55 protein-coding genes, 2 tRNA genes, 1 other RNA gene and 1 riboswitch (1 of these 59 only partly in view) are annotated in these 57,042 nt (G+C 73.0%); of the genes, 30 read left to right on the forward strand and 28 right to left on the reverse strand.

All coding sequences use genetic code 11. From position 1 onward, the window contains the following. Position 1 precedes the first annotated feature (1 nt). The 13 genes from OERS_RS08575 to ffs form a co-directional block, all read right to left on the reverse strand. Entirely contained in the window at positions 2-391 is a 390-nt protein-coding gene (locus OERS_RS08575; RefSeq protein WP_068625458.1) for a GntR family transcriptional regulator, read from the reverse strand. 169 nt (positions 392-560) lie between these two features. Continuing rightward, positions 561-1,580, reverse strand: a complete 1,020-nt coding sequence (locus OERS_RS08580; protein ID WP_083201326.1) for a Dyp-type peroxidase — start codon at positions 1,578-1,580, stop codon at positions 561-563. 254 nt (positions 1,581-1,834) lie between these two features. Beyond that, positions 1,835-2,914 carry an aspartate-semialdehyde dehydrogenase gene (locus tag OERS_RS08585; protein ID WP_068625459.1) on the reverse strand — a complete coding sequence of 360 codons (1,080 nt, stop codon included), beginning with the start codon at positions 2,912-2,914 and terminating at the stop codon, positions 1,835-1,837. A gap of 14 nt (positions 2,915-2,928) precedes the next feature. Then, on the reverse strand, positions 2,929-4,248 hold the full coding sequence (locus OERS_RS08590; protein WP_056645058.1) for an aspartate kinase: 1,320 nt from the start codon (positions 4,246-4,248) through the stop codon (positions 2,929-2,931). A 270-nt stretch (positions 4,249-4,518) separates the two neighbouring features. After that, entirely contained in the window at positions 4,519-5,316 is a 798-nt protein-coding gene (locus OERS_RS08595) for a TSUP family transporter (RefSeq protein WP_068625501.1), read from the reverse strand. Positions 5,317-5,451: 135 nt separating this feature from the next. Next, entirely contained in the window at positions 5,452-6,027 is a 576-nt protein-coding gene (locus OERS_RS08600; protein ID WP_068625460.1) for a DUF5063 domain-containing protein, read from the reverse strand. Further along, positions 6,020-6,619, reverse strand: coding sequence for a recombination mediator RecR (recR, locus tag OERS_RS08605; protein ID WP_056645051.1), 600 nt, complete (start codon positions 6,617-6,619; stop codon positions 6,020-6,022). Before recR ends, OERS_RS08600 begins: the two co-directional genes overlap by 8 nt. A gap of 77 nt (positions 6,620-6,696) precedes the next feature. Continuing rightward, entirely contained in the window at positions 6,697-7,098 is a 402-nt protein-coding gene (locus OERS_RS08610; protein WP_211268454.1) for a VOC family protein, read from the reverse strand. A gap of 2 nt (positions 7,099-7,100) precedes the next feature. Further along, the gene (locus OERS_RS08615) at positions 7,101-10,010 is read right to left on the reverse strand and encodes a DNA polymerase III subunit gamma and tau (RefSeq protein ID WP_068625462.1); all 2,910 of its coding nucleotides are present in this window, start codon (positions 10,008-10,010) and stop codon (positions 7,101-7,103) included. 114 nt (positions 10,011-10,124) lie between these two features. Continuing rightward, positions 10,125-10,787 (reverse strand): methionine ABC transporter permease, encoded by a 663-nt coding sequence (locus tag OERS_RS08620; protein ID WP_056645046.1) that lies wholly within the window; start codon positions 10,785-10,787, stop codon positions 10,125-10,127. Then, positions 10,784-12,067, reverse strand: coding sequence for a methionine ABC transporter ATP-binding protein (locus OERS_RS08625; protein ID WP_409365921.1), 1,284 nt, complete (start codon positions 12,065-12,067; stop codon positions 10,784-10,786). Before OERS_RS08625 ends, OERS_RS08620 begins: the two co-directional genes overlap by 4 nt. A 247-nt stretch (positions 12,068-12,314) precedes the next feature. Beyond that, on the reverse strand, positions 12,315-13,208 hold the full coding sequence (locus tag OERS_RS08630) for a MetQ/NlpA family ABC transporter substrate-binding protein (protein WP_068625463.1): 894 nt from the start codon (positions 13,206-13,208) through the stop codon (positions 12,315-12,317). A 576-nt stretch (positions 13,209-13,784) separates the two neighbouring features. Next, positions 13,785-13,881, reverse strand: an RNA gene (gene ffs, locus OERS_RS08635) — signal recognition particle sRNA small type. 185 nt (positions 13,882-14,066) lie between these two features. Here ffs and OERS_RS08640 point away from each other — a divergent pair. Beyond that, positions 14,067-14,152 (forward strand) — tRNA-Ser (locus OERS_RS08640). Between the two features lie 91 nt (positions 14,153-14,243). Further along, complete coding sequence (locus OERS_RS08645) at positions 14,244-14,747, forward strand: DUF6584 family protein (RefSeq protein WP_068625464.1); 504 nt, start codon at positions 14,244-14,246, stop codon at positions 14,745-14,747. A gap of 45 nt (positions 14,748-14,792) precedes the next feature. Here OERS_RS08645 and OERS_RS08650 read toward each other — a convergent pair whose 3' ends face one another. Both OERS_RS08650 and OERS_RS08655 read right to left on the reverse strand, forming a co-directional pair. Next, on the reverse strand, positions 14,793-15,362 hold the full coding sequence (locus OERS_RS08650) for a hypothetical protein (RefSeq protein WP_068625465.1): 570 nt from the start codon (positions 15,360-15,362) through the stop codon (positions 14,793-14,795). Positions 15,363-15,445: 83 nt separating this feature from the next. Continuing rightward, positions 15,446-15,634, reverse strand: a complete 189-nt coding sequence (locus OERS_RS08655; RefSeq protein ID WP_056645039.1) for a PspC domain-containing protein — start codon at positions 15,632-15,634, stop codon at positions 15,446-15,448. A 188-nt stretch (positions 15,635-15,822) separates the two neighbouring features. Here OERS_RS08655 and OERS_RS08660 point away from each other — a divergent pair, with 188 nt between their 5' ends. The 6 genes from OERS_RS08660 (at position 15,823) to OERS_RS08685 (ending at position 21,173) form a co-directional block, all read left to right on the forward strand. Further along, positions 15,823-16,551 carry a TetR/AcrR family transcriptional regulator gene (locus OERS_RS08660; RefSeq protein WP_068625466.1) on the forward strand — a complete coding sequence of 243 codons (729 nt, stop codon included), beginning with the start codon at positions 15,823-15,825 and terminating at the stop codon, positions 16,549-16,551. A 132-nt stretch (positions 16,552-16,683) separates the two neighbouring features. Continuing rightward, a complete protein-coding gene (locus OERS_RS08665) occupies positions 16,684-17,652 on the forward strand; it encodes an ABC transporter ATP-binding protein (RefSeq protein ID WP_068625467.1) in 969 nt (322 codons plus the stop codon). Further along, the gene (locus tag OERS_RS08670) at positions 17,649-19,316 is read left to right on the forward strand and encodes an ABC transporter permease (protein WP_083201327.1); all 1,668 of its coding nucleotides are present in this window, start codon (positions 17,649-17,651) and stop codon (positions 19,314-19,316) included. The genes OERS_RS08665 and OERS_RS08670 overlap by 4 nt, the downstream gene beginning before the upstream one ends. A 114-nt stretch (positions 19,317-19,430) precedes the next feature. Next, positions 19,431-19,742, forward strand: a complete 312-nt coding sequence (locus OERS_RS08675; RefSeq protein WP_056645031.1) for a type II toxin-antitoxin system VapB family antitoxin — start codon at positions 19,431-19,433, stop codon at positions 19,740-19,742. A 9-nt stretch (positions 19,743-19,751) separates the two neighbouring features. Further along, a complete protein-coding gene (locus OERS_RS08680; protein WP_139107759.1) occupies positions 19,752-20,450 on the forward strand; it encodes a LytR C-terminal domain-containing protein in 699 nt (232 codons plus the stop codon). 114 nt (positions 20,451-20,564) lie between these two features. After that, positions 20,565-21,173, forward strand: coding sequence for a GNAT family N-acetyltransferase (locus tag OERS_RS08685; RefSeq protein WP_068625469.1), 609 nt, complete (start codon positions 20,565-20,567; stop codon positions 21,171-21,173). Positions 21,174-21,466: 293 nt separating this feature from the next. On the opposite strand, the gene OERS_RS08690 is transcribed toward OERS_RS08685, so the two are convergent. From OERS_RS08690 to OERS_RS08700, 3 genes are all read right to left on the reverse strand, one after another. Next, positions 21,467-22,780, reverse strand: coding sequence for a uracil-xanthine permease family protein (locus OERS_RS08690; protein WP_068625470.1), 1,314 nt, complete (start codon positions 22,778-22,780; stop codon positions 21,467-21,469). Positions 22,781-22,988: 208 nt separating this feature from the next. Then, complete coding sequence (locus tag OERS_RS08695) at positions 22,989-23,912, reverse strand: LLM class F420-dependent oxidoreductase (RefSeq protein ID WP_197487150.1); 924 nt, start codon at positions 23,910-23,912, stop codon at positions 22,989-22,991. Positions 23,913-23,977: 65 nt separating this feature from the next. Further along, entirely contained in the window at positions 23,978-24,586 is a 609-nt protein-coding gene (locus OERS_RS08700) for a hypothetical protein (RefSeq protein WP_068625471.1), read from the reverse strand. Positions 24,587-24,689: 103 nt separating this feature from the next. On the opposite strand from OERS_RS08700, the gene OERS_RS08705 reads away from it, so the two are divergent. Then, entirely contained in the window at positions 24,690-25,577 is an 888-nt protein-coding gene (locus OERS_RS08705) for an LLM class flavin-dependent oxidoreductase (RefSeq protein ID WP_068625472.1), read from the forward strand. Between the two features lie 28 nt (positions 25,578-25,605). Here OERS_RS08705 and OERS_RS08710 read toward each other — a convergent pair whose 3' ends face one another. After that, entirely contained in the window at positions 25,606-27,564 is a 1,959-nt protein-coding gene (locus OERS_RS08710) for an ABC transporter ATP-binding protein (RefSeq protein ID WP_068625473.1), read from the reverse strand. A 71-nt stretch (positions 27,565-27,635) separates the two neighbouring features. Here OERS_RS08710 and OERS_RS08715 point away from each other — a divergent pair, with 71 nt between their 5' ends. The 3 genes from OERS_RS08715 (at position 27,636) to OERS_RS08725 (ending at position 29,025) form a co-directional block, all read left to right on the forward strand. Beyond that, positions 27,636-28,295, forward strand: a complete 660-nt coding sequence (locus OERS_RS08715; protein ID WP_169834204.1) for a TetR/AcrR family transcriptional regulator — start codon at positions 27,636-27,638, stop codon at positions 28,293-28,295. 44 nt (positions 28,296-28,339) lie between these two features. Continuing rightward, entirely contained in the window at positions 28,340-28,528 is a 189-nt protein-coding gene (locus OERS_RS08720; RefSeq protein WP_056645005.1) for a hypothetical protein, read from the forward strand. 224 nt (positions 28,529-28,752) lie between these two features. Then, positions 28,753-29,025, forward strand: a complete 273-nt coding sequence (locus OERS_RS08725; RefSeq protein ID WP_068625474.1) for a hypothetical protein — start codon at positions 28,753-28,755, stop codon at positions 29,023-29,025. A 92-nt stretch (positions 29,026-29,117) separates the two neighbouring features. Here OERS_RS08725 and OERS_RS08730 read toward each other — a convergent pair whose 3' ends face one another. Both OERS_RS08730 and OERS_RS08735 read right to left on the reverse strand, forming a co-directional pair. Next, positions 29,118-31,826 carry a polynucleotide kinase-phosphatase gene (locus tag OERS_RS08730; RefSeq protein ID WP_068625475.1) on the reverse strand — a complete coding sequence of 903 codons (2,709 nt, stop codon included), beginning with the start codon at positions 31,824-31,826 and terminating at the stop codon, positions 29,118-29,120. Beyond that, positions 31,823-33,304 carry a 3' terminal RNA ribose 2'-O-methyltransferase Hen1 gene (locus OERS_RS08735; RefSeq protein ID WP_068625504.1) on the reverse strand — a complete coding sequence of 494 codons (1,482 nt, stop codon included), beginning with the start codon at positions 33,302-33,304 and terminating at the stop codon, positions 31,823-31,825. Before OERS_RS08735 ends, OERS_RS08730 begins: the two co-directional genes overlap by 4 nt. A gap of 195 nt (positions 33,305-33,499) precedes the next feature. Here OERS_RS08735 and OERS_RS08740 point away from each other — a divergent pair, with 195 nt between their 5' ends. From OERS_RS08740 to OERS_RS08750, 4 genes are all read left to right on the forward strand, one after another. Then, positions 33,500-34,699: a class I SAM-dependent methyltransferase gene (locus OERS_RS08740; RefSeq protein ID WP_083201329.1), complete on the forward strand. Its 1,200-nt coding sequence runs from the start codon at positions 33,500-33,502 to the stop codon at positions 34,697-34,699. A 12-nt stretch (positions 34,700-34,711) separates the two neighbouring features. Then, entirely contained in the window at positions 34,712-34,840 is a 129-nt protein-coding gene (locus OERS_RS22235) for a hypothetical protein (protein WP_269452554.1), read from the forward strand. Positions 34,841-34,899: 59 nt separating this feature from the next. Then, positions 34,900-35,547, forward strand: coding sequence for a DUF1684 domain-containing protein (locus tag OERS_RS08745; protein WP_068625476.1), 648 nt, complete (start codon positions 34,900-34,902; stop codon positions 35,545-35,547). Between the two features lie 212 nt (positions 35,548-35,759). Beyond that, positions 35,760-36,374 carry an LbetaH domain-containing protein gene (locus OERS_RS08750; protein WP_068625477.1) on the forward strand — a complete coding sequence of 205 codons (615 nt, stop codon included), beginning with the start codon at positions 35,760-35,762 and terminating at the stop codon, positions 36,372-36,374. Positions 36,375-36,392: 18 nt separating this feature from the next. Here OERS_RS08750 and OERS_RS08755 read toward each other — a convergent pair whose 3' ends face one another. Beyond that, a complete protein-coding gene (locus OERS_RS08755) occupies positions 36,393-36,989 on the reverse strand; it encodes a hypothetical protein (RefSeq protein ID WP_056644994.1) in 597 nt (198 codons plus the stop codon). Positions 36,990-37,214: 225 nt separating this feature from the next. On the opposite strand from OERS_RS08755, the gene OERS_RS08760 reads away from it, so the two are divergent. From OERS_RS08760 to OERS_RS08785, 6 genes are all read left to right on the forward strand, one after another. Then, the gene (locus OERS_RS08760; RefSeq protein WP_068625478.1) at positions 37,215-38,048 is read left to right on the forward strand and encodes a TetR/AcrR family transcriptional regulator; all 834 of its coding nucleotides are present in this window, start codon (positions 37,215-37,217) and stop codon (positions 38,046-38,048) included. Positions 38,049-38,166: 118 nt separating this feature from the next. Further along, positions 38,167-38,292: riboswitch (FMN riboswitch) on the forward strand. Between the two features lie 173 nt (positions 38,293-38,465). Beyond that, positions 38,466-39,185 carry a nicotinamide riboside transporter PnuC gene (pnuC, locus tag OERS_RS08765; RefSeq protein ID WP_068625479.1) on the forward strand — a complete coding sequence of 240 codons (720 nt, stop codon included), beginning with the start codon at positions 38,466-38,468 and terminating at the stop codon, positions 39,183-39,185. Positions 39,186-39,302: 117 nt separating this feature from the next. Then, positions 39,303-39,728, forward strand: a complete 426-nt coding sequence (locus tag OERS_RS08770; RefSeq protein WP_068625480.1) for a VOC family protein — start codon at positions 39,303-39,305, stop codon at positions 39,726-39,728. A 131-nt stretch (positions 39,729-39,859) separates the two neighbouring features. Further along, complete coding sequence (locus tag OERS_RS08775; protein WP_056760798.1) at positions 39,860-41,104, forward strand: acyl-CoA dehydrogenase family protein; 1,245 nt, start codon at positions 39,860-39,862, stop codon at positions 41,102-41,104. 167 nt (positions 41,105-41,271) lie between these two features. Further along, positions 41,272-42,462 (forward strand): acetyl-CoA C-acyltransferase, encoded by a 1,191-nt coding sequence (locus OERS_RS08780; RefSeq protein ID WP_068625481.1) that lies wholly within the window; start codon positions 41,272-41,274, stop codon positions 42,460-42,462. A 166-nt stretch (positions 42,463-42,628) separates the two neighbouring features. Next, positions 42,629-43,960: a glycosyltransferase 87 family protein gene (locus tag OERS_RS08785; protein ID WP_082608379.1), complete on the forward strand. Its 1,332-nt coding sequence runs from the start codon at positions 42,629-42,631 to the stop codon at positions 43,958-43,960. Positions 43,961-43,981: 21 nt separating this feature from the next. Here the strand turns inward: OERS_RS08785 and OERS_RS08790 are convergent, their stop codons facing one another. After that, positions 43,982-44,677, reverse strand: coding sequence for a response regulator (locus OERS_RS08790; protein WP_068625482.1), 696 nt, complete (start codon positions 44,675-44,677; stop codon positions 43,982-43,984). Next, complete coding sequence (locus OERS_RS08795; RefSeq protein ID WP_068625483.1) at positions 44,674-45,561, reverse strand: sensor histidine kinase; 888 nt, start codon at positions 45,559-45,561, stop codon at positions 44,674-44,676. Before OERS_RS08795 ends, OERS_RS08790 begins: the two co-directional genes overlap by 4 nt. A 132-nt stretch (positions 45,562-45,693) precedes the next feature. Between OERS_RS08795 and OERS_RS08800 the strand changes: the two genes are divergently transcribed. From OERS_RS08800 to OERS_RS08820, 5 genes are all read left to right on the forward strand, one after another. After that, positions 45,694-46,407 (forward strand): ABC transporter ATP-binding protein, encoded by a 714-nt coding sequence (locus OERS_RS08800; protein WP_056644971.1) that lies wholly within the window; start codon positions 45,694-45,696, stop codon positions 46,405-46,407. Next, positions 46,404-47,192 (forward strand): ABC transporter permease, encoded by a 789-nt coding sequence (locus tag OERS_RS08805; protein WP_197487139.1) that lies wholly within the window; start codon positions 46,404-46,406, stop codon positions 47,190-47,192. The genes OERS_RS08800 and OERS_RS08805 overlap by 4 nt, the downstream gene beginning before the upstream one ends. Then, positions 47,189-47,923: a hypothetical protein gene (locus OERS_RS08810; RefSeq protein WP_068625484.1), complete on the forward strand. Its 735-nt coding sequence runs from the start codon at positions 47,189-47,191 to the stop codon at positions 47,921-47,923. The genes OERS_RS08805 and OERS_RS08810 overlap by 4 nt, the downstream gene beginning before the upstream one ends. Positions 47,924-48,099: 176 nt before the next feature. Beyond that, positions 48,100-49,371, forward strand: coding sequence for a zinc metallochaperone AztD (gene aztD, locus OERS_RS08815; RefSeq protein ID WP_068625485.1), 1,272 nt, complete (start codon positions 48,100-48,102; stop codon positions 49,369-49,371). Between the two features lie 183 nt (positions 49,372-49,554). Further along, positions 49,555-51,375 (forward strand): FUSC family protein, encoded by a 1,821-nt coding sequence (locus OERS_RS08820; protein ID WP_068625486.1) that lies wholly within the window; start codon positions 49,555-49,557, stop codon positions 51,373-51,375. A gap of 21 nt (positions 51,376-51,396) precedes the next feature. Here OERS_RS08820 and OERS_RS08825 read toward each other — a convergent pair whose 3' ends face one another. The 4 genes from OERS_RS08825 to OERS_RS08840 form a co-directional block, all read right to left on the reverse strand. Continuing rightward, complete coding sequence (locus OERS_RS08825; protein WP_056644960.1) at positions 51,397-51,864, reverse strand: NUDIX domain-containing protein; 468 nt, start codon at positions 51,862-51,864, stop codon at positions 51,397-51,399. 10 nt (positions 51,865-51,874) lie between these two features. Further along, positions 51,875-53,080: a polysaccharide deacetylase family protein gene (locus OERS_RS08830; protein ID WP_068625487.1), complete on the reverse strand. Its 1,206-nt coding sequence runs from the start codon at positions 53,078-53,080 to the stop codon at positions 51,875-51,877. An 82-nt stretch (positions 53,081-53,162) separates the two neighbouring features. Beyond that, positions 53,163-53,996: a signal peptidase I gene (lepB, locus tag OERS_RS08835; RefSeq protein WP_082618101.1), complete on the reverse strand. Its 834-nt coding sequence runs from the start codon at positions 53,994-53,996 to the stop codon at positions 53,163-53,165. 349 nt (positions 53,997-54,345) lie between these two features. Beyond that, positions 54,346-54,432: transfer RNA gene (locus OERS_RS08840), tRNA-Ser, on the reverse strand. Between the two features lie 239 nt (positions 54,433-54,671). Between OERS_RS08840 and OERS_RS08845 the strand changes: the two genes are divergently transcribed. The 3 genes in view from OERS_RS08845 to OERS_RS08855 are tightly spaced (each overlapping or abutting the next) and all read left to right on the forward strand, a layout consistent with a single transcriptional unit that may run on beyond the window. Beyond that, the gene (locus OERS_RS08845) at positions 54,672-55,310 is read left to right on the forward strand and encodes a DUF4956 domain-containing protein (protein WP_068625488.1); all 639 of its coding nucleotides are present in this window, start codon (positions 54,672-54,674) and stop codon (positions 55,308-55,310) included. Further along, positions 55,307-56,164, forward strand: a complete 858-nt coding sequence (locus tag OERS_RS08850) for a polyphosphate polymerase domain-containing protein (RefSeq protein WP_068625489.1) — start codon at positions 55,307-55,309, stop codon at positions 56,162-56,164. The genes OERS_RS08845 and OERS_RS08850 overlap by 4 nt, the downstream gene beginning before the upstream one ends. Next, positions 56,164-57,042: the 5' end (the start) of a carbohydrate-binding domain-containing protein gene (locus OERS_RS08855; RefSeq protein WP_068625490.1), read on the forward strand. The gene runs 1,245 nt beyond the window's last position; the window shows 879 of its 2,124 coding nt (coding positions 1-879); the start codon lies at positions 56,164-56,166; its stop codon lies beyond the right edge, outside the window. Before OERS_RS08850 ends, OERS_RS08855 begins: the two co-directional genes overlap by 1 nt.

Genomic DNA, 57,042 nt, shown 5'->3' on the forward strand with positions numbered 1-57,042 from the left:
GTCATGGGGTCTCTCCCGTCAGGGTGGGGCGGTCCTGGGGACCGCGGCCGAGGACGTGGTCCACGATCTCGGCGGGCGTGATGCCCAGCAGGTCGGCCTGGACCAGAGCGGGGCGCAGGACCTCGGCGAAGTAGCGGTCGCGATGCTCGGCGAGCAGCTTCTCGCGGGCTCCCGAGGCGACGAACATGCCGACGCCGCGCCGCTTGTAGAGCACTCCCTCGTCGACCAGCCCGGCGAACGCCTTGGCGGCGGTCGCGGGGTTGATGCGGAAGGTCGTCGCGTACTGGGTGGTCGACATGACCTGCTCCTCCTCGGCGAGGTCTCCGCTCAGGATCTGGGCGCGGATCTGCTGGGCGATCTGCAGGTAGATGGGTTCAGGTCCGTCGAACATGGGGCCCATCCTCTCGCCGATCGCACGTTCTATGGTTCGTTACATGAGTAATGAACCATAGAACCCTTGGTGTCCGCAAGGGGCAACGCTGCCGAGAAGTGAGCTGTGGCCCCTGATCCGGTGGGATCAGGGGCCACAGCTCACTTCTCGGCGTCGCTCGGTCGAGCGCTCACGACTCGACGGCCACCGCACCGCTCTCCGGCTGCTGCTGGACCTCCTCGTCCGCGAGGCTCTCGAGCAGGTCGAGCGACGGCACGAAGAACAACGATCCCGTCAGCGCGGTCGACACCTCGAGGATCCGGTCGGTGTTGCCCTCGGGCTCGCCGATGAACATGCGGTGCAGCATGAGCTCGGTCACCGCGGGGTCCTTCGCGTACGCGATGTAGTACGTCCCGAACACGCCCGACCCCGCATCGCCGAACGGCATGTTGTCGCGCAGGATCGCAAGCTCCTCGCCGTCCTCGTCCTCGATCACGTTGAGCGCGACGTGCGAGCTGCTGGGCTTGACGTCGTCGTCGAGCTCGATGTCGTCGAGCTTGGTGCGCCCGATCGCCTTCTCCTGCTCCTCGGTGCTCAGCCCGTTCCAGGTGTCGAGGTCGTGCACGTACTTCTGCACGACGACGTAGCTCCCACCCACGAAGTCCGGCTCGTCCACGACCAGCGCGGCCTCGGGCGCGGCCCGGCCCGTCGGGTTCTCGGTCCCGTCGACGAAGCCCAGGAGGTCGCGCGAGTCGAAGTACCGGAAACCCGTGGTCGAGTCCTCGACGACCACGGCGTCGCCCAGCGCGCGCATGATCTGGCGGGCGAGCTCGAACGTGAGGTCGGCCCGGTCCGCGCGGAGGTGGAAGAGCACGTCCCCCGGGGTCGACGGGGCCGTGTGCCGGGCACCGGCCAGGGCCGTGAACGGGTGCAGGTGCGCGGGGCGCGCCGCCCCCGTGGGCCGGACGCGGTCCCAGAAGTCCGAGCCCAGGCCCACCACGCACGACAGCTCGGCCCGGCCCTGCCGGAAGCCCACCGAGCGCACCAGCCCGTTGACGTCCGAGGCCACGCCGAGCAGCGTCGCGTCCGCCTCGGGAGTCCCCGTGGAGCGCACGACGAGGAACTCTGCGGACGTCGTGGGCTGGTACAGCACGGGCTGCGGCTCGGGGTCCGGCGCAGGGACGGGGGCCGGGAGCTGGGGGTTGGTCACGGGACACCTCCGCGTCGCGCCCGCCGCACGGGAGGCGCGGGTCTTCCCCGAGTCTGTCCGGCGGGCGGCGGTTCGTCGCGCGCAACGGATCCCGTGCGCGAGGACGGGGCGACCGCGCCTGGGTGCGCACAGCCCGACGGCGCCCGCCCACCGGAAGGTGAGGGGCGCCGTCGGGCACCGCGGTGCCTGGCCCGTCGCCGGACCAGCGGGACGGGCGGGAGACCTCGGCCTCCCGCCCGTCCCGGCAGCACGAGTCAGGCCGAGGCAGCGGCCTTGCTCGTGAGGTCTGCCGCGACCAGCTCCGCGACCTGCACCGCGTTGAGCGCGGCACCCTTGCGAAGGTTGTCGTTCGAGACGAACAGCACCAGGCCGCGTCCTCCCGGCACGCTCTGGTCGGTGCGGATGCGGCCCACGAACGACGGGTCCGCGCCAGCGGCCTCGAGCGGGTTCGGGACGTCCGAGAGCTCGACGCCCGGGGCCGCCGCGAGCAGCTCGCGCGCACGGTCCGGAGTGATGGCCTGGCCGAACTCGGCGTGGATCGCGAGCGAGTGGCCCGTGAAGACCGGGACGCGCACGCACGTGCCCGCGACCAGGAGGTCGGGAAGACCCAGGATCTTGCGCGACTCGTTGCGGAGCTTCTTCTCCTCGTCGGTCTCCTCCTCGCCGTCGTCGACGATCGACCCGGCGAGCGGCACCACGTTGAACGCGATGTTGCGCGGGAACTTGTCCGGCGCGGGGAACGAGACCGCGCTGCCCGAGTGCACCAGACCCGTGAGGTCCTGCTCGGCCCCGGCGACCGCCTGGTCGCGCAGCTCGGCCGCACCGGCCAGCCCCGCGCCCGAGACCGCCTGGTACGTCGCCACGATCAGGCGCTCGAGACCGGCCTCGTCCGCGAGCGGCTTGAGGACCGGCATCGCGGCCATCGTGGTGCAGTTCGGGTTCGCGATGATGCCCTTGCGCGCCTCGTGGATCGCTTCCGGGTTGACCTCGGACACGACGAGCGGGACGTCCGGGTCCATGCGCCACGCCGAGGAGTTGTCGATCACGACGACGCCCGCCGCGGCATAGCGCTCGGCCTGCGCCTTGGACGTCGCGCCGCCCGCGGAGAACAGGGCGATGTCGAGGCCCGAGACGTCGGCCGTGGCCGCGTCCTCGACGACGACGTCCTCACCCTTCCAGGGCAGGGTGCTGCCCGCGGAGCGCGCCGAGGCGAAGTAGCGGATCTGCGCGACGGGGAAGTCGCGCTCCTCGAGCAGGCGGCGCATGACGGCGCCCACCTGACCGGTCGCCCCGACGACGCCGACGACGAGGCCTGCAGAGTTCTGGTTGCTCATGGTGGTCTCCTCGCTCAACGGCCGGTGCCGGCGTAGACGACTGCTTCGCTCTCGCCGTCCAGCTCGAACGCGGTGTGGATGGCCCGCACCGCGTCGTCGAGGCTGTCGGCCCGCGTGACGACCGAGATACGGATCTCGGACGTCGTGATCATCTCGATGTTGATGCCCGCGTCACGCAGCGCACCGAACAGTCGCGCCGAGACGCCTGGGCTCGACTTCATGCCCGCGCCGATGAGCGAGACCTTGCCGATCTGGTCGTCGTACTGGAGCGACGCGAACCCGATCTCCTCGCGCACGGCGTCCAGGGCCGTGGTCGCGAGCGCGCCGTCGTCCATGGGCAGGGTGAACGAGATGTCGGTCAGGCCCGTGGCCGCGACCGAGACGTTCTGGACGATCATGTCGATGTTCGCGCCGGCACCGGCCACGACCTCGAAGATGCGGGCGGCCGTGCCCGGGACGTCCGGGACGCCCACGACGGTGATCTTGGCCTCGCTGCGGTCGTGCGCGACGCCGGAGATGATCGGATCTTCCATGATGACCTCTGCCTCGTTGTCGGCCGGGTGGCCGGGAGCCTGCTGGGGGACGTTGGGCACGGGGCGCGCGTCGTTCGACACGATGGTCCCCGGCTTCGTCGAGAACGACGAACGGACGTGGATGGGCACGTCGTAGCGGCGCGCGTACTCGACGCAGCGCAGCACCAGGACCTTGGCCCCGCTCGCCGCCATGTCGAGCATCTCCTCGTAGGAGATGCGGTCGATCTTGCGGGCCGTCGGCACGATGCGCGGGTCCGCGGTGAACACGCCGTCGACGTCGGTGTAGATCTCGCACACGTCGGCGCCCAGGCCGGCCGCGAGCGCGACCGCCGTGGTGTCCGAGCCGCCGCGACCGAGGGTCGTCACGTCGTTGGTGCTCTGCGTGACGCCCTGGAACCCGGCGACGATCGCGACCGAGCCCTTCTCGACCGTCTCGCGGATGCGGTGCGGCACGACGTCGACGATGTGCGCCTTGCCGTGCACGGCGTCCGTGATCACGCCGGCCTGCTGGCCCGTGAACGACTTGGCCTTGACGCCGAGGTTGTTGATCGCCATCGCCAGCAACGACATCGAGATGCGCTCGCCTGCCGTGAGCAGGATGTCCATCTCGCGCTGGGGGGGAAGGGGGGTGACCTGCTGGGCGAGATCGATGAGCTCGTCCGTCGTGTCACCCATGGCCGAGACCACGACGACCACGTCATGTCCGGCCCGCTTGGTCTCTGCGATGCGCTTCGCCACCCGCTTGATGCTCTCCGCATCAGCTACCGACGAACCACCATATTTCTGCACGACAAGTGCCACTAGCCTGCTCCGTTACGTCGCCGGCCTCCGTCTCTCTCAACGGCCCGCCGGGTGTTTTACGAGTCGGTCGATGATAGCCCGGCGCCCGTGGACGGCGGGAGGGGGCTCAGGATGCGAACGGTCCGGGCCGGTGCCGGTCGCTGACCTGCGGGGATGCAGGCTACCGGGTGCCGAACACGAGGTTGCGGTCGTTCTGAGCCTGAGAACGAACGCAACCTCGTTCTCGGCAGCCGCCGGCAAGCACCCGGCCCGACCCGGCGTCGGGCGAGGTCACCCCCCGAGGCTCGTGACGACGTCGTACCCGAGCTTGCAGATGAGCGCCCCCACCACGACCACGAACACGACCCGCACGAACCCGCTGCCCTTGGCCACGGCCATGCGCGCCCCGATGTACGCGCCCAGCAGGTTCGCGGCCCCGATCGCGAGCCCCAGCCCCCACAGCACCGCGCCGTACGGGACGAAGAAGATGAGCGCGCCCGCGTTGGTCGCGAAGTTGGCGATCTTCGCGAGCGCGGAGGCCGGCAGGAACGCGTACCCCAGGATGCTGACGAGCGAGATGACGAAGAACGTCCCCGTCCCGGGCCCGAGCAGCCCGTCGTAGAACCCGATCACGAGCCCGATCCCGGCCGCGGCCCACCGGTGCCCGTTGCCCTCCCAGCGCAGGTTCGTCGTGTGCCCGAGCCTGGGCTTGGCGATCGTGTAGACCGCCACCGCGATCAGGACCACGAGGATGATCGGCTTGAACAGCTCGGCGGGGATCTTCGACGCGAGCGCCGCGCCGCCGATCGCCCCGAACAGGGCCGCGATCGCCATGGGGCCCGCGGTCCGCAGGTCGGGACCCACCCGCCGGTAGTACGTCGTCGCGCTCACGGAGGTGCCCATGATGCTCGCGAGCTTGTTCGTCGCGAGGGCCTGGACCGGGCTGATGCCCGGCACGAGCAGCAGCGCGGGGAGCTGGACGAGCCCTCCCCCGCCCACGACCGCGTCGATCCAGCCCGCGGTCAGGCCCGCGAGGACCAGGAGGGCGATCGTCAGGAGGTCGAGCTCGAGCCCGCCAGAGCCCGGCAGCACGATCCCCTCGCCCGCGGCGAGAGGCGCGTGCGCCACGAGAGGAGGCGTCGCGGCGAGGTCCCAGGTCACACGGAAGTCTTGCACGACGGCGGAGGGGTCACCGAAGCGCCGACGCCCCGGGCGAGGCGGACGTCAGGACTGCAGCGCGTCGTACTCCGCCTCGGCCGCGACGTCGTCCTCGACGTCGAGGCGCAGGTGCGCGAGCACCATCTGCAGGACGCGCAGCGCGCTCGCGGCGCGTTCTCCCCACAGGGACAGGTAGGAGAACTGCCACCACCACAGTGCCTCGAGCTCCTGGCCCGAGTCGTAGTGCTGGAGCCCCTTGGCGAGCGCCTCGGCGATGCACGCGATGTCTCCGGACACGAACGCCTGGCCGACGACGGCACCCAGCACGGGGTCGACGATCTCCGGGTACTCGTCGAGCCCGTCGAGGAGCTGAGCGAGGGCCTCGCGCAGCGGGTCGAGGTCGGTCTCGGGTCCAGCGTCGGGCTCGAACCGCTGGTCCGGGACGACGTCCATCATGGCGCCGAGCCGCGCACCGGCTGCCAGCATGTCCGACGTGGCGAGCAGCAGGAGGGGGATCGCGGCCTCGGGAGCGGCACCCGAGGCGACCTCTGCCGTGGTGGTGAGGAACGTGCGGGCCTGCGCGGACACGGAGGCTGCGACCGACCGGAGGTCGGACCCCAGGGCCTCGCTGATCTCAACCACTGACGACTCTCCGTCCCTCGAAGGCCCGCCCCAGCGTGACCTCGTCCGCGTACTCCAAGTCTCCACCCACGGGCAGGCCGGACGCGAGGCGGGTGACCCGCAGCCCCATCGGGGACAGCATGCGTGTCAGGTAGGTGGCCGTGGCCTCGCCCTCGACGTTGGGGTCGGTCGCGAGGATGACCTCCTGCACCTCGCCGTCGGCCAGGCGTGTGAGCAGCTCGCGGATGCGCAGGTCGTCAGGGCCCACGTTGTCCATGGGGTTGATGGCCCCGCCGAGCACGTGGTACTTGCCCCGGAACTCGCGCGTGCGCTCGATCGCGACCACGTCCTTGGGCTCCTCCACGACGCAGATGACCGCGGCCGAGCGTCGGGGGTCGAGGCAGATGCGGCACCGTTCGCCCTCCGCGACGTTGCCGCAGACCTCGCAGAAGCGCACGCGCAGCTTGACCTCGGTCAGCGCGTCGGCGAGCCGGCGCACGTCCGCGGCGTCTGCCGCGAGGAGGTGGAACGCGATGCGTTGGGCACTCTTGGGACCGACCCCGGGGAGTCGGCCGAGCTCGTCGATCAGGTCCTGGACCGCGCCTTCATACACGTCCCCAGCCTACGGGTCGCCGCCCACGGTCGGGTCCGCGCAGGGAGAGTGCCCTGGTCTCGCCTACGAAGGTCCGATCAGTCCTCGTCCGCGACGATCTCCACCTCGAAGCCGTCCTCGTTCTCGAGGTAGGCCGCGTAGTGGTCGGGCCCGCCCGCGTACGGGTGGGCGTCGGCGAACATGAGGCTCCACCCGTGCTCGGCGGCACGGGCCACGAGGTCGTCGACCTCGCTGCGCCGACCACCCGTGAACGCCAGGTGGTTGACCCCGGGGCGCATGCGGTCGTGATCCTTGCCACGGACCGCGGGGCTCGCCTCGAGGACGATGTACGTCGCCCCGCGCAGCCAGCTCTGCCCCGTGGCCCACATCTGGAACCGCGTGTACCCGAGCTCGTCGAGCAGCCACGCCCACGAGCTCTCCGCGGTGTCGAGGTCCTTGACCCAGAGCTCGACGTGGTGGAGCTCGCCGCGCGGACTCACGGTCAGAGCCCGGTGTCGATGGTCTCGTCGATCACGACGCCGCCCAGGAGCTGCGCCACGAGCGGGGCACCGACCAGGCCCGACGACGCCAGGTCCGGGTCGTCGTCCGAGGGCGAGTCGTCCTCGATCGAGATCGCGACGCGGGCGGAGGACTGCCGCGCCTTCTGCTCGGCGGCCTGGCGTTCGAGCGTCTGGCGGCGGGACTCCCGCACGCCGGGCGGCGGTCCCGCGGGTGCGGGGGTCGGGGCGCTGGGCGCGGCGGGCGCGCGCAGCGTCTGCCGGTTGCCCGACGGCGCAGCTCGCCTCACGTCCGCGGGCGGCGGTTCCGGGCCCTCGTCGAAGTCTGCCGGCGGCTCGGTCATGGAGGCTCCCGCGAGCCAGGCCTCGTCGGCCGCGTTGACGACCGGCGGCTCGTCGTGGCGCGGAGCCGGGGGCGCGACGGGGGCAGCGGGCACGGTGGCCGGAGCCGGGCGTTCCTGGACCGCGACGCTGCTCCGCTGCTCGTGCTGCGGGGCGGCCTCGCCCGGGTGCTGCGGAGCAGCAGTGGCACTCGTGGCTGTCGGCGCTGCGACGATGCCTAGGCGATCAGTCGCCGGAGCCGGGGACGACGACCCGGAGGGCGCGTGGCCGCCCGAGCCCGACGAGCCCTGCCCGCCGGGGGCCTCGTGCCCGGACACGTCGGCCGGGGCCGACGGCCCTGCGACGGACGGGTCGTCGTGGCGTGGAGCCGGGGGCGGCGCGGCGGGCGCCGAACCGCTGGGCACCGAAGCTCCGCCCTCGTCGAGGCGGGCCTCGACCCGGACCTGGAACCCGAGCGTCTGGTAGACGGCCTCCTGGACCGCGCCCGTGTGCCGGGAGGTGGAGAAGGTCCGCGCGAGGGCTGGCGTCTGGAACGCGAGGTACAGCGTGTCCGAGGTGAGCTCGCCGACCTGCGCGTTGGCGCTCACGAGGGACCAGGTGACGCGGCTCGAGCTGAGGGTCTGGAGGACCTCGGGCCAGCGACGTCGCAACGCGTCGGTGCTGAGCGCGTCGCCGTCGCTCGAAGCCTGTCCGGCACCGGCACCGGCACCGGCACCGGCACCGGCACCGGCACCGGCCGAAGGTGCCGTGACCTCGGGCTGGGCAGGGGCGTCCACGGCGGGCGAGACGGGCTCGGCGACCGGGGCGAGAGGAGCGGCTGCGCGAGGCACGCCCTGCTCCGTCCCTTCCTCGACGGCATCGAGCGGAGCGGCGGGCGTCGCATCACCGGCGGGCTCGGCGACGCGGGGAGCGTGCTCGGCGACCGGGGACACGTCGTCCGCAGGACCCTCCGCAGCGACTCGCACCGACGCCGCCGGCTCCGCGTGGGCGTCGCCGACGGGCACCACGACCGGTCGGTCGTCGGTCGCCGGGGCCACCGCCTCGCTCGCGCCGACAGGTTCCTCGACCTGGGGGGCGGCCTCGGCCGGCACCGCGACCGCAGGAGCGACCGGCGCAGCACCAGAGACAGCGGCCGGCGCCACCACAGCAGGCGCGGCAGGAGCGACCGGCGCAGCAGCAGCAGGCGCACCAGCCGCCGCGGCCACCTCCCCGCTCTTGCGCGCCTGGAGCGCGGCTCGCGCGGCCGCGGCACCGCTCAACCCGTTGACGGGGGCGACGGGGGCGTCCTCCTCGACCCGCGGGCCTCGCGGCGCTGCGGCGACGAGTCCCTCGGGGCCGCCGGACCTCGGCGCGGACGCGACCGGGGCCAGGCCGGCGGTACCCAGCCCGCCCCGCTCCAACCGGTCGATGCGGGCTGCGAGCCCCGCTGCGCCGTCGTCCACCCCGGGGAGCAGGAGGCGCGCGCACAGGAGCTCGAGGTGCAGGCGCGGGGACGTGGCGCCGCTCATCTCGGTGAGCGCTGCGTTGACCAGGTCCGCCGCCCGCGAGAGCTCGGCCGCACCGAGGTGCTGCGCCTGGGCCTTCATGCGCTCGAGCTGGTCCGAGGGGACGTCGCGCAGCACCGCGTCCGCGGCACCGCCCGAGACCGAGATGACGATCAGGTCGCGCAGGCGCTCGAGCAGGTCCTCGACGAAGCGGCGCGGCTCGTGCCCCGTGGTGATGATCTGCTCGACGACCCGGAAGATGCTCGCGCCGTCGCGGGCCGCGAGGGCCTCCACCACGTCGTCGAGCAGCGAGGCGTGCGTGAAGCCCAGGAGGTCCACGGCACGCTCGTAGTCGACGTTCCCGGCCTCCGCGCCCGCGATGAGCTGGTCCATGACGGACAGCGAGTCACGCACCGAGCCGCCGCCCGAGCGGACCACGAGGGGCACGACGCCCGTGCCGATCGTCACGCCCTCCGCGGCACAGAGCTGCTCGAGGTACGGACCCAGGACGTCCGGCGGGACCAGCCGGAACGGGTAGTGGTGCGTGCGCGACCGGATGGTCCCGATGACCTTGTCCGGCTCGGTGGTCGCGAAGATGAACTTCACGTGGGGCGGAGGCTCCTCGACCAGCTTGAGGAGCGCGTTGAAGCCCTGCGGCGTGACCATGTGGGCCTCGTCGAGGATGAAGATCTTGTACCGGTCCCGAGCGGGCGCGAAGGTGGCGCGCTCGCGGAGCTCTCGTGCGTCGTCGACACCGTTGTGCGAGGCCGCGTCGATCTCGATGACGTCGAGGCTGCCCGACCCTCCGCGCGCGAGCTCGATGCACGACGAGCACTCCCCGCAGGGGGTGTCGATGGGCGTCTCCTCGGTGTTGCGCGCACAGTTCAGGGTGCGGGCGAGGATGCGCGCCGAGGTCGTCTTGCCGCAGCCACGAGGGCCCGAGAAGAGGTAGGCGTGGTTCACGCGTCCGCTGCGCAGTGCCTGCCGCAGGGGTCCGGTGACGTGGTCCTGCCCGATGACCTCGGCGAAGGTCTCTGGCCGGTAGCGGCGGTACAGGGCGGTGCTCACCCCGGCAACTCTAGACGGCGTGGCTGACAGCCCGCACAGCGGGTCCCCAGGTGTGCTGCCCGGGGCCCCGCCGTCGGTCCGTCGACGGAGAGCCGGCCCGTCGACGGCAGTGCCTCAGCGCCGCAGCACCTTGCGCGCGAGCCAGTTGCCGAAGAACTGCACGACCTGCACGATCACGATGATGACGACGACCGTCACGGCCGTCACGGCCCAGTTGTAGCGCTGGTAGCCGTACCGGATCGCGAAGTCGCCCAGGCCGCCGCCGCCGATGTAGCCGGCCATCGCCGACATGTCGATCACGGCCACGAAGATGAACGTGTAGCCCAGGATGAGCGGAGCGAGGGCCTCGGGGATGAGGACCGTCCGGATGATCCGCCACGGCGAGGCGCCCATGGCGCGCGCGGCCTCGACCACGCCCGGGTCGATGCTCACGAGGTTCTGCTCGACGATGCGCGAGGTCCCGAACGCCGTCATGACGGACAGCGGCAGGATGAACGCCTCGGTGCCGATGGTCGTCCCGACGACCGCGAGCGTCACGGGGTAGATCATCGTCAGGAAGATGATGAACGGGATGGGTCGGACGATGTTGACGAGCACGTTGAGGACGTTGAACACCACGCTGTTCGCCAGCAGGTTGCCCTTGCGCGTGCAGTAGAGCGCGAGCCCCAGGACCAGGCCGCCGATCCCGCCCGCGAGGAGCGCGATCGAGACCATGTAGAGCGTCTCGCCCAGGGAGGACAGCAGGATCGGCCACAGGGTGGACCAGTCGCGGTTCATCGCTCGCCTCCGAACGTGCCGGGCTCGTTGCCGAAGTCACCGGGCTGGGTTCCCTGGGTGCCGGGGCGGCCGAGCCCTGAGATCCCGGTGCTGCCCGTCCCGGGCCACCTCTCGCTCTGCCACGCGTCGCGCGGGTCGGGTTCGTCGGCACGGCCCGACGGCGGAGCCCCGGTCACGTCGTCGGCCTCGCCCGACTCGTCGCTCGCCCCGGCCACGACGCGCGGGTCGTCGCGCGGGTCCGCGGCGGTCCCGAGGTCCACGACGTCGGTGGTCGCCGCGAGCTCGGTGAGGAAGGCCGCGATCGTGGCGTCGTCCCCCGCGAGCTCGAGCGTGAGCGAGCCGAAGGGCCGCTCCCCGATCTCGGAGATCCCGCCGAACACCACGGAGCCGTCGAGCCCGTGCTCTCGCAGGAGCCGCGTCAGGCTCGCGCCAGACGTCCCGTCCTCGTGGACCCCGACGGTCACGAGACGCCCGGGGTGCCGGCGACGCAGGCGCTCGAGCGCCTCGGGGCCGGGGCGGTCGCGCAGCGCCGTCCCGACGAACTTCTTGGTCGCGGTGGCCCGCGGCGAGGAGAACACGTCGTAGACCTCGCCGACCTCGACGACCTTGCCGTGCTCCATGACCGCGACGCGGTGGCACGTCGAGCGCACGACGTCCATCTCGTGCGTGATGACCACGATCGTCACGCCGAGCTCGGCGTTGACGCGGCGCAGCAGCGCGAGCACGTCGCGCGTCGTCTCGGGGTCCAGGGCGCTCGTCGCCTCGTCCGCGAGCAGGAGCTTGGGCGACGTGGCGAGCGCGCGGGCGATCCCGACGCGCTGCTTCTGGCCGCCCGAGAGCTGCGACGGGTAGGCCTTGGCCTTGTCGGAGAGCCCTACGAACTCGAGGAGCTCGGCGACGCGGGCCTCGCGCCGGGGCTTGTCCCAGCCCGCGACCTTGAGCGCGTAGGCCACGTTCCCGGCGACGGTCCGTGAGGACAAGAGGTTGAACTGCTGGAAGATCATGCCGATGCTCGCGCGCACGGGACGCAGCTCGCGCTCGGAGAGCGCGCTCACCTCGTCCCCGTCCACGACGACGCTGCCCGACGTGACGGGCTCGAGCGCGTTGATGAGCCGGACGAGCGTGCTCTTGCCCGCGCCCGAGTAGCCGATGACGCCGAAGATCTCACCCGCCTCGATGTCCAGGGTGACGCCGTCGACGGCCGCCACGGCGGACGGACCGGTCCCGAAGACCTTCGTCACGTCGCGGAAACGGACCATCGTGTCCGAGGTGGTGCTCACGGAGGAACCTCTCGTGCGGGGGTGGGGCGACCGGGGCTCCTCGTGAGAGCCGTGGGCCGACGGGGTGCGGAGGGGCTGCGGCCTGGTGGCCGTGCGGCCGGCGCGTGCGGACAGCTCTCATCCAACAGGCTCCGGGGCCCGCGGGCGAGAGCAGCGCGTGCATCGCCCGGGGCGGGCGGGAGCACGCCGGTGCCCGACGACGTCAGGTGAGTGACGCCGTCGGGCACCGGTGGCTCACGCCGAGGGCTCAGCCCTGGGCGCGGTAGTTCTCCTCGATCCCCGCGAGGATCTCCTGGAGGTCGGCGGGCGAGTTGTCCTTGATGACCGCGGTGCCGCCCGAGGCCTTCTTCTCTGCGGCGATGACCTCTTCGTTCTGCGAGAGGGCGGCGATCTTCAGGAGCGTCTCGTCGTCCTTGTCCGCGGCACGGGCGACCCACACGTTGATGTAGGGCTCGGAGGCCGACGAGTCGGGGTCGTCCTGGAACAGGGCGTCCTCGGGCTTGAGGCCGGCGTCCTCGAGGAAGTCGTTGTTGATGATCGCGCCGTCGACGGACTGGAGCGAGATCGCGGTCTGCGCGGCGTCGACCGGGGTGACCTTGACCTTGGAGGACGGGAGCACGTCGGCCTCGGTCGACAGCGAGCTGCCGCCGTCCTTGAGCTCGATGAGCTTGGCCTCCTGGAGGACCAGGAGCGCGCGGGCGAGGTTGGTCGCGTCGTTGGGGACCGCGATCTCGCCGCCCGCGGGGATGTCCTCGAGCGCCGTGCGCTTGGACGAGTAGAGCGCGAGCGGGTAGACCGCGGTGGCGCCGATCGGCTGGAGGTCGTCACCGGCCTCGACGTTGTAGCCCGCGAGGAACTGCAGGTGCTGGAACTGGTTGAGGTCGATCTGGTCCTGCGCGAGCGCCGGGTTGGCCTGCTGGTAGTCGCCGAAGTCGACGATCTCGATGTTCAGGCCCTCTTCCTTGGCGACCTTCTCGAACACGGCCCACTTGTCGTCGGCTGCGCCGACCACGCCGATCTTGACGACGTCGTCGGCGCTGCTCGCCGAGGCACCGCTGTCGGTGGGGGTCGTGGCGCACGCTCCGAGCGTGAGGGCTGCGGTGGCCGCGATCGCAGCGAGGGTGAGGTTCTTGCGGAGCATGGTCTGTCCTTCCGGTGACGGGCGCCGGCGGTTGTCGCGGGGCGTCCGTGGGGGGCGTCGTGGTGGTGACGGGGGTGACGGGTGGAACGTCCTCCTGCCCGACGGCGGGTCACGGGTCGCGAGGACACGTCACCGGTGGTCGGTGGTCAGGAAGGGATGAGCGGGGCGCTCCGGCGCGGGCTCCGGTCGTCTCCGGGCTGCACTCGTGGCGGGTGGTGCGGTGCTGGGGTCAGGTCAGAGCTGACAGCACATTCGACCGGCGCCACGCAGGACGGAGCGACACGACATTCGGCAGCAGAGGGCTGCGCGGTGCGTCGTGAGCTCGGTGCTCGTGGGGCGGGTCATGGCTCCATGATGCGCACGCTCGGCGTCCCAAAACCACTGCATCGGTCGATATTCCAGATGCTGGACGGAAATTCGTCCGCATCCTGGTCCACTGACGGTGGTTTGTACTATTTTGCGGCTCTTCCACCCATGGGGTGTGGCGCAGGCCACACCTGGCCGTCCGAGGCGAGCGCCGTCGTCGGGCACGGCTCGAAGCCGAGGTCCAGAACAGGCTGCGGCGGTGTCCGGACATGCAAGGACCCCCCGTGCACCCACCAGAGCCCACCTGCCCTTGCTGCCTTCCGGCCCTGGGGGAGTTCAGTGAGATAGTGCCGCACGAGGGGTCTGGACCCAGCCTAGCCCAGGACGGGCGGTCGTCAGAAACCGGCCCCCGGCACATCCCTCCTCGCCACCTGCCACGAGGCCCCAGAACCGCGCCAGCCCGGGGGTCAGCGGCCCGATTCGGTCGCTGGGCGTCCGTCCGGTATTCTCGACACGCTGCCTGACGCCCCGCGTGGGTCGACGCTGCAGCACGGAGGATTCGCCTAGTGGCCTATGGCGCACGCTTGGAAAGCGTGTTGGGTTAAAAGCCCTCGGGGGTTCGAATCCCCCATCCTCCGCAGACCGAAGGGCCCGCAGCGTGCGCTGCGGGCCCTTCGTCGTGCACGTCCGGTGGACGGGGCACGGGAAGCCGGGCCCTAGAGTCACCCCATGACCGTGGAGCGGACCCTGGCACGGGTCGAGGAGGACCTGCGCGTCGGCGACGTCACGATGGCGCGCACGAGGCTGAGCAGCCTGGTCCGGAGCCTGCCGCACCGGCTCGACGCGCGGGAACGCCTCGCCGACGTCTGCCGCCTGGACGGCGACCCCGTCGAGGCCGGACGGTGGTCGTACCTGAGCGAGCATCGCGACGAGGGCGAGGTGGCCGCGTTCGAGCGCGCCTGTGGCAACGACCCGGTCCGGATCATGCGCGCGCTGCGCTGGCGCTCCTCCGAGGAGGCCGCCACCACCGAGGTGGCACGGCAGCGGCTCCTCGACGTCCGTGGCCGCGCCGAGGCCAAGGCCGGCAGGACGCTCGACTGGTCGGATCGCGGTCGCGAGGCGGGTGACCCCTGGTGGCGGGACCTCTTCGCCGTCGGCTGCCTGGTCATGGGCGTCGCCCTCGTCGCACTCGTGATCATCGGCGCGGTGACGGTCGTCGGCTGGATCTTCTAGAGGGCGTCGCTGCGTCACCGCCGCGCCCGGGGTGCGGGCGAGTCGTCAGCCCTCGTCGCCGAGGCTGTCGAGCAGCCGCCCCGCCATCCCGATCAGCTCGTCACGGGCCACACCGTCACCGATGAGCCGCACCGTCCCGGCAGGGGGCGCCTCGATCGACACGACCGACCGTTCCTCCCCCTCCGGGTCGGACACCACGGTCACGGCCAGGTCGACCGAGAGCTCGGGGACCGGCTCGGGTGCCCAGTCGTCGCCGAGGTACTCGACGTCGACCCCTTCGGGGACCGCGTAGACGTACAGACCGGGACCCTGCTCCTCGGGCTGACCCTGGACGTAGATCGAGCTCGTGGACCCCGAGAGGTCGATGTCGACGGTCTCGACGTAGCGGAAGCCCGCGGGCAGGATCGCCTCGTCGAGCTCCGATGCCGCGGTCAGCAGCAGCGCTCCCTCGGTCGTCGCGCTGTCGAACGTCGGAGCGGGGCCCGCGGCCGGAGCCGCCGGGGTCACGTCCGCGGTGGCGACGGGCGACGCCGACGAGGCGCATCCCGCGAGCGCCGCGACGACGAGGCCGAGGGCAAGGGGCAGCAGGGCGGTTCGAGTCGGGTGGGAGCGCACCCTCGGATGGTGCCACGATGCTGCGGCACTGGACAAAACCCTCAGAGCGAGGTCACGACGGACCTCTTCTCGTCAGGGTCGGTTCACTCCGGGTCCCTGGGAAGGACGATCCACAGCACGATGTACAGGAGGATCTGCGGTCCCGGCAGGATGCAGGACGCGACCGCGAGCACGCGGACCAGCGTCGGGCTGATGTCGAAGCGGCGGGCGAGGCCCGCGCAGACGCCGGCGATCACGGCGCCGCGGCGCGGTCTGGCGAGGATGTGGCTCATGTTTCGACGGTACGCCGGGCCTCGTCGCGCGCACATCGGGGACTCCCCTGGTCCGTCCCTGATTCGTACCGCTCACGCAAGGGCTCGGTCGTCATCCCTGCGGCGGACCCGCATCCCTGTCGACCTTGACGACTCCTTGACGCCTGTCCCTCTTGTGCCGGGCTGAACAAGTGTTTAGCGTGTTGAACATGCGTTCAGCACCATCACGCACCCCCGCGGTCGACGCGGCAGAGCCCGCGGCCGACCCCTCGGACCTCACGGCTCGCGCTCGCATCCGCGACGCGGCCCTGGCCCGCTTCGCGAGCGAGGGCTTCCGCGTCCCGCTGCGCACGCTCGCCGCCGACGCCGGGGTCAGCGCGGGCCTCGTCATCCATCACTTCGGATCGAAGGACGGCCTGCGGCGAGCGTGCGACGAGCACGTCCTCGTCCTGATCCGGGAGAACAAGCGCAACGTCCTGGGCGACGAGACGGGCTCCCGAGGCAGCCCCATGGACGTCCTCGCACAGCTCTCGTCGGTCGAGGAGTACGGCCCGGTCCTCGGCTACGTGCTGCGCAGCCTCCAGGAGGGCGGCGACCTCGCTCGCTCGTTCGTCGAGAGCATGGTCGAGGACGCCGCCGCGTACATCGCCGACGGCGTCGCCGCCGGCACCATCAGGCCCTCGCTCGACGAGACCGCGCGTGCGCAGTACCTCGTCACGCAGTCGCTCGGCACGATCCTCCTCGACCTCACGCTCCACCCGCCGACGGACCCCACCGACACGGGCGCGATCGTCCGTGGCTACGTCGACCGCATGGGCCTGCCGTCGATCGAGCTCTTCACCCACGGCTTCCTGACCGACCGCACGCTCCTCGACGCGTACCTCCGGTACGCCGAGCCGCCGCCCGACGAGCAGGCCTCCGCAGCACCGGCCTCGTAGCCCCTCCGAACCTGTGCGGACCCCCGCCCGCTCGCCGAGGCGAGCTGCGCCGTCGGGCACGGACGTCCCCCGCCCGACGGCAGCCAGGCCCACCTCTCCCCTCCCCAGCCCACGCCTCCCCGACGAGGAACCATGACCACGACCGCACGGACGACCCCCGCCTCCTCCACGACCCGCGGACCGGCCGTCGAGATCCACGACCTGCACAAGTCCTTCGGCACGACCCGGGCCCTCGACGGCCTGGACCTGACCGTCCGCGCCGGAGAGGTCGCAGGCTTCCTGGGACCCAACGGCGCCGGGAAGTCCACCACCATCCGGGTCCTGCTGGGCCTCCTGCGCCCCGACGCGGGCACCGCGACCCTGCTGGGCGGCGACCCGTTCCGCGACGCCGTGTCCCTCCACCGCCGTCTCGCCTACGTCCCGGGCGACGTCACGCTGTGGCCCCAGCTCTCGGGCGGCGAGACGATCGACCTGCTGCTGCGCCTACGCGGCGCGGGCGTCGACGAGCGCCGCAAGGCCCGCATGCTCGAGAGGTTCGAGCTCGACCCGACCAAGAAGACCGGGACCTACTCCAAGGGCAACCGGCAGAAGGTCGCGCTCGTCGCCGCGCTGAGCGCCGACGCCGAGCTGCTCGTGCTCGACGAGCCGACGTCGGGCCTCGACCCGATCATGGAGTCCGTCTTCCAGGACTGCGTGCGCGAGGCGACCGCGCGCGGCACGTCGGTCTTGCTCTCGAGCCACATCCTGGCCGAGGTCGAGGCGCTGTGCGACACCGTGACGATCATCCGTGGCGGCCGGGCCGTGCAGTCCGGGACCCTGCGCGAGCTGCGGCACCTCACGCGCTCCAAGGTCGTCGTGACCGTGGGTCCGAAGGCACCCTCGACCGCCGCGCTCGCCGCGCTCGAGGGCGTGCACGACCTGATCGTCGACGGGTCGCACCTGACCTTCCACGTCGACGACGACGCGCTCCCCCACGTCACGCGCGCCCTGGCGGACCTCGAGCCGCACGGCCTGACGATCGAGCCCCCCTCGCTCGAGGAGCTCTTCCTGCGGCAGTACGGCGACGAGCTCGCCCTGCTCGAGGGCGAGGACGGGCGATGACCGCGCTCGCTCCCGCCGGCCCGGAGGCCGCCGCGCTCCGCGCGGGCGCCCCGCCCCTGTCGCTGCGCCGCGCGCTCGCCGGGACGGGCGCGCTCGTGCGGCTCGCGCTGCGGCGCGACCGGGTCGTCCTGCCCGTGTACGTCGTCGTCGTGCTGCTCATGGTCGCCGTGACGTACTCGTCGGTCGCGACCGTCTACGGGACGCAGGCCGAGCGCGACGACCTCGCCGCGAGCATGGGTGCCAACAGTGCGTTCCTCGCGCTGCTGGGCCCGCTCGAGCACACCGGGTCGGTCGCCTCGACCACGGCGTGGCGCGTGGGGCTCTTCATGATCCTCGTCCTGGGCGTGCTCGCGGTGCTCACCGTGGTGCGCCACACACGCAAGGAGGAGGAGACCGGACGGCTCGAGCTCGTGCGCGCAGCCCGGGTGGGACCGCTCGCGCCGCTCGCGACGGGCGTCCTCGTCGCGGCCGGGATGTCGGTGCTCACGGGCGCTCTCATGGCCGCGATGTTCGTGGGCCAAGGAGCCGACGGCGCCTCGTCCGTCGCGTTCGGTCTCCAGTTCGCGGCGCTCGGCCTGGCAGGGACGGGGATCGGGGCGGTCTGTGCGCAGGTCGCCACGTCCTCGCGGACCGCCAACACGATCGGCGTGCTGCTGCTCGTCGCGGGGTACGCGCTGCGCGGCGTCGCCGACATCGAGCCGTCCGCCGACTGGCTGCACTGGGTCTCGCCCGTCGGCTGGGTCCAGGAGATCGACCCGTTCGGCGCGAACGCCGTGGGGCCCGCGCTGCTGTGCCTCGCGTTGTTCGTCGTGTGCGTCGCGGTCGCGGCGCGCACGTCGCTCGGTCGCGACCTCGGGGCGGGGCTCGTGCAGCCGCGCCCCGGTCCCGCCGGGTCGGCCTCGTTGACGAGCCCCCTCGCGATCGCGCGCCGGCTCCAGCTCCCGGGCGTCGCGTCGTGGGCGCTGGGCGTGGGCGCCTACTGCCTGCTGGTCGGGTTCCTCCTGGACTCGGTCGACGACATCGCCGGGTCGTCGCCGCAGATGCAGCAGATCATCGAGCAGCTCGGCGGGGCGGGCGCGCTCGCGCAGGTCTTCCAGGTCGCGATCATGGGGTTCGTCGGGATCGCGGCTGCGGCGTTCGCGGTGACGTCGGTCTCACGGCTGCACGCCGAGGAGACGTCCGGGCGAGCCGAGCTGGTGCTCGCGACCGGTGTCTCGCGGCCCCGCTACCTGTCGGCCTCGGTCGTCATGACGGTCGCGGGGGTGGTCGCGGTCCCGCTGTGGTCGGGGCTCATGATGGGCCTGGGGCACGCGCTGGTGTCGGGCGGGTGGGGCAGCGCGTTCGCGGACGCCGTCGGAGCCGGGCTCGTGCAGGTCCCGGCGGCGCTCGTCGTCGCAGGCCTCGTGCTGGTCCTCTACGGGTGGTGGCCGCGGCTCGTCGCGCTGGGCTGGGGCGTGGTGACGCTCGTGCTCGTCGTCGGGCAGCTGGGCGAGCTCCTCGGCCTGCCGCAGTGGGTCCGCGACCTGTCGCCCTTCACGCACGTGCCCCAGGTCCCCCTCGACCCGTTCGCCCTCGGCCCGGTGCTCGCACTGACGGCAGTGGCCGCGGCGCTCTTCGCGGTCGCCTACGTCGGGTTCGGGCGCCGGGACGTGACCGGTGCGTGAGCGCGACGTGAGGCCCGGCCCGTGCCTGGACCGGATGTGCGGGGCCTGTGGAGTTGTGGGCCACCGCGGGACATCCAGCGCCTGGCGCTCGGCCCCCGCCCTAGACTGGCCCGCATGATCTTCAAGGCCGTCGGCGAGGGGCGCCCGTACCCCGATCACGGGTTGGTGACGCCCAAGGACTGGTCGAGCGTCCCACCCCGGCAGGTGCGGCTCGACGAGCTCGTCACGACCAAGGGCACCTTGAACCTGGAGACGCTCCTCTCGGAGGACTCGACGTTCTACGGGGACCTCTTCGCGCACGTCGTCGAGTACCAGGGTGTCCTCTACCTCGAGGACGGTCTCCACCGTGCCGTCCGGGCGGCTCTGCAGCAACGCGCGATCCTGCACGCCCGTGTGCTCATGCTCAACGCCCCTGCGGTCGGGTAGGTTGCTGGCGTGACCACGCAGCCCGGCCCCGACACCTCCCGTACCGTCCGACGACGGCGCATGCACGAACGCCAGGCCGTGATCTTCGGGTTGCTCGTCGCCTTCCTGGTCATCATCGGCATCGGCGCGCTGGCCGTGTACACGGGTGCGGTCGACGCCCCCTTCAACAAGGGCTTCACCACCATCCAGGTCGACGACGAGCTCGCCGACGTCAAGCCCCCCTGCCTGCCGGAGGGCACGCTGCCCGTCGCGTACACCGACGTCCAGGTCCGCGTCTTCAACGGCACCGGGAAGGGCGGCCTCGGCGCGGCCAACAAGGAGATCCTCGCCAACCGTGGCTTCACGGTCGTCCTGCTGGGGGACCTCGAGAACCCGGACGGCACCAACACGACGCAGAACGTGACGCAGATCTCGTACGGCCTGGCCGGGGTGGCGCAGGCGTACACGCTCGCGGCCCACTACCCGTCCCCGGTGCTCGTCCTCGACGACCGGGCAGACACCACGGTCGACGTGGTGCTCGGCAAGAACTTCGACAACCTCGTCGACGAGGAGCTCGTCGGTCTCGACAGTGCCGTCCCGCTCGAGAGCCGCAAGGACTGCGCCGCGGTCGAGACCCTCACGCCGCGGGCCACCTACGTCCCGCCCGTGCCCGCCGCCGACGTTCCCGCCGAAGAGGTCCCTGCCGAGGACGCTCCCGCCGAAGGCTGACGCCGGGGCGCCGCCCGCGTCCTGCCGGGACTGCGTTGGCCGCGTACAGGGTTCAGCGCTACTGTCTGGCCCGGTCTTCTGATTCGTCCCTGCTCCTGAACGGTCGCTGCAACGATGGCCTCGCTCCCTCTCCGCCCCGCTCGCGTCACCGACCCCGCCGAGGTCGAGCGCCTGTACGACATCTGCTTGCGGACAGGCGCCGACGGTGGTGACGCGACCGCGAGGTACCGCGACCCCCGCCTGCTCGGCGAGGTCTACCTCGGTGCGTACCTGGCGCTCGAGCCGGACCTGGCGTTCGTGGTCGACGACGGCACGGGAGCTGTCGGCTACGTGATCGGCACCGCGGACACCCGGGAGTTCGAGGCACGCAGCGAGCGTGAGTGGTGGCCGGCGCTGCGCGAGCGCTACCCCCTGGACTCCTTCCCTGAGGACTCGGAGGACCACGGGCTCGTCGCGCAGATCCACTCACGCGGACCCGCGGAGCAGGCCGTGGTGGACCTGTACCCGGCCCACCTCCACGTGGACCTGCTCCCGCAGGCCCAGGGCGGGGGGAACGGCCGCCGACTCCTCGAGACCCTCTTCGACGCGCTGCGTGAGCGCGGTGTCCCGGGCGTGCACCTGGGTGTCTCGGAGACCAACGCGTCGGCGATCGGCTTCTACGAGCACCTCGGCTTCGAGCGCCTGGCGGTGCCGCAGGGCTACGTGCTGGGGCTGAAGCTCTAGCCCTCTCACGCTCCGACCGTTGGGGCACCGAACCCCTGGCCGCTGGGACACCGAACCCGCGGCTCGCCAGGCAACCTCACCGACCTCGGGGGTGCCGGACCCGCGGCTCGTCGAGCACCTCCCCCCACCCGCCACGCACGAGATGCGGCCAACGGGGGTCAGGATTTCTCCCAGACCCCCGTTGGCCGCATCTCGCGGGCGGCGGGTACCCGCGCGCGCACCGGGTCCACCGCGAGCGGTGGCGCCCAGCGACCCGGTGGCCAGCGACCCGGCGCCCCCGCCGCGGTCGGCCGTCAGCGGTCCGCCATCTCCTCGCCGCCCGGCACCGACGCCGGGCTCGCGGGCTCCTGCGACGTCCCGCGCCACCGGGCGATGTTGCGCATCACGTGGTAGATCACGAGCGCCGACGCCGTACCGAGCGCGATCCCCTCGAACGTCACGTCCCCGATGACCCAGGTGAAGTTCGCGATGCCGACGACGAGCGGCACGGCTGCGGTCGTGAGGTTGACGGGGTCCGAGAAGTCGACCTTGTTCTGCACCCAGATGCGCGCCCCCAGGATGCCGATCATGCCGTAGAGCATGGTCGTCGCCCCGCCCAGGACCCCCGCGGGGATCGTCGCGATGAGCGCCCCGAACTTCGGGGACATGCTCAGGACCAGCGCCGTCGCGCCCGCGACCCAGTAGGCCGCGGTCGAGTAGACGCGGGTCGCGGCCATGACCCCGATGTTCTCCGCGTACGTCGTGGTGCCGGAGCCGCCGCCGATGCCCGCGAACGTGGTGGCGAGACCGTCGGCGAAGAGCGCACGGCCCGTGAGGTCGTCGAGGTTCTTGCCCGTCATGGCCGCGACCGACTTCACGTGGCCGACGTTCTCCGCGACGAGCACCAGGACGACCGGGACGAACAGGCCCAGGACGGCGACGTCGAACGTCGGGGTCACGAACTCGGGCAGGCCGAACCACGAGGCGTCGGACACCGGGGCGAAGTCGACCTCGCCGCGGACCGTCGCGACGACATAGCCGATGATCACGCCCAGCAGGATCGCGAGGCGACCGATGATGCCCTTGAAGAGCACCGTGATCAGGATGATCGAGGCGAGGGTGACGAACGCCGTCACGGGGAACACCTTGAAGTTGTTCCACGCGGCGGGCGCCAGGTTGAGGCCGATGAGCGCGACGATCGTGCCGGTCACGATGGGCGGCATGGTCACGTCGATCCACCGGGGCCCGGCGAAGTGCACCACGACGCCGATGACTGCGAGCACCAGGCCCGTGACCAGGATCCCGCCGACCGCGACGGACTGTCCCCCGGCGGCGCTCGCCGCGGTGATGGGGGCGATGAACGCGAAGCTCGACCCGAGGTAGCTGGGGAGCCGGTTGCGTGTGATCAGCAGGAACCCGATGGTCCCGATCGCCGAGAAGAACAACGTCGTCGCGGGCGAGAAGCCCGTCAGGAGCGGGACCAGGAACGTCGCGCCGAACATCGCGACGACGTGCTGCATGCCGATCCCGATCGTGCGAGGCCAGCTCAGGCGCTCGTCGGTGCTGACCACGGCGCCGGGTTCGACGCGCTTCCCGTCTCCGTGGATCTTCCAGCCGAGTGCTGCCATGAGGGGGCTCCGATCGTGAAGTTTTGGTGAAGTGCCGAAGGGAAGGGTACTGCCCGGTACGCCCGCTCCGTGACCGACCGGTACGCCGTGGACAGCCCCGTCCCACAGCCCCCTCGCACGCTCGCACCACCGGCCGCCCCCGGACGCCCGACGGCGGAGCGCGCCTTCTCCACGAAGGTGCGCTCCGCCGTCGGGCCGGAGTGGGCGCTCAGCTCAGCTGCGGCCTGACCTCACGCGCGACGAGCTCCAGGTGGTCGAGGTCCGCGAGGTCCAGGACCTGCAGGTAGAAGCGGGTCGCCCCGTCCTCGCTCATGGCCGCGAGCTTGTCCGCCGCCTCGGCCACGGTCCCCGCGATGCCGTTCGTCCGCAGCTCCTCGGGGTCACGACCGATCGCCGCGGCGCGACGACGGAACTCCGCCTCGTCCTTGCCCACGCACACCACGAAGGCCGCGGAGTAGATCAGGTCGTCGGGGTCGCGGCCCGCGTCCTGGCAGACCACGCGGACGTTCTCGATGCGGTCGCCCAGCACGCCCGGGTCGGGGAACGCGACGTTGAACTCGGTCGCGTAGCGCGCCGCGAGCGCCGGGGTGCGGCGCGGGCCGTGCCCACCGATGATCACCGGGATGCGGCTCTGCACGGGCTTGGGCAGCGCCGGCGAGTCCGTGAGCGTGTAGTGCTCGCCCGCGAAGCTGAACTTCTCCCCCACGGGGGTCTCCCACAAGCCTGTGACGACCGCGAGCTGCTCCTCGAGGATCCCGAACCGCTTGGCCGGGAACGGGATGCCGTACGCGGTGTGCTCCTGCGGGAACCAGCCCGCCCCCAGGCCCAGCTCGATGCGACCGCCCGACATCTGGTCGACCTGCGCGACCTGGATCGCGAGCACCCCGGGGTGCCGGAAGGTCGCCGAGGTCACGAGGGTCCCGAGGCGGATGCGGCTGGTCTCGCGCGCCAGCCCCGCGAGCGTGGTCCACGCGTCGGTCGGGCCCGGGAGCCCGTCGCCGTCGCCCATGACGAGGTAGTGGTCGGAACGGAAGAACGCGTCGAAGTCGAGCTCCTCCGAGGCGCGTGCGACCGCGAGGATGTCGTCGTAGGTGGCGCCCTGCTGAGGCTCGGTGAAGATGCGGAGGTCGATCGTCATGTCCTCCACCTTGCCACGTCGTCGAGGGTGCCGAGCGCGGGCCCGGGGCCCGCGGCGCCTCAGCCGACCTGCGCGGCGACCACGGTCACCGAGCGCCCCGGCGGCGCGACGACCACGAGGTCGCCGTCCTCGGTCAGCGAGAGGCGGAAGCCGCCGAGCTCGCGCGAGGCGTCGGCCCCCGGTGCGCCCGCCGCATGGGGCGCGTCGGATGCACGGCCGGCCTCCGACGCGTCGTGCTCGTCGGTCGAGGTCTGCGCCTCGGACGGCGCCCCACCGGCCGGGGCCGCGAGGTCGAGGTACTCCGTGAGGTCGCGCGACGCCTCGACGAGCTTGACGGGCCAGCTCTCGCCCGGCTCCCACGCCGCCCCGGCGCGCAGACGCCGACCCACGAGCCCGGCGAGCGCGGGCTCGTCGGCGGTCTCGAACCGGACGTGCCCGCCCTCGTCGACCTGGAGCCCCGTGATGCGCTGGACGTCGACGATCTCGTTGCTCGCCGCGGCGACCAGGACGTCGGCGGCGTCGAGGAGCTCCTGCGCGTCGTCGGAGTCCGCGAAGGCCTCGGCGGTGTCGACCTCAGGGACGGGCCAGTCACCGCGGACCACCGCGAGCTGCTCGTCGCGCGACCCGGTGCGCGGGTAGCGGTGGGAGACGTTGACGACGACGGCCATGGGAACCTCCGGTGATGCGTGGATCGGACTCAGGACAGCAGATCACACGTCGGCGCTCTTCCCCGCACCGCACGTTCCGCACGTGGCACCGTAGGGTCGGGGCATGCGACTGAGCACCGTGATCCTGCCGATCTACCGCTGGTCCGAGGGCCGCGACGTCTGGCGTCGCGCGGAGGACCTGGGGTTCCACGCGGCCTACACGTACGACCACCTGTCGTGGCGGAGCTTCCGCGACGGCCCCTGGTTCGGCGCGCTGCCGACGCTCGCGGCCGCGGCCACGGTCACCAGGCGGATCCGGCTCGGGACCCTCGTGACCTCACCGAACTTCCGCGAGCCCGTGACGCTCGCCAAGGACCTCATGACCCTCGACGACCTGTCCGACGGGCGCATCACGCTCGGCCTCGGCGCGGGGACCACGGGGTTCGACGCCACGGTCCTGGGCGGCGAGGGCTGGTCGGCTCGCGAGCGCGCGGACCGGCTGCGGGACTTCACCGCGCTGCTCGACCGTCTGCTGACCGAGCCCGCGGTCACGCACGACGAGGGTCACTACCGCGCGCACGAGGCCCGGACGATCCCCGGACCGGTCCAGGAGCCGCGCGTCCCGTTCGCGATCGCCGCGACCGGCCCGCGCGGCCTGCGTCTCGCGGCGCGCTACGGCCAGGCGTGGGTCACGACGGGTGACGACCGCGTCGGGACGGACGGCACCCCGGCCGCGTCGCGCGTGGCGGTCGGCGCCCAGGTGGCCCGGCTCGAGGCGACGTGCGCCGAGGTCGGGCGCGGCCCGAGCACCATCGAGCGCATCCTCCTGACGGGGTTCACGCCTGACCGGCCGCTCGACTCGGTCGACGCGTTCGTCGAGACCGCGGCCGCCTACCGTGACCAGGGGATCACCGAGATCGTGCTGCACTGGCCCATCGCGGACTCGCAGTTCGCGGCCGACCGGGCGACGTTCGAACGGATCGCGACCGAGGGCCTCGCGCAGCTCGGCTGACGCGCGAGGGGTCGGGCAGCGGCCGCGCTCAGCCCTCGACCGCCCCGCCGGCCCCGGTCACGACCCCGGGCGTCTCGCGCTCGGCGCCCCGCGTCTCGGTCGAGATGCGGAGCGCGGCCACGAGGTCGCGGTACAGCTCGTCGGACGCGAGCAGCTCGTGGTGCGTGCCGCGCGCCCGCACGCGGCCGTCCTCCATGACGAGGATCTGGTCGGCGTCGATCACGGTCGAGAGCCGGTGCGCGATCGTCACGACGGCCCGCTCGCGCGACAGGTCCTCGATCACGGCGTGGACCGCGGCCTCGGTGAGCCCGTCGACCTGCGCGGTCGCCTCGTCGAGCAGCAGGACCTCGGGGGCGTGCAGCACGGCACGCGCGAGCGCCACGCGCTGGCGCTCGCCGCCCGAGACCGTGGTGCCGACGAGCGAGGTGTCGAGCCCGTCCTCGAGCGAGCGGACCTTGGCGTCGAGGCGCACCTTGGCGAGCGCGTCCCACATGGCGTCCTCGGTCGCGTCGGGGTCGGACAGGCGCAGGTTCTCGCGGATCGTGCCGGGCACGACGGGCGTCTCCTGCTCGACGTACGCGATGCGCGAGCGCACCTCGTCGAACGTGTAGCCGTCGTAGGGCCGCCCGTCGAGCAGCAGCGTGCCGGACTCGGGCTGGAGGAAGCGCAGGAGCAGCGAGAACGTCGTGGTCTTGCCCGCTCCCGACGGGCCGACGATCGCGACCTGACCGCGCCGGGGGACGTCGAACGTGAGGTCGCGGACCACGGGCTCGCCGCCGGGCAGGTAGCGCGCGGTCACGTCCTGGAACGCGAGCACGGGCGTCTCCCCCGCCTGGTCCGGGGCGGGGTGCGCGGGGTGCGCGGCGCCGTCGGGCAGGGCGCTCCCCCGGCCCGACGACGGCACGCGGCCTCCCGCCGCGCCTCGCCCGGGTGCGTCCCGGGACGGGGTGGAGGCCCGCTCGGGCTCCTCGATCTCGATGGCTTCGACCTCGCGGATGCGGCCCGCGGCCGCGATGCCGGCCTGGAGCTGGCTGACGTTCTGCGTGAGGCTCGTGACGGGGTCGACGATCTGGAACGCGTACAGCAGGAACGCGACCAGGCTCGAGACCGCGAGCAGGCCCTGGTCGACGCGCCATGCGCCGAGCGCGAGGATCACGATGATCGCGAGCTGGATGCCGCCACCCGCGATGGTCCAGGCGACGGCCTCGGTGCGCACCGACCGGACGCTGTGCCGGGCCGCGTCGCGCGCGTCGTCGACCACGCGGTCGATCTGGCGCTGCTCGGCGCGGCTCGCCTTGATGGTCCGCAGCGCGCGCAGCCCGCCCTCGAGCACGCCGCCGAGCCGGCCGAGAGACTCCTGCGCCTGCTCCTGGGCCTTGGCGATGCGCGGCATGAGCGACCCCACGAGCACGCCGATGATCACGATCGCGAGGAGCGTGGTGCCGAGCAGGACCGTGTCGAGCACGGCCATGAGGACGATCGTCCCGACCAGCCCGACAACCGCGTTGACCAGGTTGACGATGCTCGACGACGCGGCCTCGCGCAGCAGCACCGTGTCCGACGTGACGCGCGTGACGAGCTCTCCCGTGGGGCGCGACCCGAGCGCCCCGACCTTGGCGCGGAAGAAGCGGCGCACCATCGAGGTGCGGGCGTCGAGCACCACGCGCTCGGCGAGCGTGCCGAGCAGGATCCACTGCCACAGCCCCAGGACGAGCCCCACGAGCAGGAGCCCGATCAGCAGCCCGACGGCCGGCGCGAGCGAGACCCCCGTGCCGAGCGTGTCGAGGACGCGCTTGGTGACCATGGGGGTCGCGAGGCTCGCGGCCGTGGTCCCGAGCCCGAGGACCAGGCCGAGCGCGAGCGTGCGTCGGTGGGGCCGGACGAAGGTCCACAGGACCTTGAGGCGTGGAAGGAGCGGCCCCTTCGGAGCAGGGGCCTGCGGGGTCTCGGTGGTCGGGTCGGTCGACGCGGGGGCGGTGGCGGCCATGCGACCAGTGGAACATGCGTGTCTCATTTCAGACAAGAGACGTCTCACCCGTTCGCGGATACGCTGAGCACGTGACAGCCAGCGACACCGCCGCCGCGCCGCGCGAGGCGAGCACCGACGCTCCCGCCGCCGCGACGCCGGCGACCCCCGAGGCCCCCGCGACGGGCGCCCGCGCCCGGACCCGGCGCGCGATCCTCGACGCGGCCGTCGAGGTGTTCAGCACCAACGCCTCGGCCTCGCTCGGCGAGGTCGCCCAGGCCGCGCAGGTCGGCCGGAGCACGCTGCACCGCTACTTCCCCGAGCGAGCGGACCTCATCCGGGCCGTCGGCACCGAGGCCCTCGACCGCACGCGGGCCGCGATCCGCGCCGCGCGCCTCGACGACGGCGACCCCGCGGCGGCGCTGCGACGGCTCGTGATCGAGTACTTCGACCTGGGCCCCTGGTACATGCTCCTGGTCCACGAGGCCTCGCTCGCCGAGGACGAGGCGTTCTGGGTGGAGAGCGAGGCGGCCGAGGCCCCCGTCCGTGCCCTGTTCGCACGAGGCCAGGAGGACGGCGCGTTCGACCCCACCCTGACCGTCTCCTGGAACCAGCGCACGGTGTGGTGGACACTGTTCAACGCCTGGTCGGTCATGACCGAGGACGGTGCGTCGCGCAGCGACGCGCTGCGCATGGCGGTCCGCAGCGTCGAGGGCGTGGTCCTCGCGTCGCGGAGCGCTCCCCCGGCCTGAGCACCCGCACCGACGACCCGCACGAGCGAACCGAGGACGACCGCATGAAGAACATCCGCTGGGCGAGCGTCCTGACCGTGCTCGGGTGCGCCGTGGTGGGGCTCGTGAGCCTGTTCTCGCTGCTCCGGGGCCGCACGTGGGCGTGGTTCCCGCTGCTCGTCGCGGTCGCCGTGGGCTTCCGCGAGATCCGCTACCTCCAGCGGATCGACCACCAGCGCAACGCCCCGCGGTAGTCTCGGCACCTGCCTCGCGCGGCCCGCCGCACACCCCGGACCTGCCCCTCAGGGGCGTCCCGGAGGGGATGTCCCCCATCCGGCGGGCGCCCGTCATCCTCCGGGAGGACGAGGCCCTCGCCGAGGATGGTTCGGAGGGCCGATGTGCCGGTACCCCTCCCCCGCAGAGACTGGTGGCACGCCCCGCGACAGCGAGGGCGGCCAACTTTCCCTGGGGAGGAACCATGACCACGCAGGTCACGACCTCGGCGCCGATCCGCGTCGCACTCCGCGGCCACGACTCGACCGCGCGCCGTGCGCGCTCGTCGCAGCGCCCGGACGACTCGCGCCCCGCCTCCCTGCCCGACGACGGAGCGCCCGCCCCGCAGTCGCGTCGCCCGGGTGCGACGAGCGACCCGTCCGACCGTGCGAACGGCTGGCTCGTGGCCGGCTCGGTCCTCGTGGCCATCGCGCTGTTCTCCGCGCTCGCGCTCAGCTCGTTCGCGACCCTGGGCTGACCGGCTGACCGGCCGACACGTCAGGACCCACAGGACCCGCGCGACCTCGAGGTCTCGCGGGTCCTGCCTCGTCACGGCCCGTCCCGCGCGGCTCAGAGCCGCGGGTCGACCGGCTCCGACTCGAGCGCCAGGACGGCGAACACTGCCTCGTGGACGCGCCACAGCGGCTCGCCCGCCACGACGCGCTCGACGGCCTCGAGACCCAGCGCGTACTCGCGCAGCGCGAGCGACTGCTTGCGCCCCAGCGACCGGTCGCGGAGCCGTTCGAGGTGGTGCTCCTGGGTGTACTCAGGCCCGTAGATGATCCGCAGGTACTCGCGGCCCCGGACCTTGAGCCCCGGCTGGACAATCCCTCGGGGCCCGCGCACGAGGTTCGCGAGCGGCTTGACGACCATCCCCTCGCCGCCCGCCTCGGTCATCTCCTCCCACCAGCGGACCCCTTCGGCGCGCGAGGCCTCGTCGGCGAGGTCGACCACGAGACGACGCGTGGGACGGAAGAGCACCGGGTCGGCCTCGACCAGGCGGTCCGCGATCCCCAGGTGCCACAGGTGGTCACGGGTCGCGTAGGTGGCACCGGTCGCAGTGCCGGGGGCGGGCGCGACGTCCGCCGCCGGGCCGTCGAGCGGGGCGGGAACGCCGTCGACCGTCGGGGCCGCGGAACCGTCCGCACCGCTCGCGAGCACCTGGAACGGGGCGAGCTGCACGCCGTCGAGCCCGTCGACGGGCCACCGGTAGCGGCGGTACGCCTCGGTGTACCTCTCGGCGTCCTCGGCCCGCGACGCCGTCCGCGCCCGCAGCCCGTCGACGTCGACGCCGCGCGCGGCGGCCGCGTCCAGCGCGGCGAGCGCGGGCGGCATGACGGCCCGGGCCGCGGCCCCGACGCTCGCGTACTGGTCACGGATGAGCTGGTCGGCCTTGGCCGACCAGGGCAGGATCTCGGCGTCGAGCAGGACCCAGTCGGCGCCCAGCTCGTCCCACACCCCGGCCCCGTCGAGGGCCTTCGCGACGCGCTCGAGGAGAGCCTCCGCCGTCGGGCCGGAGAAGAGCGGGCGACCCGTGCGCGCGTGCGCGACGCCGCGCCCGCCCGGCTGGACGTCGACCCCGAACCGCCACGCCGAGGCCCCGTACGCCTCGCGGCACACCAGCACCACGGCGCGCGACCCCATGTGCTTCTCCTCGCACACGACCTGCCCGACGCCGTCGCTCGCGTAGGCCGCGAACGCGCCGTCGGGGTGCTCGAGGTAGCCGGGCAGACGCGACGTCGCGACCGGGCTCATGGTCGGCGGCAGGTACAGCAGCGCGCGCGGGTCCACCGCGAACCGGCTCATGACCTCGAGCGCGCCCGCGGCGTTCTCCTCGGGGACCGTGATCCTGCCCCGCGTGCCCGTCACGACCGAGCGCCGGCCGAGCACGTCGGTCACGTCGAGGACGTCGGGGTCGCGCTGCCGGAGAGCCCCTTCGGCACCTGCCGCGTCGCTCCCGGCGTCGGGCAGGAACGGGCGCGCGGGCTCGTAGTAGACCTGGGCCGCGGGCACCGAGACGAGCTCCTTCTCCGGGTACCGCAGCGCGGAGAGCTTGCCGCCGAACACGCAGCCCGTGTCGAGGCACATCGTGTTGTTGACCCACTCGGCCTCGGGCGTGGGCGTGTGCCCGTAGAGCACCACGGCCTGACCGCGGTACTCGTTCGCCCACGGGTAGCGCACGGGCAGCCCGAACTCGTCGGTCTCCCCCGTCGTGTCGCCGTAGAGCGCAAAGCTGCGCACCCGACCCGAGGCCCGCCCGTGGTACGACTCCTTGAGCCCCGCGTGCGCGACCACGAGCCGCCCGCCGTCGAGCACCAGGTGGGAGACCAGGTCACGGCAGAACGTCTCGACGTCCTGGCGGAACTCCTCGGGCTCGTCGGCGAGCTGCGCGAGCGTCGTCTCCAGCCCGTGGCTGACCGTCACGTTGCGCCCCGAGAGCGCGCGCACGAGCTTGTGCTCGTGGTTGCCCGGGACAGCGAGCGCGTGGCCCGCACGGACCATGCCCATGGCGAGGCGCAGGACGCCCGGCGAGTCCGGTCCGCGGTCGACGAGGTCGCCCAGGAACACCGCGCGGCGGCCCTCGGGGTGGGCGGCGTCGACCGGGCGACCGGCCTCGTCGCGCTCGATCACGTAGCCCAGCTCGGTGAGCAGGGTCTCGAGCTCGGCGCGGCAGCCGTGCACGTCGCCGATCGCGTCGAACGGCCCGGTCTGGTCGCGGAGGTCGTTCAGCAGGGGCTCGCGGGCGATCGTGGCGTGGGCGATCTCGTCGACGCCGCGCAGCACGTGGACCTTGCGGAAGCCCTCGCGGCTCAAGGACTTGAGCGACGAGCGCAGCGCCTGGCGCTGACGCTTGACGACGTGGTCGCCGAAGTCGCGGTCGGGGCGGGAGCGGTTGCGCTCGATCGCGACGGACTCGGGCACGTCGAGCACGATCGCGACGGGCAGGACGTCGTGCGCCCGCGCGAGCGCGACGAGGCTCTTGCGCGCTGCGGACTGCACGTTGGTCGCGTCGACGACCGTCAGGTGCCCCGCCTCGAGCCGCTTGCTCACGATCGTGTCGAGCACCTCGAACGCCGCGGCCGTGGCCGACTGGTCGTTGACGTCCCCCGACACGAGGCCTCGGCAGAAGTCCGAGGACACGGCCTCGAAGGGGGCGAAGCGCTCGCGCGCGAACGTCGACTTGCCGGACCCGGACACACCGACGAGCACCACGAGCGAGAGCTCGGGCACGGTCAGGACGCGGGGTTCCCCGCTGGTCACGTGCTGCTCGGTGGTCATGCCCCTGCCTCCGTCGATCGGGTGAACAGCGCCATCTGCGTCGGCGAGCCCAGCCCGCGCGGCCCGACGTCCTCGGGCCCGACGTCGCGGAACGTGACCGCGTAGCCGTGGCGGTGCGCGACGCCACCGGCCCAGGCCTGGAGCTCGGCCCGCGTCCACTCGAACCGGTGGTCCGTGTGACGGTGGCCGTGCTCCTCGAGCGTGGGGTACAGCGCGTTGTACTCGACGTTCGGCGTCGTCACCACGACCGTCCCCGGCCGGGCCTCGGCGAACACGACGCGTTCGAGCGCGCCCAGGCGCGGCGGGTCGACGTGCTCGATCACCTCCATGAGCACCGCGGCGTCGAAGCCCGCGATCCGCTCGTCGCGGTACGTGAGCGAGGACTGCACGAGCTGCACGCGCTCGCGTTCCGCGTCGCTCGCGTCCTCGAGACGGAGGCGGGTCGCGGCCCGCTCGAGCTCGCGCGCGGCCACGTCGGTGCCGAGCAGCCGCGTGAAGCGGCGGTCGGCGACGAGGAGGCGCAGCAGGGCGCCCTCGCCGCACCCGAGGTCGACGACGCTGCGCGCCCCGACCTCGTGCAGGGCTGCGACCACGGCCTCGGCGCGCTGCCGGGCGAGCGTGGGCGACCTGGTCCCGACGGCGTCGCTCCCCGCGGCGGGGACGTCGCCCTCGGCCGGGGCTTCCTCGGCCCCGGCGTCGGCATCGGCGTCGGCGTCGACGGGCAGCGGGCCGCCGTCGAGCGTCACGAGGCGGTCGGTCGCGTCCTCGACGTACCGGCGCTGGTGCGCGAGGTAGCGGTGCATGATCTGGTCGCGCTCGGGGTGCTCGGCGAGCCATCCTTCGCCCGCGCGCAGCAGCTTGTCGACCTCGTCGCCCGTGACCCAGTAGTGCTTGGCGTCGTCGAGCACGGGCAGCAGGACGTACAGGTGGTGCAGGGCGTCGGCGAGGCGCACGGTCCCGGTCAGGCGCAGGTCGACGTAGCGCGAGTCGCCCCACTCGGGCACGGTCGGGTCGAGCGGCTCGGGCGTGGCGTCGACAGTCCAGCCCAGGGGCCCGAACAGGCGCTCTGCGAGTCGCGCGCCACCGCGGCAGGGCAGCGCGGGGACGTGGATCTCGAGCGGGATCGAGGAGTCCGCGAGCGCCTGCCGGGAGTCGCAGCGGCCTGCCATCGCCGTCCGGAACACCGCGCCGAGCGCGACCGCGAGCATCGAGGAGGCGGCGTACGGGCGGTCGTTGACGTACTGGGCGAGCGAGAACGCGTCGCGCCCGCCGAACCGCTTGTTGCGCACGATCCCCACGGGGTCGACCTCGAGGAGCAGCGCGACCGTGCAGCGCGCGGTGTCGGCCTCGGGGTAGAAGACGTGCGCCGTGCCGACGGGGAGGTCGAACGACTGGGCCCGGGCGGGGTGCTTGTGCAGCAGGTACCCGAGGTCGGTCGCGTCCGTCATCGGTAGTGCGGGCGTCCCTTTTACGGGCATCGCTGGCGCAGCGTCTCCGGGCGGGGCGATCCTGGGCAGGGCGATCCCGGCCGGCGCGCCGGCGGTCGTCGTGAGGGTGACCAGCATGCTGTGCATGCTCCCACGGGGGCGCAACGGATTTAGGCTGGAGGTGGTCCGTGCGTCCGCGCGTCGCCGACGACCGCGAGCGCCGTGTCCTCGACGGACGGAGCACTCATGTCCACGACACCCCAGGTCCCGCTCGGCACCTCCGGCGGGCCGACCGGAGAGGGTCCGGGAGCCGACGAGTTCGCCGAGCGGCTGTTCGCGTCGGCGCTCGGCGCTCTCGACGTCTTCTCGGTGTACCTCGGCGACCGGCTGGGCTGGTACCGGTCCCTCGCGACGGACGGGCCCGCGACCTCGGCCGAGCTCGCGACCCGGACGGGGACGCAGGAGCGTTACGCGCGCGAGTGGCTCGAGGGGCAGGCGGTCGCGGGCGTCCTCACCGTCGCTCCCGGGCGCGAGCCCTCGGCCGAGCCCACGACCCAGCCGGACCGCTCCTCGCAGGGCGTGCCTCCGTCGTCGGGCCCTCTCGTCACGGAGGCGGCGGCCCGCCGCTACGCCCTGCCGCCCGGCCCGGCCGAGGTGCTGACGGACGAGCACAGCCTCGCGTACCTGGCGCCGCTGCCCCGGCTGTTCGCGGCCGTGGGGCGCACGTTCGACGAGCTGCTCGGCGCGTACCGCGACGGCGGCGGGGTCTCGTGGGGGCGGCTCGGGCCGGACGCGCGCGAGGCGCAGGCCGACCTCAACCGGCCGTGGTTCGAGCACGAGCTCGCGGGCGCGCTCGGCCGGGTCCCTGACCTGCACGCGATCCTGTCGCGGCCCACCGCGCGGGTCGCGGACGTGGGCTGCGGCGCCGGGTGGTCGACGGTCGCGCTCGCGCGCGCCTACCCGCAGGCCCGGTTCGACGGGTACGACGTCGACGGCCCCTCGGTCGAGATGGCGCGCGCGAACGCTGAGGCGGCGGGCGTCGCGGACCGCGTGGCGTTCCACGCCGCCGACGCCGCGGCCCTGCCCACGGACGCCCCGCTCGACGCAGCCTTCGCGTTCGAGTGCACGCACGACATGCCGCGCCCGGTCGAGGTCCTGTCGGCGGTCCGTCGGGCCGTCCTGCCCGACGGCGCCGTGGTCGTCATGGACGAGGCCGTCGCCCAGGAGTTCACTGCGCCGGGGGACGAGGTGGAGCGGCTCATGTACGGGTTCAGCCAGTTCGTGTGCCTGCCGGACGGCCTGTCGTCGTCGCCGTCGGTCGGCACGGGCACGGTCATGCGGCCCGCGACGCTCGAGCGGTACGCGCTCGACGCCGGGTTCGAGCGCGTCGAGGTCCTGCCGATCGAGGGGTTCAGCTTCTTCCGGTTCTACCGGCTGCACCACTGAGCACCCCTGCCGGTGTGGCAGCCGCTCGACGTCGTCGAGGCCGTCCGGCACCGTGCGGGGGCGTGGGGAGTGCTGTGGGCCGGGGTGAGCTCGCCGTTCCGGTTCACGTTCGGGTGGCTGAGACTCCTGCCGGTCTTCTAGGCCGGGGCGACCGGGGGCGACGGCGTGCCGGTCCCTGCGCGGCCTGGCACCCTGGCCAGATGATCACCGAGCTGCACGTCGTCGACTGGCGCCGCCGCGTCCAGCACCTGTACGCGCGCGTCCGCGACCTGGCGGTCGAGGACCCCGCCGCCGCGCACGAGTACTGGGTCGCGTCGCGCGACGACCTCCTGGCCGAGCACCCGGCCTCGCCGCTCCTGCCCGAGGACCGTGCCGCTTTCACGGGTCTCCCGGTCGGTCCGTACGACGCCGCGATGCGGTTCGAGGTGCCGCTCGTGCCCGACCCGGCGCGGGGCACGCCGGACGCCGCACGGCTCGACGTACCCACGGGCACCGACGGCGTGGTGCCGTTCGAGCGTGTCGGGCGCCTCGACCTGCCCGGGCTGGGGTCGCTCGACGTGTGGGCGCTGCGGTCATACGGGGGCGGTCTGTTCGTGCCGGTCAAGGACCGCTCGCCCGCGACGTACGGCGGCGGCCGGTACCTGCTGGACACGATCAAGGGCGCGGACCTGGGTTCCGCGTCGTCCCGTCCCGTGCCCGACGGCGACGCACCCCTGGTCGTCGACCTCAACTTCGCGTACAACCCGTCGTGCGCCTACGACCCGGCGTGGGCGTGCCCGCTCGCCCCACCGGGGAACACGCTCGTGGTCGAGCTGGCGTGCGGAGAGCTGGTGCGGGCCGCGGCGTAGCGTCCGCCAGGCAGGTGTGCCGGACACGTCTGGCGCTACCCCGGAGTGTGTTTTCTCCGCAGCCACAACGATTGTGGTGGCTGCGCAGACGACGACCTCGGGAGCACCGAGGCCCGGCCGTCGCTCGGACCGGGCGGGGCCGCCGCGCGACCACGCGTGGCGCCGACCGGTCGCGCGACCGGCCTCGCCGGCGATGTGAAACAGTCCTCGTCATGACCGACCCCCCGGACCCGCAGCAGCCCTCCGCTCCCTTCCTCGACCGCGCGGGTATCGACACGCTCGTCGCGTCCGGCGTCGTCGTCCCGGCCCCGGACGCCGTCTGGGTCTCGCCCCGGGCTCGGATCGCCGCCGGGGCGGTGCTCCACCCGACCGTCGTCGTCTCGTGCGACGAGGCGTCGAGCGTCGTCGTGGCCCGCGATGCCGTCCTGCACCCCGGCACACGGATCAGCGCGACCGAGGGCGGGTCGGTCCGGGTCGGGGAACGCACGATCCTCGGCCCTGGCGGCTGCACGCTCGTGGCCGACGGCGACAAGCTGCACGTCGGCCCGGACGGCCGCTATCGCATGGCGCTCCTCCTCGCCCCCGGCGCATACGGCGACGGCTGCCAGGTCCTCGGCCCGATCGAGGCCCGCGGCTGCACACTCGAAGGCGGAGAGCCGGGCGACTCACCCGACGTCGCCTCACGTGGCGCGCTGCTCAAGGGTGCCGGTCGGGCAGCGGGGATCACGCTGGCGCGCGGGCAGGTCGTCAACGGCGCCGGGGACTTCCGGCGCGCCCCCGTCGAGGAGCAGACGGACTACCACCCGCCTCGTCCGACCGCGGGGTAGCCCCTCGCTGGCAGCACCTCAGTGCAGCAGCGTCTTCAACCCGATGATGAGCAGACCGAACGCCCCCGCGACCACGGTCTCGACCGTCAGCGCCCACCCTCGGACGCCCGCCCGGTGCGCCGCGAGGTGGCCGACGACCGCGAGCATCAGCACCGTGAACCACAGCGCGATCAGCGCGGCGTCCACCACGTCCAGCCCGAACACCCTCCCCACGAGGAAGACCCCGAGCGCGGGCACCCCGCCGATCAGCACCCACACCTCGTCCGACGACGCGAGCCTCAGGCGCTCGGTGATGGTGTGGTCGGTGTCGCGGAACCGCCCGCCGATCGCCGACACGTACACGTGCGCCGCCCAGTACCCCACGAGCACGCCGGCCACCGCGAGCATCACGAAGTCGCTCGACGCGTCGTGCGTGCTCGAGACCGCGAGCATGAACCCCGAGACCACGGCCCCGTACAGGAAGTCGGCGGGACCACCACGCGCGAACCGGTCGCCCAGGTTGTCGCGCTGGGCGTGGTGGTCGACGCTCTTCCACGAACGCGCGGCCTGCTCGCCTGCGCCGCCCTCGGCTCCGTCGTCGGAGCCGGCAGCCCGCGTCTCGTCACCGTCAGTCATCCGCGTCGCCTCCGGGTCGCGTCGGCCTGTCGCCGCCTCTCTCGTCACTGTAGCGACGCCGTCGGGCCCGGCGCGCGGCGACAGCCGCCAACCCGCCAGCACCGCGCGCGGCGACCGACCGCCGATTCTCGGGCGACGTGCCCACCGACCGACTGACGAGCAGCGCTCTCCCACGGCCTCGCCGCAGCATGCCCCGCCCGCTGCACGCGGTGTACCGTCCCGTTCATGAGTGCCGCACGAAGCAACACCCACGCGCAGGCGGTCGACGCGGCGATCGAGCTGTTCACCCGGAAGGGCTACGAGCAGACGACCGTCGAGGACATCGCCGACGCCGCGCAGATCAGCCGGGCCACGTTCTTCCGCCGTTTCCGCTCCAAGGAGGACGTGGTCTTCGCGGACCACGAGCTGCTCCTGGACGCCGTGGTGGTCCTCCTCGGGGAGACCCGGCCCGCCGCCCGCGGCGTCACCCCCGAGGAGCTCGAGAACGTCGACCCGTACGTCGAGGTGTGCAAGGCGGCACGGCTCGTGTTCGACCACCACGTGGGCCAGCGCGAGACGTCGGTCGCGCGGCACCGCCTCCTGCAGGACGTGCCGGCGCTGCGCGACCGCGAGCTCGTGACCACGCACCGCTACGAGCGCGCGTTCACGTCCTACCTGCGCGACACCCTGCCCGCCGACACCCGGCACTCGACCGCGTCGGTCGCGTTCGCGGCGTCGGTCGTCGCGGTGCACAACGCGATCCTGCGCCGCTGGCTGCGCGACCCCGACCAGGACCTGCGCCCCGAGCTCGAGGAGGCGTTCGCGGACCTGCGCCGCGCGGCGCGCAACCCCGCGGGCCCGACGACGGAGCCCGCCACCGCGTCCACGTCGCCTGCACCGGCGCGCACAGCAGGTGCCGAGAGCGGGGTGGGCACGGCAGGCACGGAGAGCACGGCCGACCGGGCTGCCCCCGCTGCTGCCAGCACCGCACCGACCCGCCGCGTCGTGGTGACCGTGCTCGACGGCGACGCCGACCCCGACGAGGTGGCCCGGGCCGTGCGCGACGCGTTGGGTGCGTGATTCGGCCGCGACTCGCCGGGCGTGTCGCAGCCGAACCACGCACTCGGCCCAGCACCGACGAGCCCCGGGAATGCACGGGTAGCATCTGCGGTTGCAGCACACAGCAAGCAGTACGCACGAACGTGCTCCGGGGTCGGTGCAATTCCGAGCCGGCGGTGACAGTCCGCGACCCGCGCCCACGCGCGGTTGACCTGGTGGAACTCCAGGACCGACGGTGAAAGTCCGGATGGGAGGAAGCACGTGCGGCGCGGCCGTCCCCGGCCGGGCTGAGCACGACGTGATCGTCGCGCCCACCCCCGACCGTCCGGACCGGTCTCGCCGTGGTGAGCGCCGCCGTCGGGCAGCCCGGACAGGGCTCCCCCGACCCGACGCCCGCCCTCACCCCGGAGCCGACGTGCCCGGGACGAGGGAACATCGATGGACCTGCTCCACGCGCTCTTCGACGCGCAGCTGACGATCGGCGGCCAGCACCTGCTGTGGCGCGAGATCGTGGGCAACGGGTTCGGCCTTGCCTCCGCGCTCGGCGGCATGCGGCGCAAGATCTGGGCGTGGCCCGTAGGGATCGTCGGGAACCTGCTGCTCCTCACGGTGTTCCTCGGAGCGGTGTTCGCGACGCCCAACCCCGTCAACCTCCTCGGCCAGGCCGGGCGCCAGGTCATGTTCGTCGTCGTGTCGGTGTACGGGTGGGTCCAGTGGCGGCGCACCCGTGCGCGCCTCGACCAGGACGCGGCCGGTCTCGACGCGGACAGCCACGGCGTCTCGGTCGAACCACGATGGGCCACGTGGCGGCAACGAACCTTCCTCGTCGTGGCGCTCGTGGGCGGGACGCTCGTCCTGACCCCGATCTTCCGGATGCTCGAGTCCTACGAGCCCGTGTGGGCCGACGCATGGATCTTCATGGGTTCGCTGCTCGCGACGTACGGCATGGCCAAGGGATGGGTCGAGTTCTGGCTGATCTGGGTGGCCGTCGACGTGGTGGGCGTGCCCCTGCTGGTCGACGCCGGCTTCTACGCGTCCGCGTTCATGTACGTGTTCTACGGGGCGTTCACGCTCGTCGGGTTCTTCGTGTGGTGGCGCATCGACCGGCGCTCCCAGGCCCTGGAGGTCGCGGCGAGCGCCCCCGCCACCACCCCCTGAAGCCACCCCTTGCGTCCGGGTGGGCCGGGCGGATACTCGAAGGTGCGCCCTGCTCGCGCCGGGCGCACCACTTCCGGCCCGATGACGCGAGGACGCGACGGGAAAGGCGGCACCATCATGGTCACGCGACTCAACCCCTACCTGAACTTCCGCGACGAGGCACGGCAGGCGATCGGGTTCTACCGCGACGTGTTCGGCGGCGAGGTGACGATCAGCACGTTCGCCGACTTCCAGGCCTCCGAGGACCCTGCCGACGCCGACAAGGTCATGCACTCCCAGCTCGAGTCCCCCACCGGCCTGGTCCTCATGGCCGCGGACACCCCGAGCTCGATGGAGGTCCCGACCGGCGCCGGCTTCTCGATCTCGCTGAGCGGCGAGCAGTCCGACGACGCCGAGCTGCGCGGCTACTGGGACAAGCTCTCGTCGAGCGGGAGCGTGACCGTGCCGCTCGAGGTCGCGCCGTGGGGAGACGCGTTCGGCATGTGCGTCGACGGGTTCGGCGTGAGCTGGCTCGTGAACATCGCCGGGGCTGCGCGGGCCTGAGCGCTCCCCCTGGTCAGGCCGGGCACCGGGCCCGCCCGTGATACCCCGTCTCTTGACCTGAGACGGGATATCACGCACCATGGGGGGATCGCCCGACACCGACGTCCGGCCCGACCCCGGGAGCATCCCCCATGACGATCGAGAACCCCGTCCGCCAGAACGTGACCGAGCCGGACTACGACCTCTCGCAGCCGCTCGGCATCGACTACGCCGGCGCGTTCTCGGACGCGACCGACGCCGACCGCGACCTGCAGCAGCGGGTCCGCACGTTCGTCCAGGACGAGGTCCTGCCCGTGATCGACGGGTACTGGGAGCGCGCCGAGGTGCCGTTCGGTCTGGCCAAGCGCATGGGCGAGCTCGACTTCCTGCGGGACGGCGTCGACGTCCCCGGTGCGCCACGGATCAGCCTCATGGGCGCCGGTCTCGCCGAGATGGAGATGTCGCGCGGCGACGGCTCGGTCGCGACCATCTGCGGCGTCCAGGGCGGCCTCGCGCTGCGCTCGATCCAGCTCCTCGGCTCGGACGAGCAGAAGGCCGAGTGGCTCGGCCCGCTCGCGCGCGGTGAGAAGCTCGGCGCGTTCGCCCTGACCGAGCCCACGCACGGCTCGGACTCGGTCTCGCTCGAGACCACGGCCCGCCGCGAGACCCGCGACGGCGTCGAGGGCTTCGTGATCGACGGCGAGAAGAAGTGGATCGGCTTCGGGTCGTGCGGCGACATCACGGTGCTGTGGGCGCGACTTGTCGGGGACGAGGGCGACAACCAGGTGCACGGGTTCCTCGTGCCCCAGGACACCCCGGGCTACGCGGCCACGACCATCGAGGGCAAGGTCTCGCTCCGCGCGATCTGGCAGGCCCACATCGTCCTGACCGACGTGTTCGTCCCGGCCTCGGCCATGCTCCCGGGCGGACGGTCGTTCAAGGACACCGGCCGCGTGCTCCAGGCGACGCGCCTCGGGGTGGCATGGTCCGCCGTCGGGCACGCGACCGCCTGCTACGAGACGGCCGTCGCCTACGCCAAGCAGCGTGTCCAGTTCGGCCGCCCGCTCGCGGCCAACCAGATGGTCCAGGAGCGGCTGACCCGCATGCTCTCGACCCTCACCCAGATGCAGCTCCTGGTCGCACAGATGACCCGCCTCGACGAGGCCGGGCAGCTCTCCGGCCCGCAGGCGTCGATCGCCAAGTACACGAGCACGCGCGGCGCACGCGAGATCGCGGCGAGCGCGCGCGACATGCTGGGCGGCAACGGCATCCTCCTCGCGAACCGCGTCGCGCGGCACTTCGCGGACATCGAGGCCCTGCACACCTACGAGGGCACCGAGAGCGTCCAGGCCCTCATCGTGGGTCGCGACATCACGGGCGTCTCGGCGTTCGTGTAGCCCCTCGCCGGCGGCGCTCCCCGTACCGGGAGTGCCGCACCCTCTCCTGCCACACCTGGCCCGCAGCGGCCACCCGTCGACACCACAAGACCACCCGGCGCCGTACCGGACCTCCTCGTTCACCTGAAACGCACGGCGCCGGGTCCCCTTCTCCCACGGAGCACCTCATGAGCAACGACGCCCACGTCCCCGTCCTCCTGCACGGTGCGCGCACGCCGTTCACGCGCTTCCAGGGTGCGCTCGCGTCCCTGTCGGCGAACGAGCTGGGCGCGCACGCGATCCGCGGCGCGCTCGACGCCGCTGGCGTCGCGGCTTCCGACGTCGACGCCGTGATCATGGGCCAGGTCATCCAGGCGGGCGGCGGCCAGGGGCCGGCCCGGCAGGCCGCGATCGCGGCCGGGATCGGCTGGGACGTCCCCACGGTCACCATCAACAAGCTGTGCCTGTCGGGCCTGACCGCGATCATCGACGCGGCGCGCCTGGTCCGCACGGGCGAGGCGTCGGTCGTCGTCGCGGGCGGCCAGGAGTCCATGACGAACGCGCCGCACCTCGTGCTCGGCTCGCGCAAGGGCTTCGCGTTCGGAGACGTGACCATCGCGGACTCGCTCACGCACGACGGCCTGCGCGACCCGTTCGACGGTCAGATCATGGGCGAGGCCACCGACCGCGGCTGCACCACGCGCGGCATCGGCCGCGCCGAGCAGGACGAGTACGCTGCCCGCTCGCACGCCCTCGCGGCCGCGGCCCGCGCGGAAGGGCGCCTGGCCGAGGAGATCGCCCCGGTCACGGTCCCGCAGCGCAAGGGCGAGCCCGTGGTCGTCGCCGACGACGAGGGCATCCGCCCCGGCACCACGGTCGAGGCGCTCGCCCGCCTGCGTCCCGCGTTCGTCGCGGACGGCACCATCACCGCCGGCTCGTCGTCCCCGCTGTCCGACGGCGCCGCGGCGGTCGTCGTCGTCAGCAAGGCCTTCGCGGTCTCCCGCGGCCTCACGTGGCTGGCCGAGATCCGGTCGGCCGGCCAGGTCGCCGGCCCCGACAACTCGCTGCACTCCCAGCCCGCCCGCGCGATCGAGCGTGCGCTCGAGCGCGAGGGCATGAAGGCCGACGAGCTCGACCTGGTCGAGATCAACGAGGCCTTCGCGGCCGTCGCGCTCCAGTCGGTCGAGGACCTCGGGATCGACCACGCGGTCGTCAACCCCGACGGCGGCGCGATCGCCCTGGGTCACCCGGTCGGCGCGTCGGGCGCGCGCCTGGCCCTGCACCTGGCCCTCGCCCTCCAGCGCCGCGGGGGTGGCGTGGGCGCCGCCGCGCTGTGCGGCGGCGGCGGCCAGGGGGACGCGCTGATCCTGCGCGCCTGAGTCCTTCCCCTCGCGTCGCGCGGTGCTGCCTCACCGCGCGACCGGCGGCCCGCCCGGAGGTCCCCTTCGCCTCCGGCCGGGCCGCTTCTTCGTGCCCGACGGCGTGCGGCGTCCAGGGCGTGTCGCGCTCCCCGGGCGAGCGGCGCCGTCGTGCGACGATGAGCCCGTGCCCGAGACCTCCGCCGCCCGGCCCGCCTCGACCGGACGCCGGTTCCTCGCCTGGGCCCTGCGCTCGCCGTGGGCCCTGGTCGCGGGCTTCGTGCTCGTGCACGCCTGGCTCGTCGTCGATGCCCTGACCTGGGGGTACCGGATCTCGGGCGACGTGCAGCTCTACCGGGTCTGGGCGCGCGCAGGCTGGGACCGCGGGATCTGGCCCGTGCTCGACTACGACTGGGTCTACCCGGTCGGGGCGCTCGTGCCGGTCTCGGCCCCCGCGCTCCTGGGGACGTCGTTCGAGGCGTACTACGCGCAGTTCCTCGTGCTGATCGTCGCGCTGAACGCGCTCGCGCTGTGGTTCCTCGCGCGGCTGCCGGGGCGCGGCCGTGTCGCGGCCTGGTGGTGGCTCGCGTTCCTCGTCGCGCTCGGCCCCATCTTCCTGGGCAGGCTCGACGGCGTCGCCGCTGCCCTCCTCGTGATCACGCTCGCGCTCGCGGTACGCCGCCCGGCCGTGGCGACCGCGATCGCGACGTTCGGTGCCTGGGTCAAGATCGCCCCCGGGGCCGTGGTCGTGGCGCTCCTGACGACCGCGAAGCGCCCGTTGCGCACGGTCGTGCTCCCGGGCGCTGCGGTCAGCGCGGTCGTCGTCGCGCTCGCCCTCGCGGGCGGAGCGGGCAAGCGGGTGCTCGGGGTGTTCGGGACCCAGGACGCGCGGGGCCTCCAGTCGGAGTCGGTGTTCGCGACCCCGTTCAGCGTGCTGCGGCTGTTCGACCCCCGGTTCCGGGTCTGGATGAACCAGGACATCCGCACGCTCGAGATCTACGGCCCCGGCACCGCGGTGACGGGACGGCTGCTCGACGTGCTGCTGCCCGTCGCGGTGCTCGCGATCGCGGCCCTGTCCTGGTGGGCCGTGCGGCGGCGCCCCGAGGTCCGCACCGACGTGTTCCTCCTGTCCGTGACGGCCCTGCTGCTGAGCCTCATCGTCTTCAACAAGGTGGGATCGCCGCAGTTCGTCGCGTGGATCGGGCCTCCCGTGGCCGTCGCGATCGCGCTCGCCGGGCCGGGCGCCCGCTCCGTCTGGTCGGCGCCCGCGCTGGCAGTCCTGGGCACCGCTGGTCTGACGCAGCTCCTCTACCCGGTCGCGTACGACGAGTTCATGGTCGGGGAGCCCTGGATCGTCCTGGTCGCGGCCGTGCGCAACCTCGCGCTCGTGGTCCTGCTCGTCGGGGCCGTGGTCCAGCTCGTGCGGCTGGGGCGAGGGGCGGCGGGAACCGTCGCGTCGACCGTCGTGGCCGAGCCGCACGCGTCACGGCCAGACCCCGGGCCCGTGGCGAACGCCTGACCACTGATGCCCGGCTGCCCCTCACGCGGGACCGGGGCGCCTCCCGGGCGCAGGGCGCTCGGCGGTCACGAGGCCGTGGTCGAACGCCGCGATGACGAGCTGGGCACGGTCGCGGGCGACGAGCTTGGCGAGCAGGTTGCCGATGTGCGTCTTGACGGTGCCCATGGAGATCGTCAGCCTCCGCCCGATCTCCTGGTTGGACAGCCCACGGCCCACGAGCGCGAGCACCTCGACCTCCCGGCTGGTGAGGAGCTGCGGCGCCACGGCCCCGCGCTGCGGCCCACCGTCGAGGTAGTGCCCGACGATCCGCGCCAGGACGGCCGGGGCGAACAGGGACTCGCCGGCATGCGTACGCCGGACGGCGTCGACGAGGCTCGTGGGCTCGGCGTCCTTGAGCAGGAACCCGCTCGCGCCTGCGCGCAGGGCCCCGTGGACGTACTCGTCGAGCTCGAACATGCTGAGCACGAGGACGCGGGTCGACGTGAGGTCGGGGTCGGCCGCGATCCGGCGCGTCGCATCGATCCCGTCACCGCCGGGCATGCGGACGTCCATGAGGACGACGTCGGGGCGGGTCCGGCGCGCGACCTCCACCGCGGCCTCGCCCGAGCCCGCCTCGCCCACGACCGTGAGCCCGTCGGCACCGTCGAGCACGAGCCGCAGGCTGTGACGGATCAGGGGCTGGTCGTCCACGACGAGCACCCGTACCGGCACCGTCACGACTGCGCTCGTCCCAGCAGGCCGGCGGCCGGCGGGGCCGGGTCCGGCAGCACGACCGTCACGCGGAAACCTCGGGAGGAGGGCCCCGCGACGAGAGAGCCGCCGAGCGACTCGACCCGCTCGCGCAGGCCTGCGAGCCCCATCCCCGCCCCCTGGTGAGGCTCCCACCCGACGACGGGCCCGTCGTCCTCGACGACCAGCCGCAGGCCCTCGGCGTCGCGGCCGAGGACGACCGAGGCACGCGTCTGCCCCGCGTGACGCAGGACGTTGGCGAGGGCCTCACGGACCACCGTGCACACGCAGAGGCCCACTCCTGCCGAGGCCACGACCTCCTCGGCGTCGAGCGCGACGTCGAGGCCCGCGCCCCGCGCGGTCGCGACGACACGCGGGAGGTCGGCGAGCGTCTCCGCCGGACGCAGCGGGACCTCGTCGCCCGGTCCGCGCAGGACCGTGAGCATCCTGCGCAGCTCGGTGGTCGCGTCCCGGCCCGCGCGCTCGATGTCGGCCAGGGCGCGGGCCCGCTCGGCATCGCCGCCCGGCCCTGGCACCGTGCGCGCCGACGCCGCACGCACCGTGATGAGCCCCAGCCCGTGCGAGGCGAGGTCGTGCAGGTCTCGTGCGATGCGCAGCCTCTCGGCCTGAGCGGCCCGTTCCGCCGCCCAGCCCGTCAGGTCGTCCTCGAAGGCACGTCGCTCGCGCCGGGAACGGACGAGGGCCCAGGCCAGCACGCCCGCCGCGACTGCGGTCGCACCCAGCAGGACGGCGAGGGCCTCGACGGGGCGACCGACACCGAGGGTCGCCAGGCCGAGCACGAGGGCCGCGACGAGACCGCCCGCGATCGGCCAGACGCGGGATCGCAGCACGGGTCGGGCGGTCGTCTCCATCCACCGGAGTCTAGGGACGCGCCGCCCGCCGCACATCGGCCCACGGTCCGAGAGACCGCGGGCCGAGGCCCGGACCCCAGGTCCGGCCTCCGGTCCGATGCCCTGCGCGCTCCTGGCGGCTGGACTGTGGGCATGTTGAAGATCGAGCACCTCGTCAAACGCCACGGTCCCCGCACCGTCCTCGACCGCGTCGCCTTCGAGGCCCGGCCGGGCCGCGTGACCGCCTTCCTCGGGCCCAACGGAGCCGGCAAGTCGTCGACCCTGCGCATCCTCCTCGGCCTGGACCGGGCCGACGAGGGTCGTGCCCTCGTCGGGGGGCAGCCGTACAGGTCGCTGCGCGACCCGCTGCGCACCCTCGGCTCGATGCTCGACGGCTCCGGAGCGCACCGCTCCCGCACGGCCCGCAACCACCTCTCCTGGGTCGCGCGCAGCAACGGGATCTCGCAGAGGCGCGTCGACCAGGTGCTCGAGCAGGTAGGGCTCACGGCCTCCGCCCGGACACGGGTGGGGCGCTACTCCCTCGGCATGGGACAGCGCCTGGGTCTCGCGTGCGCGCTCCTGGGCGAGCCCGAGGCGCTCGTCCTCGACGAGCCCGTCAACGGTCTCGACCCGGAGGGCATCCGGTGGATCCGTGGCCTGCTCCGTGCGCACGCGGACCACGGCGGCACGGTCCTGCTGTCGAGCCACTTCATGGGCGAGGTGGCCGACATCGCCGACGACCTCGTGGTCATCTCGGGCGGTCGGGTCGTCGCGGACGGGACGCTCGCCGACGTGACCCACCGCTACGACACGCTCGAGGACGCCTTCTTCGCGCTCACGAGCGACGGACAGGGGACGGTCCGGTGAGGGGGTGGAACGTGTTCGTCGCCGAGCTGCAGAAGATGCTGGCGCTGCCCGGGGTGTGGACCGGGGCTGCGGTCGCCGTCCTCGGGACGGCCGCGCTGACCCTGCTCAACGCGGTCGGCGTCCGCGACGCGCTCGTCGCCGGACGTCCCGAGGACACGGGCTACGGTTCCGCGTTCGACACAGCGTTCGCCGCGATGCCGATCGGGACCGTGGGCGCGGTCGTGATCGGCGTGATCGCGGTGAGCAGCGAGTACACCGCGAACAGCCCGGACGCCGGAGGCGGTCGGCAGATCGGTACGACGCTCGTGGCCGTCCCGCGCCGCGCGAGCGTCCTCGTCGCGAAGGTGACCGCGGTCGTCCTGCTCGTGATCGCCACGGCGGTCGTGGCGGTCCCGGCGAGCGTCGCACTCGCCGAGGCGATCATCGCCGACGCCGCGACCGCGACCGTCCCGCTCGACGAGGCCGTCCGGCGCTGCCTCGGCGCGGCCCTCTACTGGACCCTCACGGCGCTCCTGGCCCTGGCGGTCACGGTCTTCACGCGCAGCGGGGTCGTCCCTCTCCTGGTGCTCGTGGTCAACAGCTCGTTGGTGTCGGTGTCGCTCCTGCTCACGATGCTCACGCCGCTCGCGCACTGGCTCCCCGACATGGCCGGCCGCAGGCTCTTCGGGGACGTCGACACCGTCGCGGGCGGCCTGTCGCCCGGTCCCGGTGCGCTCGTGATGGCCGCGTGGGCCCTGGCGCTCCTCGCGGTCGCGGGCACCGTGTTCTCACGGCGGGACGCGTGAGCGCCGGGGGGTTGGCGTCCGTGGTCGCCGCGGAGCTCGACAAGCTCCGCACGCTGCCCGGCGCGGTCCTCGCGGTCGTCGGGACCACCGTGGTCGGAGCCCTGATCGCCGCCGCGCAGGCGGGTGCGGCCGCCGACCAGGGCCTGCCCGTCACGGCCCTCGATCTCACGCTCCGCACGGTGCCCTTCGTCGTGGCAGGCCTCGTGCTCGTCGGCGTGCTGCCGGTCTCCCAGGAGCACGCCGGTCGCCAGGTCGCCACGACCCTGACCGCGGTCCCGCGGCGCGGGCTCCTCGTCGCGGGCAAGAGCGTCGCGGCGATCTGCGCCGTCGGGCTCACCGCGGTCTCGGTGCTCGGCGCCTGCCTGGCCGCGTCCGCGGTCACGCAGCACCTCCTCGACGCACCCGCCGCGACGGGCGACGCCGGAGCGGGCCCGCTCCTGGGGGCCGCGGCGTTCCTGGTCGTCATCGGGGTGTTCTCGCACGCCGTGGCGCTGGTCGTGCGTCACCTCGTGCCCGCGCTCGTCGGCGTCCTCGCGCTGGTGCTCGTCGTGTCCCCGCTGCTCGCGGGCGCGACCGAGCACGCGCGCTGGTTGCCGGACCGCGCCGCGTCGGCCTGGTACGACGCGGGCCCGAGCACGCTCGACGGGCCGACGGCGACGCTCGTCGCGCTCGCCTGGGTGGCGGTCGTCGGCGTCCTGGGTTCGTGGCGGTTCCTCACGCGGGACGCATGACGAGGTCGAGGCGCGGGTAGGTCGGGCCCCAGCGCCCCACCCCGGCAGCACCCACACTAGTTGATAATGAGAGCGGTTCTCATTCTCTGCTACGGTGTGCGAGTTCGGCGCGCTCCCTGCGCCGCAGCCCACACCTACCGGAAGGACGGTGGGACCCGCCGGGGTCCCGTGACGCCATGACCAGCACCAGACACCGCCACCTCGCCCTGGGGATCGCCCTCGCCCTGCCCGCCGCCGTGCTCGCCGGCTGCGCCACGGGCGAGGCCTCCCCCGCCGCGACGTCCGACGCGTCCGAGCACGACCACGACGAGCACGAGGAGGGCGGCCACGGCACCGAGGCCGCGACCGACACCCCGCGCATCGCCGTGACCTACGACGGCGGGATCGTCGTCCTCGACGGCACGAGCCTCGAGCAGGTCGCCGACCTCCCGGTCGACGGCTTCACGCGCATCAACCCCGCGGGGGACGAGCGCCACGTGATCGTCTCCGCGGGTGACGCGTTCCGGGTCCTCGACCTCGGCACGTGGGGCGAGCCGCACGGCAACCACTCGCACTTCTACACGTCCGAGCCGGCCTTCACGCAGACCGAGTTCGCCGCGAACCACCCCGGCCACGTGGTCCGCCACGCGGGCCGCACGGTCCTGTTCAACGACGGCTCGGGGCTCGTCGAGTCGTTCGACCCGCACGACCTCGCGGACGGCGACCCCGAGACCACGACGTACATGACCCCGTCCCCGCACCACGGCGTCGCGGTCGAGCTCGAGAGCGGCGACCTGCTCGTCACCGACGGCACCGAGGACTCGCGGTCGAGCGTCGTGGTCCTCGACAGCGGTCGCCACGAGGTCGCGCGCACCGACGCCTGCCCGGGCGTGCACGGCGAGGCCGTCGCGTCCGACGAGGCCGTGGTCGTGGGCTGCGAGGACGGCGTGGTCGTCTACGCGGGCGGCGAGCTGACCAAGATCGCGTCGCCCGACGCCTACGGCCGGATCGGCAACCAGGCCGGCTCGGACGAGTCACCCGTGGTCCTGGGCGACTACAAGTCCGACCCGGACGCCGAGCTCGAGCGCCCCACCCGTGTCTCGCTCGTCGACACCGTGAGCCGGCAGATCACCCTGGTCGACACGGGCGCGAGCTACACGTTCCGCTCGCTCGGCCGCGGCCCGCACGGCGAGGCGCTCGTCCTGGGGACCGACGGCGCGCTGCGCGTCATCGACCCCGCCTCGGGGGCGGTCACCAGCACCATCGCGGTGATCGACGCGTGGACCGAGCCCGACGACTGGCAGGCCCCGCGCCCCACGCTGTTCGTGCTCGACCACACGGCCTACGTGACGGACCCCGCCACGAAGGCCGTGCACGCGGTCGACGTCGAGTCGGGCAAGGTCTACGCGAGCACCACGCTCGACGTGGTCCCCAACGAGCTGACGGGGGTCTCGGGCCTCCCCGGGTGATCTTCTGCCCGACGGCGCCACGCGCCCCGGGCGACCACCTCACCGCGCGAGGTGGTCGCCCGGGGCGCGCTGCGTCGTCGGGCCCCTCCGGGACGGGCGATCGCCTCTTCCGCCCAGGCAGCCCTTGCACTTCCGCCGTACCGTCGAGGGGAGAACCGCCCGACCGACCTTCCAGGAGGGCCCGTGAAGGGTTCAAACAAGGCCGAGGCGCCCAAGCGTCCCCCGGGCAGCCCGATGCTGATCGTGCTGATGATCATCGTGGTCCTCCCTTCCGTGCTGCTCGCCGACGCGTGGGGAGCCGGCCCGGTGGGGATCATCGGCGGCCTGACGGGCATGTTCGCGCTGGTGGCCTTCATGGGCGGTCCGCTCCGGGCCGACCTCCGCATCGCTGCGGTGATGGGCCCGCTGCTGATCTTCGCAGCAGCCGTCCCGCGCCTGGTGGCCGAGACCTCGCGCCCCGCGGCGATCGCGCTCGTCGTGGTGCTCGTGTTCGTCGCCGCACTCCTCCCCCTGCTCGGCCCACGCTTCGGCAACGCGGGGATGGGGCTCGGGATGACCACGGTGTTCGGCTACGGCTACGCACCGATGGGTGGGGCCGATCATCGGCAGGTGATCGCGGCGGCCGTCGCGGGGGTCGCCGTGGCGCTCGTCCTGCGCATCCTGATGGGGATCTCGGACCCGTCCAAGCAGACCCGCGAACAGGTCGCCGCGGTGCTCGTCGCCGACGATCCGAGCAGCGCCACCGCCACCGCCTTCAGCACCTGGCTCAGCGACGGCAGGCAGCGCTGGCTCGCGGACGCGCTCGAGGGTGCCTCGCGCTACCGCCTCGCCCTGCACACGGCACACCTCACCGCGGCGGGCGATCCCGACGACACCGTGCTCCGCGAGCGGGCTCACGAGCTGGCCGAGGAGATGAAGGCCAAGCCCCGGCGGGGCGAGCCCGTCAAGGCACCGTCGCCCTCGCAGGCATCAGCCGTCACCGAGCCCCCCTTCACCGACGCAGCGCGCGCCCTGGACTCCGTCGAGCAGGCGATCCAGGAGCGTGACACCGCCACGGTCACGCTCGATCGGGACCGGCGCCACCAGCTCCAGGACGCGGTGCTGCACCCCGCGGCCAGGCTGCAGTCCATCCAGTTCCGGCACGCGTTCCGCACTGCGCTCGCAGTGCTGCTGATGCTGCTGATCACGTCCGGCCTGGAACGAGGCGACCCCCTGGTCTCGACCGTGCTGCTGACCACCTTCAGCATCCTCCAGGCCAGCTGGAGCGGCACCGTGGCCAAGGCGAGGAACAAGATCATCGGTCTGGTCTCCGGCTCGCTCACGGTCGCGGTGGTCCTGCTGGTCGTCCCGTCGCGCTATCTCACCCTGGTCGCGGTCGTCGCCCTGTGCCTGGGGCTGTGGTACGTCGTCACCCGCCCGGCGCTGGGCGGCGCGTTCATGGTCGTCGTCAGCGTCGGCTTCAACTCCGTGACCCGTGACCTGAACGCGGTCGACCTCCTGACGCAGTACGTGGTGCTCACCCTGAGCGCGGTGCTGGTCGGAGTGGTCCTCGGCTTCGCCGTGATCCCGGGCTTCCGGCCCCCACCTCTGCGACGACGTATCGAGACCGCGACCGAGGCCACCGCGACCGCGCTCCGTGCCTCGTCGGAGAGGTCCGGTCCACAGCAGCCTGAGGAGATCGCCCTGCTCCGGGACGCCGTCCGCCTGCAGGACGAGCTGGTGCCCGACCGCGACCGGCTCGACGACAGGCAGCTCGCCGAGCTCGACACGCTGCGCAACGGGTTGCGCGACCTGACCGTCCTGGCCGACGCAGCGCAGCTGAACCGCGGCGAGCTCGACCAGGTCCTCCAGGCGTTGAGCCCCGACGACCCGACGGGCGGGAACGGGGCCGACGGCACGGCCCCCGAGACCTCGGGCGCAGCGTCCTCGACCTTGTGGGACCTGGCCCAGCACGCCGGCTCGGCCGAGCGGTACCTGCTGCGGACGCTGCCGGACCACGCCTGAGCCGGCTCGCACGGTCTCGCCTCAGGACCGGGCGAGCGCCTCCGCGAGGCGGTCGAGCAGCTCGACCTGCCCCGCGACCACGAGCTCGCGCGCCCGCGCGAGCGGCACCCACGCGACCCGGTCGAGCTCCGGGAACGACGCCGTCCGGCCCGACCGCGGCGGCCACTCCATCTCGAACGTGTTGCTCGTCGCGGTGCTCGCGTCGAAGTCGGCGCGGCGCGCCCAGGCACGAACGGTCTTGCCCGCTCGCTGCCTGATCTGCCCCAGGTCGATCTCCGGCCCCTCGGGCGGAGCGGACCCGAGCTCCTCGGTGAACTCGCGGACCGCCGCGGCGTGCGGGTCCTCGTCGGGGTCGTGCTCGCCCTTGGGGATGGTCCAGGCGCGTTCCTCCTTGCGCGCCCACAGCGGACCGCCCATGTGCCCGACGAGCACCTCGACCTCTCCCCCGTCACCGACCCGGTGCAGGAGGAGCCCCGCGCTGCTCGCCACGACCCGCGCCCTACGAGACCGGGGGACGCGCCTGGAGCTCGGCCAGCACCGCCGGGTCCTGGACGTTCATCCACGCGATGACGTCCTGGTACGTGGCACAGATGGTCTCGGGCTTGCCGCACGCCTCGAGCATGAAGTCCTTGGCCGCCGGGTTGAACGCGTTGCCGCTCCACTGGTTGAAGTGGTTGGCCACGAGCACGGGCGCGCGGTTGCCGTTGAAGGCGACGTCGTACATGTGCCGGTACGTCTCGAGGACCGCGGCGCGGATCTCGGGGGCACGCTCGGGCTGGTTCTGCGCCTTGTTGAACTTGTACCAGAAGTTGTAGTCCATGGCCATGACGTTGCCGAGCGTCGGAGAGCTCGTCGTCTGCATCCGGAACTCCCACACGCCGTACTCCTGCTTGGGCCACGCGATGCCGCTACCGGGGATCGACGAGTCGTACGTCTGCCCGTGCGCGGCCCACGCCGGGGCGATCTGGTCCCAGTTGCCCTCGAGGCAGGGCGTCCGGCCGCCCGTGACCTCGGAGGCCGGGATCTCGAGCGGTGGCGTGTCCTGGAGGCCGTTGATCTCCTGCCAGTCGTTCCAGAAGCCGAAGAACTGGTCGAGCTCGCTGTTCCAGTCGGCCGTGGTCCAGTCCCCGCCACCGGGCGGGTTGTCGGCGCAGAAGTGCCCGTTGTAGTGCGTGCCGATCTCGTGGCCCTCCAGGTAGGCAGCGTTGAGGTCGCCCACGAGGGTCGTGACCGTGGCCGCGTCCCCGCCGAACCCCACCGACGCCTTGCCCGGCGCGTGCCCCGGTCCGGTGTAGGCGTCGCGGTGCTCGTCCGTCAGGAGGTAGATGCCCGTGAGGAATCCCGTGAACCGGGCGTCGACCTGGGCCGCCGCCTCACGGAACTCGGTCCACCGGTCGTGCCACCCGGCGCCGTCGAACGAGAAGATGATGAACTGCGGCGGGTTCTCGCCGGGCGCGAGCTTGGTGAGCGGGACGTTCGACGCCGCCCGCGTGGGGGTCGGCGTGGGCGTGGGGGTCGGCTCCTCGGGCGTGGGCTCCTCCGAGGGTGAGACGTCCCCGGTGGGGCGCTCCGCCGTCGGGCCCGGTTCCGTGGGCCCCGGAGATCCCGTGCACCCGGCGACCAGCGCCAGTGCCGCGACCACCGCCCCCGCGCCGAGCGCCGCCCGGCGCACCGTTCCGACAGGACGAGCAGAACGCAGTGACACGAAGAGTCCTTCCGAGCGTGGGCCGTCCCACCACGCTAGGTGAGGACGCGGTGCCGCGCTCGGCCTGAGCGGGTGAGTCTGCTCAGGGTTCCGGGACGTCCTCGAAGACGCTCCCCGGGTTGCGCATGAGCGACGCCCGGTCGAGCGGCCACACCTTGGCGACCGCGGTGCCCACGACGTTGTCGATCGGCACGAACCCGTTCCCGGGCTTGTCCGTGTTGTAGCGCGAGTCGCCCGAGTTCTGCCGGTTGTCGCCCAGGACGAACAGCGAGCCCTCGGGCACGACCACGTCGAACTCGATCTCGCTGGGGATCGAGCCCGGCTTGATGTACGTCTCGTCGATCGCGACGCCGTTGACCGAGACGCGGCCCTGCGCGTCGCAGCACGTCACGTGGTCCCCGGGCAGCCCGATGACCCTCTTGATGAGGTGCTCGCCCGCGTCCACCGGACGGATGCCGATGAAGGTCAGGAACGTCTCGCCCGCCTTGACCAGGCCCGTCGACTCCTGCTGCGGCTGGCTCGCGAGCCAGCCGCCCGGGTCCTTGAAGACCACGACGTCGCCACGGTGGATGTCGAGGAAGCGCGGGACGAACCGCGAGGCCAGGACCCTGTCGTCCTTGATGAGGGTGTTCTCCATGGACTCGCTCGGGATGACGAACGGCTGGACCACGAAGGTCTTGATGAGGAACGAGATGACCAGGGCCGCGACGACGATCACGCCGACCTCGCGCGCGAACGACCAGCGGCGGCGAGTCCTCACGGCTGCGCCCGGAGCCGGGGCCCCCGCGGAGCCGTCGCCGGGCTCGCCGCTGGGCGCCTGGCCCTCGGGGAAGACCGACTCGACGTCGGGCGCGCCAGGGAAGGCGCCCGACGGTCTCGGCTGGTCGTCTGGGCGCTCGGCGTCGTTCGAAGTCACGGGGACACTCTTCCACCAATGGGCCCGTGGGGCCGGTCGGTCTCGGCGGGGCTGGCGCCGCGGACGGTGACGGGCCTCGACCCGATGGCGTGGTGCGCACGACTCGCCAGGTCCGGACGGGCTCCGACGGGGTGAGTCCGGGCGGTGGCCGGGGAGGTGGGGTGTGTTGCTCGCGCAGCCACCACAATTGTGGTGACTGCACGAACAACACAACCTCCCCCGGGAGACGGACAGGGCCCGAGCGTCCCGCACGCGCCGCCACGACACGCAGCAGGGGGCGCGAGATCGCGGGCCAGGCCAGCACCAACGACGAAGGGCCCCGACCACTGGTCGGGGCCCTTCGTCACTGCGGTAGCGGTGAGATTCGAACTCACGGTGGACTTTCACCCACACACGCTTTCGAGGCGTGCTCCTTAGGCCACTCGGACACGCTACCCAGCCGGGAAGACCCGGCTGCAGAAGGATACCTGCTCCTGGCGCCTGGACCGAATCGGGCACCCCGCGCGCCTGCCGGCACCCGAGGGAGGCGCCGTCGCACGCCCGACGCCGGGCCCGCCGTCGGGCACCGACGCCGCGTCCCGAACTCATATCCCCGGCTACCCCGGGTCATAGGGACCTCACAGGTTCGGACGGCTCACTGGAGGAGCTCACTTCCCCGTCACCTGGAGGTCACCCGTGACCCAGCCCCCACAGCTCGCGCTGTACCTCGTCGACCTGGTCGCCGTGCTCGTCCTGACGTTCGGCCTCTACTTCCCGCGCCACCGGCGCCGCGACCTGGTCGTCGCCTACCTGGGCGTCAACGTGGGTGTCCTCGCGGTCGCCGCGACGCTCGCGAGCAGCACGGTCGGCGCGGGCCTGGGACTCGGCCTCTTCGGTGTCCTGTCGATCATCCGCCTGCGGTCGACCGAGCTGTCGCAGCACGAGGTCGCCTACTACTTCGCCGCCCTCGCCTTGGGGCTCCTGGGCGGGCTCGGCACCAGCGCGGGCTTGCTCGGCGTCGCGGGCAGCGCCCTGATCCTGGTGGTCATGGCGGTCGCGGACCACCCGCGACTCCTGCGCCGCCACCGCAGCCAGGTCATCATGCTCGACCGGGCCTTCCCCGACGAGGTCGGCCTCGTCGCCTACCTCGAACAGCTCCTCGGGGCGCACGTCCACTCGGCCTCGGTCCAGCGCCTCGACCTGGTCAACGACACGACCCTGGTCGACGTCCGCTACGAGGTCGCCCCGGGCGGCGGCGTCATCGCGAGCAGCGGCGCCACACCGTCTGCGGCCGCCCTCCCGGGCGGCGCGAGCGCTGGGCAGGTGCCGGCATGACCACGCTCCTGCCCGACGGCGCCACGCCCGACACCCTCGCCGCACCTCACGCGGGGTTCGCCCCCATCTCGCTCGACGAGCTCGTCGAGTCTGCCTCGCTCCAGACCCGGATCGACCGCAAGTACGTCCTGCACCGGGCCGAGGCGCGCGCGGTGCTCGCCGACCTGGTCGAGAGGGAGCCGGGCGTGCGGGTCCTCGACATCGACGGCCGCCGCGACTTCGCGTACGAGTCGGTGTACTTCGACACCCCCGATCTCACGAGCTACCACCTGGCGGCCCACCGGCGCCGCCGCCGGTTCAAGGTCCGCACCCGCACCTACCTGGACTCGGGCGAGGCGTGGCTCGAGGTCAAGACACGCGCGGCCCGCGGGTCGACCGTCAAGGAGCGCGTCGAGCACGCACCCGACGCCAGGTGCGCGCTCGGCGACGGCCGCCGCTTCGTGTCCGCGACGCTCGACGACGCCGCGATCCCCGCGGCCGCCGACCTGCCGCTCGCGGCCGGGCTCGTGACCCGCTACCAGCGCACCACGCTCTTCCTCCCTGGCGGCGTGCAGGGAGCACCGGCCGCCCGCGCGACGCTCGACAGCGACCTCACGTGGCTGCTCGACGAGGGCACGTCCGCCGGTCGCACCGCGGCGGTCCCCGACCTCGTCGTCGTCGAGACCAAGACCGGGTCGACGCCGTCGTGCCTCGACCACCTCCTCTGGCGCAGCGGCCACCGGCCGCAGCGCATCTCCAAGTACGGCACGGGTCTGGCGGTCCTCCGCCCCGACCTGCCGGGCACGCCGTGGCGGCGCGTCATCCGCCGCTACGTCGAGCCCTCCCTGACCACCTCTCACGACAGGAGCATCTGATGCGACTCCGCAGACCGACCACCGTCACCACCGCGGTCCTGACCGCCACGCTCACCGCCGCCGCGCTCGTCGGCTGCTCGGCCGACGCCGGCGAGAGCACGAGCGCCACCACGAGCGACGCCGCGTCGGCCACCAACGCGTCGTCCGCCGTCGCGGGCCTGACTCCCGAGGAGGCCATGGCCGCGAACGCCGAGCCGCACTCCTCGGGAGCCGACGACGAGGATCTCGCGTGGGACGAGTCCGAGGAGGTCGCGATCTCGCTCGACGGCGACTCGGCCCAGGCGGACGGCGACGGCGTGAGCGTGGACGGCTCGACCGTCATGATCACCCAGGCCGGCACCTACCGCGTCACGGGGGACCTGACCGACGGACAGCTCGTCGTGGCCTCGTCGGGCGACGGCGTGGTGCGCCTCGTGCTCGACGGCGCGAGCGTCACGAGCTCGACGACCTCGGCCCTGGTCGTGGACGACGCGGCGAGCGCCGTCGTCGTCCTGGCCGACGACTCGGCGAACCACCTCGAGGCGACGGGGGCGGCTGTCGATGCCGATGGCGACGGCAGCACCGACGAGCCCGACGGCGCCCTGTTCTCCTCCGCCGACCTGACGATCGGCGGCACGGGGTCGCTCGACGTGGTCAGCGCCTCGACCGACGGGATCGTGAGCAAGGACGGCCTGGTGATCGCGGGCGGCACCCTCACGGTCGACGCGGCCGACGACGGCGTCCGCGGCAAGGACTACCTGGTCGTGACGGGCGACGCCTCGGTCACGGTCGACGCCGTCGCCGACGGTCTCAAGGCGACCGACGCCGACGACGAGACCATGGGCTACGTCGCGGTCCTCGGCGGCACGGTCGATCTCACGGCGGGCGACGACGGCATC

Origin of the sequence: Oerskovia enterophila (genome assembly GCF_001692445.1) — a bacterium.
Classification (GTDB): Bacteria; Actinomycetota; Actinomycetes; order Actinomycetales; family Cellulomonadaceae; genus Oerskovia; species Oerskovia enterophila.

Coding starts and splice junctions, on each gene's coding strand:
- OERS_RS08575 (WP_068625458.1), bottom strand. CDS start 391: ATGTTCGACGGACCTGAACCCATCTACCTGCAGATCGCCCAGCAGATC.
- OERS_RS08585 (WP_068625459.1), bottom strand. CDS start 2,914: ATGAGCAACCAGAACTCTGCAGGCCTCGTCGTCGGCGTCGTCGGGGCG.
- OERS_RS08620 (WP_056645046.1), bottom strand. CDS start 10,787: ATGAACCGCGACTGGTCCACCCTGTGGCCGATCCTGCTGTCCTCCCTG.
- OERS_RS08630 (WP_068625463.1), bottom strand. CDS start 13,208: ATGCTCCGCAAGAACCTCACCCTCGCTGCGATCGCGGCCACCGCAGCC.
- OERS_RS08645 (WP_068625464.1), top strand. CDS start 14,244: ATGACCGTGGAGCGGACCCTGGCACGGGTCGAGGAGGACCTGCGCGTC.
- OERS_RS08655 (WP_056645039.1), bottom strand. CDS start 15,634: ATGAGCCACATCCTCGCCAGACCGCGCCGCGGCGCCGTGATCGCCGGC.
- OERS_RS08660 (WP_068625466.1), top strand. CDS start 15,823: ATGCGTTCAGCACCATCACGCACCCCCGCGGTCGACGCGGCAGAGCCC.
- OERS_RS08665 (WP_068625467.1), top strand. CDS start 16,684: ATGACCACGACCGCACGGACGACCCCCGCCTCCTCCACGACCCGCGGA.
- OERS_RS08670 (WP_083201327.1), top strand. CDS start 17,649: ATGACCGCGCTCGCTCCCGCCGGCCCGGAGGCCGCCGCGCTCCGCGCG.
- OERS_RS08675 (WP_056645031.1), top strand. CDS start 19,431: ATGATCTTCAAGGCCGTCGGCGAGGGGCGCCCGTACCCCGATCACGGG.
- OERS_RS08685 (WP_068625469.1), top strand. CDS start 20,565: ATGGCCTCGCTCCCTCTCCGCCCCGCTCGCGTCACCGACCCCGCCGAG.
- OERS_RS08690 (WP_068625470.1), bottom strand. CDS start 22,780: ATGGCAGCACTCGGCTGGAAGATCCACGGAGACGGGAAGCGCGTCGAA.
- OERS_RS08700 (WP_068625471.1), bottom strand. CDS start 24,586: ATGGCCGTCGTCGTCAACGTCTCCCACCGCTACCCGCGCACCGGGTCG.
- OERS_RS08705 (WP_068625472.1), top strand. CDS start 24,690: ATGCGACTGAGCACCGTGATCCTGCCGATCTACCGCTGGTCCGAGGGC.
- OERS_RS08710 (WP_068625473.1), bottom strand. CDS start 27,564: ATGGCCGCCACCGCCCCCGCGTCGACCGACCCGACCACCGAGACCCCG.
- OERS_RS08720 (WP_056645005.1), top strand. CDS start 28,340: ATGAAGAACATCCGCTGGGCGAGCGTCCTGACCGTGCTCGGGTGCGCC.
- OERS_RS08725 (WP_068625474.1), top strand. CDS start 28,753: ATGACCACGCAGGTCACGACCTCGGCGCCGATCCGCGTCGCACTCCGC.
- OERS_RS08730 (WP_068625475.1), bottom strand. CDS start 31,826: ATGACCACCGAGCAGCACGTGACCAGCGGGGAACCCCGCGTCCTGACC.
- OERS_RS08735 (WP_068625504.1), bottom strand. CDS start 33,304: ATGCCCGTAAAAGGGACGCCCGCACTACCGATGACGGACGCGACCGAC.
- OERS_RS08740 (WP_083201329.1), top strand. CDS start 33,500: ATGTCCACGACACCCCAGGTCCCGCTCGGCACCTCCGGCGGGCCGACC.
- OERS_RS08745 (WP_068625476.1), top strand. CDS start 34,900: ATGATCACCGAGCTGCACGTCGTCGACTGGCGCCGCCGCGTCCAGCAC.
- OERS_RS08750 (WP_068625477.1), top strand. CDS start 35,760: ATGACCGACCCCCCGGACCCGCAGCAGCCCTCCGCTCCCTTCCTCGAC.
- OERS_RS08755 (WP_056644994.1), bottom strand. CDS start 36,989: ATGACTGACGGTGACGAGACGCGGGCTGCCGGCTCCGACGACGGAGCC.
- OERS_RS08760 (WP_068625478.1), top strand. CDS start 37,215: ATGAGTGCCGCACGAAGCAACACCCACGCGCAGGCGGTCGACGCGGCG.
- pnuC (WP_068625479.1), top strand. CDS start 38,466: ATGGACCTGCTCCACGCGCTCTTCGACGCGCAGCTGACGATCGGCGGC.
- OERS_RS08770 (WP_068625480.1), top strand. CDS start 39,303: ATGGTCACGCGACTCAACCCCTACCTGAACTTCCGCGACGAGGCACGG.
- OERS_RS08775 (WP_056760798.1), top strand. CDS start 39,860: ATGACGATCGAGAACCCCGTCCGCCAGAACGTGACCGAGCCGGACTAC.
- OERS_RS08780 (WP_068625481.1), top strand. CDS start 41,272: ATGAGCAACGACGCCCACGTCCCCGTCCTCCTGCACGGTGCGCGCACG.
- OERS_RS08795 (WP_068625483.1), bottom strand. CDS start 45,561: ATGGAGACGACCGCCCGACCCGTGCTGCGATCCCGCGTCTGGCCGATC.
- OERS_RS08800 (WP_056644971.1), top strand. CDS start 45,694: ATGTTGAAGATCGAGCACCTCGTCAAACGCCACGGTCCCCGCACCGTC.
- aztD (WP_068625485.1), top strand. CDS start 48,100: ATGACCAGCACCAGACACCGCCACCTCGCCCTGGGGATCGCCCTCGCC.
- OERS_RS08850 (WP_068625489.1), top strand. CDS start 55,307: ATGACCACGCTCCTGCCCGACGGCGCCACGCCCGACACCCTCGCCGCA.